This is a genomic window from Funiculus sociatus GB2-C1 (assembly GCF_039962115.1).
In the GTDB taxonomy this organism is placed as follows: Bacteria; Cyanobacteriota; Cyanobacteriia; order Cyanobacteriales; family FACHB-T130; genus Funiculus; species Funiculus sociatus.
Genome location: NZ_JAMPKJ010000036.1, coordinates 1 through 57,671, shown reverse-complemented (window position 1 = coordinate 57,671; position 57,671 = coordinate 1). Strand labels below are relative to the sequence as shown.

At 45.2% G+C, this 57,671-nt stretch carries 53 protein-coding genes and 2 pseudogenes (1 of these 55 running past the window's edge); 31 read left to right on the top strand and 24 right to left on the bottom strand.

Annotated elements, in window-relative coordinates:
• The 3 genes from NDI42_RS17315 to NDI42_RS17305 all read right to left on the bottom strand — a co-directional run.
• Positions 1-224 carry the beginning of a Uma2 family endonuclease gene (locus NDI42_RS17315; RefSeq protein WP_190453237.1) on the bottom strand. 511 nt of this gene lie to the left of the window's left edge, so 224 of the gene's 735 nt are visible here — the first part of the coding sequence; it begins with the start codon at positions 222-224; the stop codon falls past the left edge of the window.
• 102 nt (positions 225-326) lie between these two features.
• Positions 327-734, bottom strand: coding sequence for a DUF5367 family protein (locus tag NDI42_RS17310; protein WP_190453234.1), 408 nt, complete (start codon positions 732-734; stop codon positions 327-329).
• Positions 735-758: 24 nt separating this feature from the next.
• The gene (locus NDI42_RS17305) at positions 759-1,166 is read right to left on the bottom strand and encodes a nuclear transport factor 2 family protein (RefSeq protein ID WP_190453231.1); all 408 of its coding nucleotides are present in this window, start codon (positions 1,164-1,166) and stop codon (positions 759-761) included.
• 211 nt (positions 1,167-1,377) lie between these two features.
• Between NDI42_RS17305 and NDI42_RS17300 the strand changes: the two genes are divergently transcribed.
• Positions 1,378-1,941, top strand: coding sequence for a TetR/AcrR family transcriptional regulator (locus tag NDI42_RS17300; protein WP_190453228.1), 564 nt, complete (start codon positions 1,378-1,380; stop codon positions 1,939-1,941).
• 267 nt (positions 1,942-2,208) lie between these two features.
• On the opposite strand, the gene NDI42_RS17295 is transcribed toward NDI42_RS17300, so the two are convergent.
• On the bottom strand, positions 2,209-3,588 hold the full coding sequence (locus tag NDI42_RS17295; protein ID WP_190453225.1) for a CHAT domain-containing protein: 1,380 nt from the start codon (positions 3,586-3,588) through the stop codon (positions 2,209-2,211).
• A 333-nt stretch (positions 3,589-3,921) separates the two neighbouring features.
• Between NDI42_RS17295 and fabD the strand changes: the two genes are divergently transcribed.
• The gene (fabD, locus tag NDI42_RS17290) at positions 3,922-4,866 is read left to right on the top strand and encodes an ACP S-malonyltransferase (RefSeq protein ID WP_190453223.1); all 945 of its coding nucleotides are present in this window, start codon (positions 3,922-3,924) and stop codon (positions 4,864-4,866) included.
• A 166-nt stretch (positions 4,867-5,032) separates the two neighbouring features.
• Here the strand turns inward: fabD and petA are convergent, their stop codons facing one another.
• Positions 5,033-6,022, bottom strand: a complete 990-nt coding sequence (petA, locus tag NDI42_RS17285; RefSeq protein WP_190453218.1) for a cytochrome f — start codon at positions 6,020-6,022, stop codon at positions 5,033-5,035.
• A 96-nt stretch (positions 6,023-6,118) separates the two neighbouring features.
• Positions 6,119-6,658 (bottom strand): cytochrome b6-f complex iron-sulfur subunit, encoded by a 540-nt coding sequence (petC, locus tag NDI42_RS17280; RefSeq protein ID WP_190442304.1) that lies wholly within the window; start codon positions 6,656-6,658, stop codon positions 6,119-6,121.
• Between the two features lie 238 nt (positions 6,659-6,896).
• On the opposite strand from petC, the gene NDI42_RS17275 reads away from it, so the two are divergent.
• On the top strand, positions 6,897-7,205 hold the full coding sequence (locus NDI42_RS17275; protein WP_190419498.1) for a DUF3067 family protein: 309 nt from the start codon (positions 6,897-6,899) through the stop codon (positions 7,203-7,205).
• Between the two features lie 23 nt (positions 7,206-7,228).
• Here NDI42_RS17275 and tatC read toward each other — a convergent pair whose 3' ends face one another.
• The 3 genes from tatC to NDI42_RS17260 all read right to left on the bottom strand — a co-directional run bounded on the left by tatC (position 7,229) and on the right by NDI42_RS17260 (position 10,528).
• Positions 7,229-8,017, bottom strand: a complete 789-nt coding sequence (gene tatC, locus NDI42_RS17270; protein WP_190453216.1) for a twin-arginine translocase subunit TatC — start codon at positions 8,015-8,017, stop codon at positions 7,229-7,231.
• A 115-nt stretch (positions 8,018-8,132) separates the two neighbouring features.
• Entirely contained in the window at positions 8,133-10,385 is a 2,253-nt protein-coding gene (locus tag NDI42_RS17265) for a lytic transglycosylase domain-containing protein (RefSeq protein WP_190453213.1), read from the bottom strand.
• The gene (locus NDI42_RS17260) at positions 10,382-10,528 is read right to left on the bottom strand and encodes a hypothetical protein (protein WP_348231441.1); all 147 of its coding nucleotides are present in this window, start codon (positions 10,526-10,528) and stop codon (positions 10,382-10,384) included. Before NDI42_RS17260 ends, NDI42_RS17265 begins: the two co-directional genes overlap by 4 nt.
• 120 nt (positions 10,529-10,648) lie before the next feature.
• Between NDI42_RS17260 and NDI42_RS17255 the strand changes: the two genes are divergently transcribed.
• Positions 10,649-10,810, top strand: a complete 162-nt coding sequence (locus NDI42_RS17255) for a hypothetical protein (protein WP_190453196.1) — start codon at positions 10,649-10,651, stop codon at positions 10,808-10,810.
• A gap of 586 nt (positions 10,811-11,396) precedes the next feature.
• Here NDI42_RS17255 and NDI42_RS17250 read toward each other — a convergent pair.
• Complete coding sequence (locus NDI42_RS17250; RefSeq protein ID WP_190453194.1) at positions 11,397-13,604, bottom strand: lytic transglycosylase domain-containing protein; 2,208 nt, start codon at positions 13,602-13,604, stop codon at positions 11,397-11,399.
• Between the two features lie 195 nt (positions 13,605-13,799).
• On the opposite strand from NDI42_RS17250, the gene NDI42_RS17245 reads away from it, so the two are divergent.
• The 10 genes from NDI42_RS17245 to NDI42_RS17200 all read left to right on the top strand — a co-directional run bounded on the left by NDI42_RS17245 (position 13,800) and on the right by NDI42_RS17200 (position 27,907).
• On the top strand, positions 13,800-15,272 hold the full coding sequence (locus NDI42_RS17245; RefSeq protein ID WP_190453177.1) for a leucyl aminopeptidase: 1,473 nt from the start codon (positions 13,800-13,802) through the stop codon (positions 15,270-15,272).
• 736 nt (positions 15,273-16,008) lie between these two features.
• Positions 16,009-16,998 carry a hormogonium polysaccharide biosynthesis glycosyltransferase HpsE gene (hpsE, locus tag NDI42_RS17240; protein WP_190453172.1) on the top strand — a complete coding sequence of 330 codons (990 nt, stop codon included), beginning with the start codon at positions 16,009-16,011 and terminating at the stop codon, positions 16,996-16,998.
• Between the two features lie 147 nt (positions 16,999-17,145).
• Entirely contained in the window at positions 17,146-18,327 is a 1,182-nt protein-coding gene (locus tag NDI42_RS17235) for a glycosyltransferase (protein ID WP_190453169.1), read from the top strand.
• Positions 18,328-18,410: 83 nt separating this feature from the next.
• A complete protein-coding gene (locus tag NDI42_RS17230) occupies positions 18,411-19,370 on the top strand; it encodes a glycosyltransferase family 2 protein (RefSeq protein WP_190453167.1) in 960 nt (319 codons plus the stop codon).
• 608 nt (positions 19,371-19,978) lie between these two features.
• A complete protein-coding gene (rfbF, locus tag NDI42_RS17225; protein ID WP_190453165.1) occupies positions 19,979-20,755 on the top strand; it encodes a glucose-1-phosphate cytidylyltransferase in 777 nt (258 codons plus the stop codon).
• A gap of 119 nt (positions 20,756-20,874) precedes the next feature.
• A complete protein-coding gene (gene lhgO, locus NDI42_RS17220) occupies positions 20,875-22,089 on the top strand; it encodes an L-2-hydroxyglutarate oxidase (RefSeq protein ID WP_190453162.1) in 1,215 nt (404 codons plus the stop codon).
• Between the two features lie 11 nt (positions 22,090-22,100).
• Positions 22,101-23,126: an NAD-dependent epimerase/dehydratase family protein gene (locus NDI42_RS17215; protein ID WP_190419524.1), complete on the top strand. Its 1,026-nt coding sequence runs from the start codon at positions 22,101-22,103 to the stop codon at positions 23,124-23,126.
• A gap of 212 nt (positions 23,127-23,338) precedes the next feature.
• Positions 23,339-23,884: a dTDP-4-dehydrorhamnose 3,5-epimerase gene (rfbC, locus tag NDI42_RS17210; RefSeq protein ID WP_190442341.1), complete on the top strand. Its 546-nt coding sequence runs from the start codon at positions 23,339-23,341 to the stop codon at positions 23,882-23,884.
• 587 nt (positions 23,885-24,471) lie between these two features.
• Complete coding sequence (locus NDI42_RS17205; protein ID WP_190453160.1) at positions 24,472-25,785, top strand: NAD(P)H-dependent oxidoreductase; 1,314 nt, start codon at positions 24,472-24,474, stop codon at positions 25,783-25,785.
• 592 nt (positions 25,786-26,377) lie between these two features.
• Positions 26,378-27,907 carry an FG-GAP-like repeat-containing protein gene (locus NDI42_RS17200; protein WP_190453157.1) on the top strand — a complete coding sequence of 510 codons (1,530 nt, stop codon included), beginning with the start codon at positions 26,378-26,380 and terminating at the stop codon, positions 27,905-27,907.
• Between the two features lie 73 nt (positions 27,908-27,980).
• Here NDI42_RS17200 and pstB read toward each other — a convergent pair whose 3' ends face one another.
• The 3 genes from pstB to pstC all read right to left on the bottom strand — a co-directional run bounded on the left by pstB (position 27,981) and on the right by pstC (position 30,880).
• Positions 27,981-28,787: a phosphate ABC transporter ATP-binding protein PstB gene (gene pstB, locus NDI42_RS17195; protein ID WP_190419539.1), complete on the bottom strand. Its 807-nt coding sequence runs from the start codon at positions 28,785-28,787 to the stop codon at positions 27,981-27,983.
• A gap of 173 nt (positions 28,788-28,960) precedes the next feature.
• Positions 28,961-29,860, bottom strand: a complete 900-nt coding sequence (gene pstA, locus NDI42_RS17190) for a phosphate ABC transporter permease PstA (RefSeq protein WP_190442346.1) — start codon at positions 29,858-29,860, stop codon at positions 28,961-28,963.
• Between the two features lie 69 nt (positions 29,861-29,929).
• A complete protein-coding gene (gene pstC, locus NDI42_RS17185) occupies positions 29,930-30,880 on the bottom strand; it encodes a phosphate ABC transporter permease subunit PstC (RefSeq protein ID WP_190453154.1) in 951 nt (316 codons plus the stop codon).
• A gap of 225 nt (positions 30,881-31,105) precedes the next feature.
• On the opposite strand from pstC, the gene bioB reads away from it, so the two are divergent.
• The 4 genes from bioB (at position 31,106) to NDI42_RS17165 (ending at position 35,962) form a co-directional block, all read left to right on the top strand.
• Complete coding sequence (bioB, locus tag NDI42_RS17180; protein WP_190453152.1) at positions 31,106-32,191, top strand: biotin synthase BioB; 1,086 nt, start codon at positions 31,106-31,108, stop codon at positions 32,189-32,191.
• Positions 32,192-32,320: 129 nt separating this feature from the next.
• On the top strand, positions 32,321-32,905 hold the full coding sequence (locus tag NDI42_RS17175; RefSeq protein ID WP_190442351.1) for a biotin transporter BioY: 585 nt from the start codon (positions 32,321-32,323) through the stop codon (positions 32,903-32,905).
• Between the two features lie 87 nt (positions 32,906-32,992).
• On the top strand, positions 32,993-33,466 hold the full coding sequence (gene lspA / locus NDI42_RS17170) for a signal peptidase II (protein ID WP_190453280.1): 474 nt from the start codon (positions 32,993-32,995) through the stop codon (positions 33,464-33,466).
• Positions 33,467-33,709: 243 nt separating this feature from the next.
• Positions 33,710-35,962, top strand: coding sequence for a transglycosylase domain-containing protein (locus NDI42_RS17165; RefSeq protein ID WP_190453149.1), 2,253 nt, complete (start codon positions 33,710-33,712; stop codon positions 35,960-35,962).
• Between the two features lie 55 nt (positions 35,963-36,017).
• On the opposite strand, the gene NDI42_RS17160 is transcribed toward NDI42_RS17165, so the two are convergent.
• Complete coding sequence (locus NDI42_RS17160; RefSeq protein WP_190453135.1) at positions 36,018-36,176, bottom strand: hypothetical protein; 159 nt, start codon at positions 36,174-36,176, stop codon at positions 36,018-36,020.
• Entirely contained in the window at positions 36,173-36,772 is a 600-nt protein-coding gene (locus NDI42_RS17155) for a Uma2 family endonuclease (RefSeq protein ID WP_190442363.1), read from the bottom strand. Before NDI42_RS17155 ends, NDI42_RS17160 begins: the two co-directional genes overlap by 4 nt.
• Positions 36,773-36,848: 76 nt before the next feature.
• On the opposite strand from NDI42_RS17155, the gene NDI42_RS17150 reads away from it, so the two are divergent.
• Positions 36,849-37,139: a hypothetical protein gene (locus NDI42_RS17150; protein ID WP_190453283.1), complete on the top strand. Its 291-nt coding sequence runs from the start codon at positions 36,849-36,851 to the stop codon at positions 37,137-37,139.
• 12 nt (positions 37,140-37,151) lie between these two features.
• On the opposite strand, the gene NDI42_RS17145 is transcribed toward NDI42_RS17150, so the two are convergent.
• Complete coding sequence (locus NDI42_RS17145) at positions 37,152-37,382, bottom strand: WD40 repeat domain-containing protein (protein WP_242017570.1); 231 nt, start codon at positions 37,380-37,382, stop codon at positions 37,152-37,154.
• Between the two features lie 299 nt (positions 37,383-37,681).
• Here NDI42_RS17145 and NDI42_RS17140 point away from each other — a divergent pair, with 299 nt between their 5' ends.
• From NDI42_RS17140 to NDI42_RS17120, 5 genes are all read left to right on the top strand, one after another.
• The gene (locus tag NDI42_RS17140) at positions 37,682-39,739 is read left to right on the top strand and encodes a hypothetical protein (RefSeq protein ID WP_190453133.1); all 2,058 of its coding nucleotides are present in this window, start codon (positions 37,682-37,684) and stop codon (positions 39,737-39,739) included.
• Between the two features lie 671 nt (positions 39,740-40,410).
• Positions 40,411-40,596: a hypothetical protein gene (locus NDI42_RS17135; protein ID WP_190453130.1), complete on the top strand. Its 186-nt coding sequence runs from the start codon at positions 40,411-40,413 to the stop codon at positions 40,594-40,596.
• A gap of 97 nt (positions 40,597-40,693) precedes the next feature.
• Entirely contained in the window at positions 40,694-40,873 is a 180-nt protein-coding gene (locus tag NDI42_RS17130; protein WP_348231440.1) for a DUF6888 family protein, read from the top strand.
• Entirely contained in the window at positions 40,870-41,094 is a 225-nt protein-coding gene (locus NDI42_RS17125) for a DUF6887 family protein (protein ID WP_190453127.1), read from the top strand. Before NDI42_RS17130 ends, NDI42_RS17125 begins: the two co-directional genes overlap by 4 nt.
• The gene (locus NDI42_RS17120; RefSeq protein WP_190453124.1) at positions 41,095-41,265 is read left to right on the top strand and encodes a hypothetical protein; all 171 of its coding nucleotides are present in this window, start codon (positions 41,095-41,097) and stop codon (positions 41,263-41,265) included.
• 32 nt (positions 41,266-41,297) lie between these two features.
• Here NDI42_RS17120 and NDI42_RS17115 read toward each other — a convergent pair.
• Together NDI42_RS17115 and NDI42_RS17110 are read right to left on the bottom strand one after the other, a co-directional pair.
• A pseudogene (locus NDI42_RS17115) lies at positions 41,298-41,605 on the bottom strand (DUF5615 family PIN-like protein).
• 20 nt (positions 41,606-41,625) lie between these two features.
• Positions 41,626-41,856 (bottom strand): DUF433 domain-containing protein, encoded by a 231-nt coding sequence (locus tag NDI42_RS17110; RefSeq protein WP_190453121.1) that lies wholly within the window; start codon positions 41,854-41,856, stop codon positions 41,626-41,628.
• Between the two features lie 492 nt (positions 41,857-42,348).
• Here NDI42_RS17110 and NDI42_RS17105 point away from each other — a divergent pair.
• The 4 genes and pseudogenes from NDI42_RS17105 to NDI42_RS17090 all read left to right on the top strand — a co-directional run.
• Positions 42,349-42,939: pseudogene (locus NDI42_RS17105) on the top strand (phytase); the annotation flags it as partial.
• A gap of 101 nt (positions 42,940-43,040) precedes the next feature.
• On the top strand, positions 43,041-44,630 hold the full coding sequence (locus NDI42_RS17100; RefSeq protein WP_190453117.1) for an alkaline phosphatase D family protein: 1,590 nt from the start codon (positions 43,041-43,043) through the stop codon (positions 44,628-44,630).
• Between the two features lie 188 nt (positions 44,631-44,818).
• Entirely contained in the window at positions 44,819-46,390 is a 1,572-nt protein-coding gene (locus NDI42_RS17095; RefSeq protein WP_190453114.1) for an alkaline phosphatase D family protein, read from the top strand.
• 66 nt (positions 46,391-46,456) lie between these two features.
• Positions 46,457-47,161 (top strand): hypothetical protein, encoded by a 705-nt coding sequence (locus tag NDI42_RS17090; RefSeq protein WP_190453110.1) that lies wholly within the window; start codon positions 46,457-46,459, stop codon positions 47,159-47,161.
• A gap of 81 nt (positions 47,162-47,242) precedes the next feature.
• Here NDI42_RS17090 and purU read toward each other — a convergent pair whose 3' ends face one another.
• The 5 genes from purU to NDI42_RS17065 all read right to left on the bottom strand — a co-directional run bounded on the left by purU (position 47,243) and on the right by NDI42_RS17065 (position 53,021).
• Positions 47,243-48,097 carry a formyltetrahydrofolate deformylase gene (purU, locus tag NDI42_RS17085; protein ID WP_190453107.1) on the bottom strand — a complete coding sequence of 285 codons (855 nt, stop codon included), beginning with the start codon at positions 48,095-48,097 and terminating at the stop codon, positions 47,243-47,245.
• Positions 48,094-49,062 (bottom strand): DUF4340 domain-containing protein, encoded by a 969-nt coding sequence (locus tag NDI42_RS17080; RefSeq protein ID WP_190453104.1) that lies wholly within the window; start codon positions 49,060-49,062, stop codon positions 48,094-48,096. The genes purU and NDI42_RS17080 overlap by 4 nt, the downstream gene beginning before the upstream one ends.
• 166 nt (positions 49,063-49,228) lie before the next feature.
• A complete protein-coding gene (locus tag NDI42_RS17075; protein ID WP_190453101.1) occupies positions 49,229-51,076 on the bottom strand; it encodes a GldG family protein in 1,848 nt (615 codons plus the stop codon).
• 122 nt (positions 51,077-51,198) lie between these two features.
• The gene (locus tag NDI42_RS17070; protein ID WP_190453098.1) at positions 51,199-52,002 is read right to left on the bottom strand and encodes an ABC transporter permease; all 804 of its coding nucleotides are present in this window, start codon (positions 52,000-52,002) and stop codon (positions 51,199-51,201) included.
• Positions 52,002-53,021, bottom strand: a complete 1,020-nt coding sequence (locus NDI42_RS17065) for an ABC transporter ATP-binding protein (RefSeq protein WP_190453095.1) — start codon at positions 53,019-53,021, stop codon at positions 52,002-52,004. Before NDI42_RS17065 ends, NDI42_RS17070 begins: the two co-directional genes overlap by 1 nt.
• Before the next feature lie 238 nt (positions 53,022-53,259).
• Between NDI42_RS17065 and NDI42_RS17060 the strand changes: the two genes are divergently transcribed.
• Together NDI42_RS17060 and NDI42_RS17055 are read left to right on the top strand one after the other, a co-directional pair.
• Positions 53,260-55,302 (top strand): S-layer homology domain-containing protein, encoded by a 2,043-nt coding sequence (locus NDI42_RS17060; RefSeq protein WP_190453093.1) that lies wholly within the window; start codon positions 53,260-53,262, stop codon positions 55,300-55,302.
• A gap of 145 nt (positions 55,303-55,447) precedes the next feature.
• Positions 55,448-56,116 carry a hypothetical protein gene (locus NDI42_RS17055; protein WP_190453090.1) on the top strand — a complete coding sequence of 223 codons (669 nt, stop codon included), beginning with the start codon at positions 55,448-55,450 and terminating at the stop codon, positions 56,114-56,116.
• Between the two features lie 110 nt (positions 56,117-56,226).
• Here NDI42_RS17055 and NDI42_RS17050 read toward each other — a convergent pair whose 3' ends face one another.
• Positions 56,227-56,787, bottom strand: coding sequence for a phycobiliprotein lyase (locus NDI42_RS17050; RefSeq protein WP_190453086.1), 561 nt, complete (start codon positions 56,785-56,787; stop codon positions 56,227-56,229).
• A gap of 201 nt (positions 56,788-56,988) precedes the next feature.
• On the opposite strand from NDI42_RS17050, the gene NDI42_RS17045 reads away from it, so the two are divergent.
• Positions 56,989-57,519: a calcium-binding protein gene (locus NDI42_RS17045; protein WP_190453248.1), complete on the top strand. Its 531-nt coding sequence runs from the start codon at positions 56,989-56,991 to the stop codon at positions 57,517-57,519.
• Positions 57,520-57,671: the final 152 nt, after the last annotated feature.

Here is a 57,671-nt window from a genome sequence, read left to right as displayed (position 1 = left end):
GTATCCGGTGCAACAACTGACTCCGGATTACCTTTTTCATAGTAAATAAATAAATTGCCAGCCACGTATACATCAGGACGATTTTGAAAATAAATCCGCAGCGCACTCCGAGCATAAATCAAGTAATTACACTGCACATCACCTTCCGCCATCGGCTTACCGTCCTCATCTGGATACTCAATCTGGATTGGGATATATTCTTCTAGCGAGACTGTTGTTGTCATATCTATCCCTCAACTAAGGCTATCTCCAATTTATATCAAGTTTCCTTATAATGTAGTATTTATTGGTAGTAGGTTTTTCCCCAACCTACTACCATACTCTAGCTAAGAGATATTTAACGCTGAAGGTGTTTCTCTTGTTACCGTTAACTGTTTGGGAAAAAAGCCTGACAATAATCCCCAGCTATATGCCCATAGTAACAATGCTGAATAAATTCTAATTTCAATGGGCGAGAGATTAGGAAGGATTACCGGATAAAACAAGACAATAAATACGTCCAAAAACATTCCAGTTAATAAGGTGTAAATGGCAGCTAAAGGACGTTGCGATGTTGGAAGCTTTCGCCAGATATAAATAGAATAAGTGACGGCAGCAATTAAGGGGGCTGTAAATACAAAAGTCAACAGTACCACCATAAAATTGTCTGGATTCAATAAAAAATCTCCAGCGAATCTCACAAGAATTGTTACTACTAACCAGAGGAAAAACCCCCATATTGAAAAGAAAAGCATTTTGTTCACCTCATTGTCGAAAATCTAGTTTTGATAAGCTTCAAAAGCTGTTTTAGCCTTATTAGATGTCTCTACAGGATCAGCTACGTAAAAGCCAATAGCGTAGCGGTAGCGACCGTCCTCCGCAAGCTGTACGCGATCGCTTCCCTCTACCAACGTGCTTCCATCGAAAGCCGTGAGTTTCCAGCTATAGCTCAAAATTGAGTTCTGTCGGATGATTTCGTCGCTAACCAGAAATGCGGTACCCGGAAGCATCTCAAAGAAGCCAGCGATCGCTTTATCGATCTCGTCATAACCCTGAGCTTTACTCAACGGATCTACGTACACTGCATCCTCTGCGAACGCTTGGCGAATTAACTCTCTTCGGCGGGAAGGTTCACGCTCATTCCAGGCGGCGATATAGCAGTAAACGGTTGCAAGTGGATTTTTCATGTCTCCTCACGGTTGATTTTTGCCCCAGATTGCCCTTGGATGCAGCGATTTGGCTAACTTCTAACCGCAATATTCGGATACTTAACGCTCCTTTAGCTTTGATGGTCTTATTTATAACATACGTTCGATATAATATGTCAAGTAGTCAATTTTAGCTGTGGGCGTTACAGTCTGATTGTGCAAATCGCCTTTGAGTAACGCTTTTGTTTCTATGCCTAAGATTATTAATCGTGACCAATACCGCAAAGAATTGCTGAGTAAGTGCTTTGATTTATTTGCTCATAAAGGCTATGCTGCCATCACCATGCGCCAAATTGCTGAAGGATTAGGGGTTTCCACTGGGACGCTGTATCATTACTTTCCGAGTAAACAAGTTCTGTTTGAGCAATTGGTAGAAGAGATAAGTCAGCAGGATGTGACTACAGCAGCAGCACAGTTAGAAGGAATGCAAACCCTGCAAGAGCGTGTAGAAGCTTTGGGTAGATTTCTAGTTAAAAACGAGGAATACTTTATTAAACAAGCATTTATTATTGTTGATTATTGTCAGCATCAAGACCGCGAAGAACTACTAAAAGCTCAATTTTTTCAGCAAATTGATGAGCGTTATCAACAAGCGATCGCTAATTTCTTAGGAATTTCCGATCCAGCGATCGCTTGGTTTGTACTAAGTTTAATTAATGGCTTAGTTTTAGAACGTTTGTGGGGCAATAAAAAAATTTTATTTACTGAACAGATCGCTTTGCTAGGAAAAATGTTGATGCTTTATCTAGAGTAGTGGTTCAGAGGATAATTAATACGCAAGCGGTAATTATAAAAACTTAGCCTAAAGTTTGAAAAAGAGTTTGTTTCAAAGAAAATTAACTCCCTAACCTGAAAGCATCGGAGTAAAAAGCGGTTATATATGCCCTGAATAAAGAAGAATATCAAGTGGGTTTAAGTGGGGTAATAAAATAAAACCAAACCCGATTATGGAGAGGAGAGTTGGGTGAGGTTCCTCAACCAAACCTACTTATCTTTTTTACCTTTTACAGGATTACCTTGCTTACCACGGGCTACCAACTATGGTAAAAGCTGCCCAATAATAGGGATGCGATAAATTTTGATTCCCAAGCCCTGCTAGTTCTGGCGGTAGAGATATATTTCCCCTCGGAGAGTGCAATTGACCATTTTCTATGCGTACCTGCCCTTTCAACATTGCTATCTGGCCTTGTCGCAACGCTTCTGCTTTAATAGGTGCAGTAGCTAGATGCCGATAAAACTCTGTCATCAGTCCCAGAGTTCCTTCATCTGATACATACCACAGACTAGCTAAAGCTGATTTTACACCGCTGTTAACTGCTAACCCTGCAAAGCCTAACTCTGCATCTTTATCACCTAAAGCTGTTCTACAGGCACTCAACACCAACAGTTCTACTGGTGGGTTGTTCCAGCTTAAGTGCTTCATTTGATTCAACCGCAGTTTTTCGTCCCAAAACTGAACGTAGGAGTTGCTGGGAACTCCCGGTAGGAAGTCAGCATGAGTCGCTAGGTGAATAATTTTAAATGGCTGAGAAGCGCGTTGCGACTGCAAATTATCCAAAGTAAATTCTTGATTGAGAAACGATTTACCCCGTCGCAGCTTTTGTGTAATAGCAGATAACTCTACTGGCACGGCAGGTAATGGTTCTTGTTCCTTAAATTTTGACGCACCCATTGCCAAAACTGGTGAATTTTTGATGTCAGCGTATCTGGTATCTGTCAGTTTGAAGGCAGGGATGCGTCCAATACTATATTTTTCTATGAGAAACTTTTGCCCATCATGAAATGCTGCCAAGGGCATAGTGCGTAAGCCAACACCCATGCAAAAAATTAAGGTGTCTATGTTATTGGTTTCTAAGTCTGCTTCCAGTGGCGCAATAATCCACTGATGAAGCTGCCGGGCTGCTGGAAAATAGTCTTTACTACCTTTGATTGAGTGGTTGACAACATTCTTTCGGAAGTCTTTAACTGTTTCCAGTAAAACTTCGCGTTTAGCTGCTAGAATTCGCTTGTGAATTGGTTTACCTTTTGGAGTAATCAACACGAGTTCTAGTTGTTGTTCGCGAGGAAATACATAAACCAGGGCAGTGTTTTTCCCGGTTTGCTTGCTGATTCGGTCTAAAGTATTGGCGACATCCTTAGCTGTTATTGACTTGTCGGGGAAAGCTACCCGAAAATAATCCTCATATTGCTTTTCCCAAGTTGTCTCGATTTGTGGCACTGCCTCAGTTAAGTTTCCTTCGTCAAGGGCAATTTCTACTTTTGAGGGTTTAGCAGCTTGGGCTATGGAGATGGGGTTAGGAGTGGAAGCGATCGCAACTTTCAGGATGGGTTCTCTGCTGACGCTTCCTATGATGTATAATCCTGCCAAGCTAACGCCAATGCTACTTACTACTGATTTCATAAACCCCTCACTGATGTTGAGTTACATAGAATTTGCTCTACTAGGCGATGCCGTCCATTGATGATGTTAGCTTGACTATCAGCTAGTTTTGGGGATATTGCCAACCCTCTTGAGAGGTATCTTCTGTCTAGAAAGAGGAGAAGGGTTTTAAAGCAAAGTACGCAAAGCTACGCAGAGTTTCTTGTTTTGAGTTGATCAGGTAGTGCGGAACTTAAAAAATCTGTAACCTGTCAAAAGTTTTATATTCAAGAACTAGCCTTTGGTTTTCTCTTCTGGAATGAAAGGCTGCATTATTGTTTTACAAAAAAGTAACCCCTTATCTTTTTGGAAAGAATGGCTATAAAGAGTGCATGGGTATTTCCAGGTCAGGGTTCCCAAAGGATAGGGATGGGGCTGGATTTAGTAAAGATACCTGCTGCTAAAGCCAAGTTTAAGCTGGCAGAGGAAATTTTAGGCTGGTCGGTTTTGGAAGTCTGCCAAAGCAATGAAACAATGCTATCGCGGACTTTCTACACCCAACCTTGCATTTATGTTGTGTCGAGTATTCTTGCTGACTTGATGAAGCAGCAGGGACACCAACCCGATTTTGTCGCAGGCTACAGTATGGGCGAGTACATCGCTCTTTATGCTGCTGGGGTGTATGATTTTGAATCGGGGTTACGCCTGATTAAGCGCCGCGCCGAGTTAATGGATAAGGCTCCGAGTGGGATGATGGCTGTGTTGATCGGATGCGATCGCGCTCTTCTTGAACAACAAATCCAGCAGACTCCTAATGTGGAACTAGCTAGTGATAATTTAGACCAATTGGTAATATCTGGATCTCCAGCTGCTGTAGCGTTGGTACTATCCCAGGTAGAGGCGAAGCGTGTGGTTCCCCTGAAGCTTTCTGGTGCTTTTCATTCTGCGTTCATGGCGACAGCTGCCTTCGCATTCCAGCAAGCATTAGATTCTATTGAGTTTCAAACAGCCGAAATTCCTGTTTTATCGAATGTAGAACCCTTGCCAGCAGTTGATGCCACAGTTTTGAAAGAACGTCTGGGTCAGCAAATGACTGGTGCAGTTCGCTGGCGAGAAATCACCCTGCAATTAGCAGCAGAAGGTGTAAAACGGGTGGTGGAAATTGGTTCCACCCAAGTATTGACAAATTTGATTAAACGTGCAGAATTACATGATAATGTTTCTGCTCGCCTCGGCTTTGCATTGGCAAATATTACTAGCGAAAGCGAATTATACAGTTTCGGTTGTCAGCGCGTTGATAAGCCGTTGGTGTGTTTCTAGAGAGTATCTGGGTCAATATTCAATTCTCTGAGTTTAGCGGCTACTCGTTGCGATCGCTCTTTTACTCTCACCCGACCAAAAAATAGCCAACTGGCAAGAACTAGAAGCCCAATAAAAAAAAGACAGGCATAATGCCTGTCCTACACGCAATTATTCAGCACAGAAACTAGAAATTCATTTCTGCGGCTTGCACTTTTTCTACTTGCTTCTTCTTCAGCACTAGCATGACTTGAGACAGCATGATGGCGAAGATGAATGCCATCAACCACTTGACGCGGGTGGGGCTTTGCAAGACGATTTCGGTGTCTACTTGACCAAATCCACCGACGTTAGGATTGTTAGTTAAAGCTTCGCCTGCTTTGACTTCTTGCCCTTCGGAAACGACTAGATCAGGGCCTGCGGGAATTGTCTCAACAACGGCATTGCCTTCTGCTGGCTGAATGGTGACTTGGGAGCCGCCTTCTTCTGCTTGGGCAATAGAGGTGATTCTACCAGCGACAGAAGCGTTATAGACAGCGTTGTTGCTCTTTTCGCCAGTCGGGTAAACTTGTCCCCGTCCCCGGTTTCCGCCGACATGAATGGAGTATTTACCGAAGTAAACTCCTTTTTCGGTTTCTGGGTTGGGAGAAAGAACTGGGAAGACAATTTCCTGGTATTGATCGCCGGAGATGGGGCCAACGATAACGATGTTTTCTTTGTCTTCGTTATAGGATTGGAAGTAAAGTTCCCCGACTTTTTCCTTCATTTCTTCGGGAATTCTGTCTTCTGGGGCAATCTTAAAGCCTTCGGGTAACATCAATACGGCACCCACGTTCAGGGGGCCTTTGCTGCCATCACCTTGCACTTGCTGTATGTTGGTGTCGTAGGGGATTTTGACTACGGCTTCAAATACGGTGTCTGGCAGAACTGATTGAGGAACTTCCACTTTGGTGGATTTCGCACCAAGGTGACAGTTGGCGCAGACGATCCGCCCGGTGGGTTCGCGGGGGGTTTCCGGATAGGTTTGCTGGGCCCAGAAGGGGTAGGCGCTAGCTGACTGGGGAAGGACGCGATCGCTTGCGAAGAATAATGATAGGGTGGCGATCGCCACCAGGATGCTTTTAGCAATTACCCGCTTGCCTAATTTACACATCGCCGCAAAAGAAGCTTTTCTCATCTATTAAGGAGGGGTAGGAAGTGTCAATTTCAAACAATTTTGGATGCGTGGATACATGGATTTTAGATTTCAGACTCAATCTAAAATCTAAAATCCCTATGTCCACCAGGGGTTTTCGCCAGTACGGAAGTCGGTTTCTGTCCAGGGCGTTAAAGTAACTTTGTCTTCAACGACTGCGGCGTGAACCAGTCCCAAGGACAAGGGTGCTGGGCCCCGGACTACTTTGCCAGTGTTGTCATACTGGGAACCATGACAGGGACAAATAAACCTGTTTTCGCCGGAGTTCCAGGGAACTACGCAGCCTAAGTGGGTGCAAACGGCGTTTAAACCGTAATTCTCGATTTGTTTGTCTTCTGTCACCACAATGTAGGTGGGGTCGCCTCTGAAGCCCTGAACTAAGCTGCGATCGCCCGGATTGTGATTCGCCAAAAAGTCGCTCACAATGATGTCGTTGCCGATGGCATCCTTAGCAGTTAGACCACCGCCTCCTGTACCGCTCGACGGCGGGATAAAATACTTGACAACCGGATATAGTGCGCCCAGTGCTGTTCCTGTAATGGCACCAAAAGTTAACAAGTTCATAAATTGGCGACGTCCCATATCGGGAACGTCTGCTGATCCAGAAATTTGAGCCATGATTTCGTCTTCAGTGTATAGCTATGTAAACAATTTGGGGAAATATCCCCGAATTTGTTAAACCCTGACTAATAAATGTATATCAAACAACCACTACTCAGGGTCGCCACAAACCCTTTTGTGGAAAGGTTTACAGCCTTGCTTAGGGTATTATTACATTCTTTTGCACCGTATCATAATTTTAAGAACCGCTTCCTTTATGACGATATGTGAATAAAATTTATAACAATAAAAAATTATGACAGGACAAGACCTTCAGCAACTGCTGCTTTCCAAGTGGGGGCGCTCATACGATATCCAGATTAGGCGGGTTCAGAACAAGATTTTTGTTCAGGTGATGTGGAAATATTTAGAGCAGGTGTCTTTTCCGCTTTCAGAGGCGGAGTACATAGCGCACCTGGAGACTGTCGCTGGTTATCTCCATGCTTGGGGTGGAGCATCAACGGTGCAAGAGTATATTGAACAGACACGCGATCGCCCTCGTCTAGGCAAAGCGGTAAGCATTCCCCTAGATTTGGGCGATCGCGCTTCCGAATGGATACTCTGAGAAACTGGGAACGAGAAAATATCTTAGCGCCCTAACAGCTTTACCAAACCGATACCGCCGAAGTAAAGACCCAGCACCGCACCAGCGAGAAGACTTTGGGTAAGCGGGTCGGTGGAAGGTGTCAGCACCGCACCCAATACAGTTGCTCCCAGAATCACCAGCCGCCAACCAGAAAACATTTGCGCTGAAGTGACAATTCCCAAAAAGCCCAACAATAACTGGATTATGGGAATTTGAAACGCCAAGCCAGTGCTAAACATCAATAGCAGCACAAACTCAAAATACTTGTCAATTGACCATAGTTGTTCTACGACATCTGCACCGTAGCTGATGAAAAAATTCAACGCCGCGGGAATAAGTGCTACATAAGCGAAAAACAGACCAGTCACAAACAGAAAGCTTGACCCCAAGACAACTGGCCCTATTAAGCGACTTTCGCGGCGAGTTAGCCCTGGTAGAACAAACTGGATAATCTGGTAGAGGATAAAAGGACTGGCGACTAGCAAGCCACTGTAACCAGCGACTTTGATAGAGACAAAAAAGTATTCTCCTGGTGCAAGTTGGAGAAACTTAACTCCCTGCGCCGGGATTTCCAATAAGCGGACGATTTGCTTGACAAACAGGAAACAACCTGCAACACCAACAACAACAGCAATCAGCGCATAGAAAATCCGCCGCCGCAACTCTTCCAGATGGTCAAACAGGGACATTTCGACGTCAGCAGGGAGTTCATCGAGATATTCATCTTCGGGTGAAGTTGCCAATTCTAAGTCTGGCGGGAGTGCGGTATCGACTTCGGAAGGAAGCGTCATCGGTCAAGGGGTTGGTTTCAGTATTTGTTGACTATTTTATCTATGTCTTGCTGTCTGGGTGATTAAAAAATGGGGAAAACCGTGATTGAGAAGGTGCTAACCCAGTCCCGATTTTTTATTTTTTTAGCGCGGTGGGCTGACCATCGGCGTATTTTGCTACTTGGTTGGAAACTTCTGGATTGTACAGGCGCAGGTAGTTCCAGTAGTTGCCAAAGACGTTTTTGACGTAGCCTTGGGTTTCTTCAAAGGGGATATTTTCCACAAATTCGTCTGGATCGCTGAAACTTCTTTCGCCCAGCCACTTGGATATATTAGTGGAACCAGCATTGTAACTAGCGATCGCGTAGAGGGAATTATTCTTGTAGCGATCGTGCATTTCATCCAAAGCCCAGGTGCCTAATTTGATATTGTCTTTGGGGTTGTCAAGTTTATATTGCTTAACTCCCATTTTTTCGGCAACCGATTTACCTGTTACTGGTATTATCTGCATCAAGCCCATCGCACCAGCAGCAGAACGAATTTTTGGCTCAAACCTTGACTCTTGGCGGATCACAGAGAGGACGAGCAGGGGATTGAGTTGATGCTTGGAAGACCACGTTTCAATGGTTTCGATATAAGGCAAGGGATAGAGAGCTTGCCAGTAAGCCTTCTGTTGCCGTAAAGTTTCGTACTGGGCTTGTTCTTCAGGTGTTTCGCGGTCTTCCAGACTAGATATTTTAGAGATTCCTTGAAGGCGATCGCCTTTGGCGAGTCTGATTAAACCATCGGTAAATTGTTCTGCCACACTTGGCTTGATCCGGTTTTTGTATTCCGCTTGCCAGATTGCCCAAGCATCTTTGTCTTGACCCAGCTGGTAAAGTTCTTGTAAAGTCGCAGAACCTACAGGTAGAACTGGTCGCTTGGCAGGCCAATTTACTTTAGGATCTAGCTTGCGTACTGTGGAAAAATCTCCCGCATCCCAGCCCAGATGCACAGCAGACCGCCACGCATAGTAAGACTGTGGGTACTTAGTTACCACCTGCTCAAAGGCCTGTTTCGCCTCCTGCTGTTTTCCCAGCTTTTTAGCCCATTTACCCGTCCAAAAGGTGGCTTGACGACCTAACTCGCTATCAGGATTTTCGGTGGCAATTTGTTTTGCCCATTTCCAGGCGCTTTGGTAATCTTTGGCATTTGCCCTCGCTTGAGCCATTTTCCACCGATATTGTGCCGCCGCCTCGGAATCGCCATACTTGGTTAGTAGCAATTCACGAGCTTGGGCGGCTCCCTCGGAACTTTTGAGACTATCGAGAACGGAAGCTTCTAATACCAGTGCTTCGCCAGCTCGATCGGGGAATTGATTAATAACTTGGTCGAGATAAGGTACCGCTTCTATCGCGGGGCCCATTTTGGCAATTTGGATCAGAGCTGTTGCGGTTTCTTCGGCTTTGGGGAAGTCCTGCACCATTTGTTTATAGGCGCGGACTGCTTGTGGTTTCTTTTCGGCTAGCTGGAGTCCCCTAGCGGCGAGGTAGGCGTTCTTGGGTGTGCGAGGGGCGTTAGCATAAGCGGCGCTGGCTTGACCGTATTTCCGGTTTCCCCAGTAGGCTAGAGCGATCGCTTCCCAGTCTTCCGGCTTGATCGCGTCCGGATAACCAACTAACTTGTCTAGCACGGAGGTAATGGAGGGTGTGTCAAAGGCGTATCTCGCCAGCAACAGCATCAATTCCGGCTGATTGGGATTTTCTTTGAGCAAAGAGCGTGCTATTTCCAGGGTGCGAGGATGGCTCTCGAATTCCTCAATTGCTTGCTGCCAATATTCTTTATCTGTCTTCCCTAGTGCATATAAAGCTTCAGCTGCCACGGGTTCTTTAGAATGGCGTGCCAACTCTTCCCAAGTTTGTTTGGCTTTACCTTTGTCGCCAGTAAGCTCGTAAGCTTGCGCTCGTTTGAGGAGAATATGTCCCGATAAAACCGGATATTGATGCTCTAGGGCTTTTAAGTGGGAGAGTGCCTTTTCACCTTGCTTTGCAGCAATTGCATCGCTAGCCAACATATAACGGGCGCGACTGCGGTCAAGAGATAATTTTCCGTTAGCGATCGCTTCTAGTTGCGATGTCCGCTCTTTTGCTGGTAGCGATACTAAACGGGCAACAGCTGAGTCGTCATTTTCCCGCATTAACAAGCTGTTTTGCACCTGGAAAGGAACCCAAGTGACCAATCCCTCCAGCCAGCCGCTATACTTCTTGGGTAACATGGTTGTGCCAATCACCAAGGCACTTAATCCCGCAACGGCAGCTAGGACGACTTGATTTTTCCTTCTTGATTGGTTGGCTCGCGAAAAAACCAGACGCGAGTTTTTCCGGGCAAAAATAGGACGTGACCTTCTCATATAACCTCCGTGCGACGGACATCCATCTCTCTTTTTTGGGATTCGGTGGTTGTTAGTGCTATCCCTTTGTCAAGCTTTGAACCAGTCCTCTTACCTCCAAGGTGAGCCTTTTTGCGATTATGCGATCGCTGACTAACACTCACAAATATCCTTGATTAACAAAACGCTGAAATTTAACGCTACTGCTCCGCCGCGTTTGATTTTTCTTGGGAGATGCCCTAGCAATTGGATTGTAAAAAAAGGCGGTGGAATTGACCGGAAATGTGACACAGCTGCCTGAAAACCTCAGTAGTACCTTGCAGGAACTGATTCCAGAAACTAAATTGAAAGCCCAACAAGTCCGCAATGCCATAATGCGGCTGGGTGTCGATAGCCCTATTCGCAAAATCATCCTGTGGATTGGAAAAACCTCAGACTCTGAATAAGAATAGCTTGTGCTTGCTTCAGCAGCTTTTTATGCACAATTAGCCAAAAAACACAAGTGCAGAACGCTGTAAATTAGCTGGCAAATGTGAATTAATGATCTCTGTGCTACGGCTGCTGGCACATAGCCGAAGGCATGGAACACTCTTTAAACCAGGATAATCGATTTAAGTGAGAAACCGATTACAAAACATTGCATTAAGCTGCTCTAGGCAAAATATTGGTAACAAGCCTCTGTCAAAAGTGGTGTCCTCCTAAATTTCTTGTTAAAAAAAATTAAGACTAACAGTTTTTACCAGAATCGATAAATTACCACAGATTAAAATCTATGGTTACGTGATGTGTGACTTTTAAGAAAGTGTCATGCTGTAGGCAAACAATACTGTACGGTTAAGGGCTGATCCCTCTAGCTTCGCGATGGACGCACCTGTACTCTATGAAAATGAGGGTGATACTTCTAAAAGCCCCTTTTTAAACCTTCTTGGGGGAGCTTGGAGGTTCACAACACTAACCGAAAAATAGGGACATGGTAATACCTAGTAATACCATGTCCCTACATTCACCCTTGAATTTTTTATCTTTAATTGTTTAGCGCAGTATCTGAACGCCTGAGTGTTTTTCTACTAACTTAGAAACTTCTGGATTATACAACCTCAGATAATTCCAATAGTTACCAAAAACTTGTCTGACATAACCCTTTGTTTCATCAAAAGGTATTTCTTCGACAAATTCATCTGGATCGATAGACCCTTTTTGCTTAAGCCATTTCGAGACATTACCAGGGCCGGCATTGTAACTAGCAACGGCTAACAGGGAGTTGTTGTTATATTCCTTGTGGGTAAAGTCAAGAAACCAAGTTCCCAATTTTACGTTATCGTTGGGATTTTCCGTATTAAATTGCTTAATTCCAATTTTTTCGGCAACCCACTTACCTGTTCCTGGCATCACTTGCATTAAACCAACGGCACCAGCAACAGAACGGATTTTACTTTCAAAGCGCGACTCCTGACGAATTAAAGCTGTTACGAGTAGAGGATTGAGCTGACGCTGTTGCGCCCAGCTTTCGATAATTTCCAGATATGGGAAAGGATAGAGACTGTGCCAGTAAACGGGTTGTTGCCTGAAAGCTTTGTATTCCTCCAGTTCGGCGGGTGTTTCACGGTCTTCGAGAGTAGAAATATAAGAGATTCCCTTCAGGTAGTTGCCTAATCCTAGCTGCATGATGCCTTCAGTAAATTGTTCGGCAACGGTGGGCTGCATCCGGTTTTGGAATTCGGCTTGCCAAAGCATCCAAGCATCCCGGTGTTGACCTAGCTGGTACAACTCTTTTAACTTTTCGGAGCCAGCAGGTAGGACTGGGTGTTCGATGGGTCGCACTACTTCCGGGGACAACTGACGCACGGTGGTAAAGTCTCCCACATCCCAGCCTAATAAGACGGCAGAACGCCACGCATAGTAGGATTGGGGATACTTAGCTAGTACGTGTTCAAAAGCTGCTTTCGCTTCCTGCTGTTTCCCCAACTTAGTTGCCCATTTGCCGACCCAAAAGCCGGCCCTGGGAGCCAAAATGTTATCGGGATTGTTGATTGTGATGGGTTGCGCCCATTTCCAGGCTTCCCGGAAATCGCCTAGCTGTGCCTGTTGTTGAGCTACTTTCCACCGATATTCTGCGGCTATGTCGGAACTGGCATATTTAGTTAGCATCAATTGCCTCGCGTCGGAGGCTGATTGAGAGCTTCCCAGTTGTTCGAGGATTTTGGACTTGGCCAGGAGTGCTTCACCTGCTTCGTCGGGAAAGTTGCTGATAACGCGATCTAGATAGGGTAATGCTTCTAGGGGTTTGACTAATTCTGCCAAACGCCGCAAGCCGAGTCCGGTTTCTTCGGCATCGGGGAATTTAGAAATTAAGGATGAGTAGGCAATTCTGGCTTCTAGTGTTTTGCCGGAAAGTTGTAGTCCTCTGGCGGTGCGATAAGCGTTGCGGGCAGTTTGGGGTGCGCGAACATAGGCGATGCTGGCTTTTTCATAACTGCGGTTTTCCCAGTAGTTAAATGCGATCGCTTCCCAATCTTCGGGTTTTAGCAGGGTTGTGCCTTGTTTCTTGGCAGCAGCATTCAGAGTAACTAGCCGATCTTGTACGGCAAGAATTCCCGGCTCCTTCCCAGTGTATTTTACTAGCATTAAGAGCAACTGCGGCTGATTGGGATTTTTGCTCAACCTAGTACGCACAATTTCCACGGTGCGGGGATGGCTGGGGAAGGATGCGATCGCACTGTCCCAATATTTCGGATTCTTTTTACCCAACACATACAGTGCTTCGGCTGCTGCTGGTGAGTCGGGATACTGTTTGACTAAATTCTGCCTAGTCGTCTGCGCTTGAGTGTCACCAGCCAGTTCGTAAGCTTGAGCGCGTTTTAAGGCAATATAGGGTGCCATAACTGGATAGTCTGACTCTAATCCTTCCAGCAGTTTGAGCGCCTTTTTCCCTTGCTTAGAGTCAATCAAATCGCTAGCCAAAAGATAACGGGCGCGGTTACGCTCGATGGATTGATTGCTGGAGGCGATCGCTTCGAGTTGTGCTTCCCGCTGCGCTGCCGGGAGCGACGCTAATGGCAAAACCGAAGGAGCAGATTGGCTCCCCTGATTCTGGCTTGACTGCTCCTGAGGCTGAATATTAACCATCAATTTCCCTAACAAACTGGTCAATTGTGGTACTGACAGAGTTGCCCCAGCTACTAGGGCAAGTAATCCTGCCCCTACAGCCAGAGAAATTTGGGTTTTCCGCTGCTTCAACATCGCTTCTTTTCCGCCACGTCTGAATCAAATTCCCTGAGACTCTAGCATTTTAATCAAAGTTTCCGAGTTAGCTGATACTCTGGCGAAAATTACCTGACTTGGGGCAACCCTGTAAGGGAACGTTACAAAAACCTGGCTTTTGATTTTGATCGATACTGGTAACTAATACAGGTAAACAATCAGCAGAACACAGGAATGGAATTTCGATCGACTGATACGCCACGTTTGGACTGGTCTGGGGATGCCCTCGCTGTTGGGCTATTTGAGGACGGATTGGAGATAACTGGCGATTTGGCGGCGCTGGATGAAAAACTCGCCGGGACTATCAAGGAATTGATTGAAGAGACGGAATTTAAGGGAAAAGAAGGCAGTAGCGCTGTAACTCGCGTTGGTGGAAGTAGCCCTATCCGCAAAATTATGTTGGTGGGATTGGGTAAACCAGAGGCTTTGAAGCTGGAAACTTGGCGGCGGGCTGGTGCTGTTGTTGCCCGGTTAGCGAGAAAGGAAAAGTGCAAAACTCTGGGGGTTAGTCTGCCAGTGTGGAATCAGGATGCAGAGGCGAGTGCGAGTGCGATCGCGCAAGGCATTCTCTTAGCTTTACATAAGGATAATCGGTTTAAGTCTGAACCGGAAGACAAAGATGTGCAGCTAGAACGTGTTGATTTACTCTCTTTGCCCGGTCAAGAGTCGGCAATTAATCGCGCTAAAGCGATCGCTGATGGCGTGATTCTGGCGCGGGAACTGGTAGCAGCACCAGCGAATGAGTGTACGCCGATAACTATGGCCGAAACTGCACAAGCGATCGCAGCAGAACACGGTCTACAATTAGAAATTCTGGAACAACAAGAGTGTGAACAGCTTGGCATGGGGGCATTTTTAGCTGTTGCTAAAGCTTCCGATATGCCCCCCAAGTTCATCCACCTCACCTACAAACCAGAAGGAACGCCCCGCCGGAAATTGGCAATTGTCGGCAAAGGTCTTACCTTCGATTCTGGCGGTCTTAACATTAAAGGTGCTGGCAGCGGCATCGAGACTATGAAGATGGATATGGGTGGTGGTGCCGCCACGCTTGGCGCTGCTAAGGCTATCGGTCAGTTGAAGCCAGATGTGGAAGTCCACTTTATCTCTGCTGTGACTGAGAATATGATTAGCGGTCACGCTATGCACCCAGGCGATGTCCTCAAAGCTTCCAACGGCAAAACGATTGAAGTTAACAATACCGATGCCGAAGGTCGATTGACTTTGGCGGATGCACTGGTATTTACGGAAAAGTTGGGCGTTGACGCTATTGTTGACTTAGCTACACTTACAGGTGCCTGCGTAATTGCACTGGGCGACGATATTGCTGGGTTGTGGAGTCCAGACGATGCAGTTGCCAACGAGTTGCTGAAGGCTTCGGAAATGGCTGGGGAAAAGCTGTGGCGGATGCCTATGGAAGAGAAATACTTTGAAGGACTCAAGTCGCAGATTGCCGATATGAAGAATACTGGCCCTCGTCCAGGTGGTTCGATTACTGCGGCTTTATTCCTGAAGGAGTTCGTCAAGGAAACTCCTTGGGCGCACCTAGACATTGCCGGCCCGGTTTGGGCGGATAAGGAAAACGGCGTTAACAATGCTGGTGCTACGGGTTACGGCGTTCGTACTTTGGTGAACTGGGTACTGAACTAGGGATTGGGGATTGGGGATTGGGAAAGAGCCAGAATTGCCTGTTTTCAATTCTTAATCCCCAATTCTGAAGGTATTATTAGTCAATCTCGTAGTAAATGCTAAATCCCTACAAAGCGATCGCTTTTGCTCCCTTCGACTGATGATTCTACTGAGGTAGCACTTTAGCCTGAATATAGTTCTACCTTATACTGGTGTAAGAGTTATACCATTGTGGAGGCAAGGATGTTAGAAGAGGAAACTCTTGCCAATAGCCAGTTTTAAAAACCCAATTGGACTTACTCTAGGTTTATTAAAAATTTACAATATCAACCAAAATACCTGCAAATTTAAAGATTATATAAAATTACTAATCTTTAATAGCAAAAATATGATGTATTGATTATTATGCCTAAATCAACTGCGATCGCATTCTGCGTTTAAACCCCTAGTAATATACTAAGCATATTTACGCATTGCCTGAGCTGAATAGCTACTATAGAGGGATACGTTTTCGCAATGGCTTTGTGAGAGCGATCGCCAGTAAAGTTCTCGCAACGACGCAAAACTTGAATCGTTCTAGGATAATACCCAGCGCCAAAGCTAAGGGGATCGATCAAGGTTCAGTAGGAAAAACCACTAGCTCTAGTGTAGGTAAAAATTAGATACTGCCTAGTTGTTCAGTTTGGTTTATACCAGAACCTAAAAATATACCGCCGTAATATGGCATCTACCACCACTAGCACCACAGGTGAAAATAATGGTTGACTTTACCGTAGCTATTCGAGCGTATAACGCCCAAAAGCGTCTCCCAGATGTTTTAGAGAGATTGCGATCGCAAATTAATATAGAGCAGATAAACTGGGAAATTGTAATTGTTGACAATAACAGCACTGACAACACAGCTCAGATTATTCAAGGATATCAAGCAAATTGGCCTAAAGCTTATCCCCTCAAGTATTACTTTGAACCTGAGCAAGGAGCAGCAGTTGCACGACAACGCACAATAAAAGAAGCCAAAGGCACCTTTATAGGTTTTATTGATGATGATAATTTGCCGACTCCCAACTGGGTTGCAGCAGCTTATTCCTTCGGGATAGCGCATCCAAATGCCGGAGCTTATGGAAGTGAAATTCGCGGAGAATTTGAAGTCGCTCCGCCAGAAAACTTCAACAAAATAGCTCCAATTATGGCTATCGTAGATCGTGGTGACAAACCATTCCGCTATGACCGTGTACTTCCCCCTGGTGCGGGAATGGTGATTCGCAAACAAGCCTGGTTAGAAAGTGTTCCTAATCGTCTGTTTCTAAAAGGGCCTGTTGGTACATCTTTAACAGTAAAAAGTGAAGACATAGAAGCACTTTCATACCTGAAGCGGCAAGGTTGGGAAATTTGGCATAATCCGGAAATGTGCATTTACCATCAAATACCAAAATGGCGTTTAGAAAGACAGTATTTGATGGATTTGTGTCGGGGCGCTGGTATTGGTCGGCACCATATTCGGATGATCGCCTTTAAACCTTGGCAAAGGCCCTTGATTATCCCCTTCTACATAGCAAGCGACCTCCGCAAAGTAATTCTCCACTTCATCAAAAATTACCGCATTCTCAATACCGATAACATTGCAGCTTGCGAAATGCAGCTATTTTTAAGTACGCTTTTCAGCCCTTTGTATATTTGGAAACAGCATTATTTAGCTTCTCAGTCTCCAGTTGTCGAAAAAAAACAGCCAAATTTGAGCCATTGCTAATAAATAAAAGTAGCGCAAAATCCAATTGATAGGAACCTGAAAGCGAAAACACCTGACGAGTCGCCTTGTACAGAGAAAGGAAGCCTGCTAGCCACGACATTATTTGTATAGCCCCAGGCAACAAAGCCTGCGAAGGATAACTAAGTAATGAAAAAAATCATCATGTATCGGGATAAACTGCTTCCTTACTCGGAAACCTTTATCCCAACTCAAGTAGAAAGTCTTTCATCCTATACAGGATTCTACGTTGGTACTTCACGAACTCCGGAATCTAAATTCCTTATTCCCCAGGAAAGAAGCATCACACTCAGCGATTTAGTCTCGCGTCCGGGGATTTGGAAAACCGCTTTTAAAATAGGTGGCATTGTTCATCCTAAATGGTTTAAGTTTATGCAAGATTTATCTCCTTGCATAATGCACGCTCACTTTGGCCTTGACGGAATTTGGGGACTCTTGTTAGCTGAAAAATTGGGGATTCCTCTGCTGGTAACTTTTCGGGGAAACGACATCACAGGAATGCAAGCCAGTGAAATCAAGCAAGGGCGCGTCGAAATGCTTGATTTCTTTTTTAAGCGAGGTCAGTTTTACAGAGATTTTTACGTAAGCAAACGTCAGCAGCTATTTAAAGAAGCTCGGTATTGCATTGCTGTCTCTGATTTTATCCGTTCCCAATTAATAGAAAAAGGATGTCCGCCAGAAAAAGCTGTAGTCCTCTATACTGGGGTGAATGTTGATAAATTCACCCCAGATCCTAAGGTGGTGCGTGAGCCAATAGTGCTATTTGTGGGACGCTTGGTGGAAAAAAAGGGTTGCGAATATCTCATCCGGGCCATGTCGCAGGTGCAGGCAATAATGCCTGAAGTCGAGTTAGTAATGATTGGAGATGGTTCACTGCGTGCCACTTTGGAAGAACTAGCTAAGAGTTCCTTAAAACGTTACAGTTTTTTAGGATCGCGATCGCACGACGTTGTTAAAGAGTGGATGAATCGAGCTTTTTTGCTCTGTGCGCCTAGCATCACAGCTACCACAGGAGATTCTGAAGGCTTACCTAATGTTGTCAATGAAGCCGCAGCAATGGGTTTACCTGTTGTAGCTTCTATTCATGCTGGTATCCCAGAAGCTGTAGTTCATGGAGAAACGGGTTTCTTAGTGCCAGAAAAAGATTGGGAAGCTATGGCTAAACGTATCTTAACTCTGCTAGGAGATTCCTCCTTGAGAAAACGTTTTGCTATGGCTGGGCGCAACCGCGTAGAACAAGAGTTTAATTTAAAACGCAATACAGAAAAGTTAGAAAAAATTTACAATAGCATTCTGGCTGAATTTTGCTAAAACTGTGAAATGTTAATGGTGACGGCGTTCAAGCGTGTCAAACTAGACGATGACATCTACTGCGATCGCAAAGGGGTAACTTAATGGCTGATTGGCACCTAAAAACACCAGTTGCTATTTTCATCTTCAAGCGCCCCGATACCACCCAAAAGGTATTTGAAGCAATCCGTCAAGCAAAACCACCCAAGCTCTTAGTAGTCTCTAATATTTCCCCAGCTAACAAACCAGACCAAGCTGAACTAAATGCAGAGGCTCGTGCAATTATTGAACGTGTTGATTGGGACTGCGAAATTCTAAAAAATTACTCTGATACTTTTCTTAGCGCTAAAGATCGCATTTACAGTGGCTTAAACTGGATATTCCAGAATGTAGAAGAGGCAATTATCCTAGAAGATGACTGCGTACCTCATCCCAGTTTCTTTCGGTTCTGTGAAGAAATTCTCGAATATTACCGAGATGAGCCGAAAATTATGGGAATTAGCGGCAGTAACTTCCTCAAGGGAAGCACTCGGACAGATTACAGCTACTATTATTCTCTCTTCCCTAATTTGTGGGGATGGGCATCTTGGCGACGAGCATGGCAACATATGGATCTGGAAATGAAGCTCTGGCCAGAAGTCCGAGATCAGGGATGGTTGATGGATATATTATCAGATTCTCGTGCTGTAGATTGGTGGAGTAACGTATTTCGAGCTGTCCACGAAAACCGTAAAGATACTTGGGATTATCAATGGGTACTTTCCTGCTGGTTGCAACAGGGATTGTACGTTGTGCCTAATGTTAATTTAGTTTCCAATATTGGCTTTGGTCTAACATCAACGCATACCAGAGATATTTATGATTGGCGGGCTAATATGCCTGTTGAAGCCATGTCATTTCCGCTCAAACATCCCAATTTTATTTTGAGGGATTCCCAATCTGATAGCCTTGTTTTAGAAAGATATTATTATGGCAGTACAACTCCAAGTTTAATGCAGCGTGTGAGCAGAGAAGCAAGACGAGCTAGAAGCCTGATAAAAAAGAAAATTTTTGCCCGAAAATAGTTCAAAAGTAGCTATTTAAAGCATTCTACTACTCATTAGTAAGCGCTGCGTACCAAGGAAGGTACTACTAATTACTTTTGGTGATGCTATAGCAGTCCTAAATGATTCGTGAAGGCGAGATACCCGATTTCTTAGAGAAGTCGGGTATCTGGAGGGCTGGGTCACAACTCAAATAGGATTGCTATACTCTCCCCTTTTTGTCTCCCTTATTAAGGGTGGCGAAGGGGGATTTGTATCTAGCGTCTCAAAAATAAAGCCTATAACTTGATATGCAGCAAAAATGTGCTTAAAAACGCTTCAGTATACTCTAGTAAATATCGATACTTCAAGACCAATGATGCTTAGTTCATTCTCAAGGGTTTCTTTAGAATGAGAGATTATACTTACAAGTACAACTATATTATTCAGGAAAATATCAGGGTATTTACAAAAACTTTTTCAAGTCTTCACATTTATACGTAAGTAGTTTACGTTATTTTTACAGTCATTTGTAGAGTTTCCACTAGAATTGTGACATGGAAAACTAACCTCACACCTTACTCAGATAATTGCGGGGCTAGTGTATCTATCCAAAGTTAGAGATAACCCTGAGAAATATGAGGTGATACATGAAAGCAGTGATACTAGCTGGAGGACTTGGTACTCGTTTAAGTGAAGAAACCACTATTAAACCAAAACCTATGGTTGAAATCGGTGGTAGACCCATACTGTGGCACATTATGAAGACATACTCTGCCTATGGGATTAATGACTTCATTATCTGCTGCGGTTATAAAGGTTACATAATCAAGGAGTATTTTGCCAACTACTTCTTGCATATGTCCGATGTCACTTTTGATATGCGGTTTAACCAAATGAATGTTCATAGCGGATATGCTGAACCTTGGCGAGTCACATTGGTAGATACAGGTGAAAATTCCATGACTGGTGGACGGCTGAAGCGAGTAAGAGAGCATATTGGCAATGAAACCTTCTGCTTCACCTATGGAGATGGTGTCAGCAGTGTAAATATTAAAGAATTAATTGAGTTTCACAAAGAACAAAAGACTTTAGGAACATTGACTGCAACCCGTCCGGCTGGACGCTTTGGAGCGCTTTCTCTGGGAGAAGAACAAGATAAAATCATCAGCTTCAGAGAAAAGCAAGACGGAGAGGGAGCCTGGATAAATGGTGGTTATTTTGTTCTGGAGCCAGAAGTAATTGACTACATTGGAGGCGACTCCACAGTTTGGGAAAAAGAGCCATTAGAAAAACTAGCTGACTCTGGACAGCTAGCTGCTTACAAACATCCTGGTTTTTGGCAGCCGATGGATACTTTACGTGATAAAACCTATCTTGAAGAACTTTGGAAAAGTGATAAAGCACCTTGGAAGGTGTGGCAGTAAAATAGTTAGGAGTTAGGAGTTGGAAGTTAAGAGCGGTCAAGGTATTTATGACTCATACCTGAAACTTTATAACTTCTTAAATAGTTCTCAATCATCTTAGTTTCAGGTGCAAAAATACCATGTATGACTTTGCAATCATCGGGGGGGGAATTGTTGGTCTTTCGACTGGCATGGCATTGGGCAAACGCTATCCAAACGCTCGCATTGTAGTGCTAGAAAAAGAAAGCAAATGGGCATATCACCAGACTGGCAATAACAGCGGTGTTATTCACTCTGGCATTTACTACAAGCCAGGGAGTTTCAAAGCTAAGTTTTGCCGAGACGGTTGTCGCTCAATGGTGGAATTCTGCCAAGAGTATGACATTGCTCATGAAATTTGCGGCAAGGTAATTGTTGCGACAGAAGAAAAAGAACTGCCGCGACTAGAAAATCTTTACAAACGCGGCTTAGAAAACGGACTGAAAGTTACTAAGATTAGCGCTTCAGAAGTCAAAGAAATTGAACCTCATGTCAACTGCGTGGCGGGAATTCGAGTTTATACAACTGGAATTGCCGACTATAAGCAGGTGGCTCGGAAATATGCTGAGTTGATCGAGTTGCAGGGTGGAGAGCTTCGTCTAAATACCAAAGTTGAAAAAATTATTGGAAAAGGCGATACTCAGGTAATTGAAACCAACAATGGTATCTATGAGACGCGCTGCACGATAAACTGTGCCGGACTGCATAGCGATCGCATTGCCAAACTTTCCCAAGTCGATCCCCAAGCTAAAATCGTCCCTTTCCGAGGGGAATACTACGAACTGGTTCCAGAAAAACGCTATCTTGTCAAAACCCTAATTTATCCAGTTCCCAACCCAGACTTCCCCTTCCTGGGTGTCCACTTCACAAAAATGATCGATGGCAGCGTCCACGCAGGGCCAAATGCGGTCTTGAGCCTCAAACGCGAAGGCTACAAAAAAACCGACTTTGACCTACGAGACTTTGCTGAAGTCATGACCTACCCTGGCTTCTGGAAACTAGCAGCCAAACACGCTGACGAAGGCATCCAAGAAATAATTCGCTCCTTCAGCAAAGCCGCCTTTGTCCGCAGTTTGCAAAAGCTAATTCCTGAAGTCCAAGCGGCCGATCTCGTTCCCACCCACGCCGGAGTTCGAGCCCAAGCTTTAATGAACGATGGCAAGCTAGTAGACGACTTTTTGATAGTCAAAGGTAACAACTCCGTCCACGTTTGCAACGCTCCTTCCCCAGCTGCGACTTCTTCAATTGAAATCGGCAAAGCAATTGTCGAACAACTTCCCCAACCGCAGCATCTACAATCAGCAATCAGCGTATAGGATTAGCAGCAATGAAAATATTTGTCACTGGAACCGAAGGCTATCTTGGCTCATTATTAGCCCCCCTCTTGATGCAACGCGGACATGAAGTTATCGGCTTAGATACAGGCTTCTACAAAGTAGGCTGGCTCTATAACGCCACCGACCTAACTGCCAAAACCCTCAATAAAGATTTGCGGCAGATTACCGAAGAAGATTTACAGGGTGTAGAGGCAATTGTTCACATGGCTGAACTCTCTAACGACCCCGCCGGACAACTCTCACCTAATATCACCTACGACATTAACCACAAAGGTTCAGTTCGCCTTGCTAATTTAGCTAAATCAGCAGGCGTGCGTCGCTTCGTTTATATGTCATCTTGCAGTGTTTATGGCGTTGCGACTGAAGGTGATGTCACCGAAGAATCTCCCGTCAATCCTCAAACAGCTTATGCAGAATGTAAAACATTCGTAGAACGGGATGTCCAACCCCTAGCTGATGACGATTTTTCCCCCACCTTTATGCGGAATGCCACCGCTTTTGGTGCCTCTCCCAGAATGCGTTTTGATATTGTTTTAAATAACCTTGCAGGACTGGCTTGGACAACTAAAGAAATCAAGATGACCAGCGACGGGACACCTTGGCGGCCCTTGGTTCACGCTCTTGACATCTGCAAGGCAATTGTTTGCACCCTAGAATCTCCGCGAGACATTGTTCACAACCAAATCTTCAACGTAGGCGACACTGCTCAAAATTATCGAGTGAAACAAATTGCAGAAATTATCGCTGATGTCTTTGAAGGATGCAAATTAAGCTTTGGAGAAAGCGGTTCAGATAATCGCAGTTATCGTGTTTCTTTCGAGAAAATTAATACTACCCTACCGGGATTCAAATGTGAATGGAATGCCGAACTGGGAGCCAAGCAGTTATACGATTTGTTTAAGCAAATTGATATGACAGAAGACATTTTCTTATTTAGAGGCTTCACTCGGTTAAAACAGCTTGAATATCTGATTCGCACTCAGCAAATAGATCGAGACTTCTTCTGGAAAAAGTAAGCAAGGCTTTTTTCACTAAAATTATGCCAAATTTTTATTGGCATCTACCACTTAGCATTTCAAGATTTGAATTGCAAGTTCAAAACAAAATGGGGTTTAAGTTTTAGGTAAAGGAAAAAATTATAACTATCTTTTGCCTAAAATATATCCTTAACTCTAGTTAAGCGATGCTCTGTCGTCCGTAAACACTTGATTTAGTTGGATTGTATACGATGAAATTTACAGAAACCAAGCTCAAAGGTGCATTCATTATTGACTTAGAGCAACGACCAGATGATCGAGGCTTTTTCGCTCGTACTTTCTGCATGGAAGAATTTCAAGAACACGGGTTAAAGCCAACTGTTGCTCAATGCAACTTGTCTTTTAATCACAAGAAAGGAACGCTGCGGGGTATGCACTATCAAATCGCTCCGGCAACTGAAACCAAATTGATTCGCTGTACTCAGGGAGCAATTTATGATGTGATAGTAGATATGCGTCCTAATTCCCCTACATATCTTTTACATATTGGTGTAGAATTGACTGCCGAAAATCGTCGGGCTTTGTACGTACCAGAAATGTTTGCTCACGGCTACCAAACGCTCACGGATGCAGCTGAAGTGACGTATCAAGTGGGTGAGTTTTATACTCCAGGTTATGAGCGGGGCCTGCACTATGACGATCCTGTTTTGGGAATTGAATGGCCTTTACCTGTTAGCGAAATTTCTGTTAAAGATGCAGCTTGGCCCTTACTACAATCGATTCCTCTAGGAGTTTAGCGATGAGTGGCCAGGAGAGCGATCGCAGGTTAAGTTTCTACTAGGTCGCATAGGGCATTATGCCTATTTTGCTGTAACCAAAGTCAGAAATATATCAAAAGGTTAACTGTCGTTTCGCCCAAGCCAGATAAACAGTCTGGAGGTAACGTCCTTCTTTCTTACATTCTTGAACTCTTCGGCGACTTAAAACCTGGTAAGCCTGTCCCAGCACACATTAATTATTGGGAATGTATGCAGATAGCGAGAACTTTTTTATAACTCGGCTATTGCATGAATGTTATCAGCTTTTTCAATCATGTCTCTGTTCCCCAAAAAAAAAGACTATGGCATTTGGAAAGGCTGACACTATTTTTCAATAAAGATTGTGTGGAAATTATGCTTATTAATTAAGGTTATATGAGATATTTTTTAAGAATTGAGTAAGAAAAATAGTTACCTTATAATTAACTTGCTAAATATTATTTAATCGGAGTTTATGAGTTAAGATTACCAAAGGCTGAATATTGAATAGCTGCTAAGTGTAAATGAAATTCTAGACAGAAATGCAGCTTGAAACAAATGAAAAGCAACAAAAATAGGAGTTGGAAATGATTATTGTCGATAAGGCATTGCAAGCACGGGACGAAGCTGGAAATCCGATAAAAGTGGGCATGATTGGTGCTGGCTTTATGGGTCGAGGAATTGCTAATCAAATTATTAATTCTGTGCCGGGGATGGAGTTAGTAGCAATCTCTAACCGTAGCTTAGATAATGCTAAACGGGCATATAATGAGGCGGGAATTGAAGATTTGCAAATTGTCAAGAGTGTATCTGAATTGGAGGATGCGATCGCTCGCGGCAAATATGCAATCACCGATGATGCCATGTTGCTGTGCAAAGCCGAAGGCATTGACGCGCTAGTGGAAGTTACAGGCGCGATCGAATTTGGCGCTCATGTGGCAATGGAAGCGATCGCTAACCGCAAGCATATCATCCTCATGGATGCCGAACTCGACGGCACAATTGGCCCCATTTTAAAAGTGTATGCAGACAAGGCTGGTGTGATCATCACCGCTTGCGATGGCGACCAACCAGGCGTGCAAATGAACCTGTATCGGTTCGTTAAAAGTATTGGCTTGACCCCGTTACTATGCGGCAATATCAAAGGCTTACAAGATCCTTACCGCAACCCAATTACCCAAGAATCTTTCGCCAAGCAGTGGGGTCAAAAACCCCACATGGTGACAAGCTTTGCCGATGGTACCAAGATATCCTTCGAGCAAGCGATCGTTGCCAACGGGACGGGCATGAAAGTCATTAAGCGCGGTATGTTGGGATACGACTACAGGGGTCATATTGATGAACTGACCACTAAGTACGACATTGACCAGCTTAAAGAATTGGGCGGTATTGTTGATTACGTCGTCGGTGCCAAACCAGGGCCGGGTGTATTTGTGTTTGGAACTCACGACGACCCCAAGCAACGCCACTACCTGAATTTGTATAAATTAGGTGAAGGCCCCCTTTACAGCTTCTACACTCCCTACCATTTGTGTCACTTTGAAGTACCTTTATCGGTGGCGCGGGTTGTCCTGTTCAATGATGCGGTATTGGTTCCCTTGGGTGGCCCTTTAGTCGATGTGGTAGCTACTGCGAAAATCGACCTCAAAGCGGGGGAAACTATTGATGGCATTGGCTACTTTATGACCTACGGACAATGCGAAAATTCTGATGTCACCCAGGCGGAAAACTTGTTACCCATTGGTTTAGCTGAAGGGTGTCGCCTGAAGCGAGATATTCTTAAGGATCAAGTCCTCACCTACGATGATGTGGAATTGCCTGAAGGCAGACTTTGTGACAAGTTGCGGGCTGAGCAAAATGCTTACTTTGCCCCAGCAAAAGTTCCGGCTACAGTTGGGTAGTTTTTTAGTTTCAATCAGCACCAGTTAGAGCTAAAAAGGCCAAAGTGAACGTAGGGAATGGGAGCCACGGTTGTGCGCGGGTTAAGAGCGCATGAGAGGGCCTGGCTCTTGAGCCAACAAAACCCAATTATTCTTTTGGATTTTTTGGGTTTCGCGTTCTCTCAAGCCAACCTACAACTAACTTAGATTACTGCTGGAGAGTTGAACTTGCGGGAATTGCTCGTATATCTCGCATTTCCGGGGAGAATCATGTCTTGTTGTATAAAAAGTACCGACCTTTGGGTATGCCAGAACTTTCATGGAAGAGCTGTGTGAAAGAATGGTTAGTTTTGTTTAAGCGCTTTTCTCAAGTCCGTTTGAAGGAAGGCCGAGCTAGATGGGTACGTGACTTTAATTGGCGGCTGGGGCGGTTAAAGGGTTGTATGAAGCATCGGGTTTTGGCTCTCTGAATGACCAAAATTAAGACAACGTTTCTGTTAGTGTTGATGTCTGATAGTTATTGTTCAATTTACTAAGTTTTGGCGTTTTCTGGCTGAGGCAGGAAACGTGAAAACAAAAAAATCCCCTCTCAAAAATACATCGAGAGAGTAAAATGCAAAAGCGCTTGTACAATCTCAGTAGAAATCGGTTTTTTTACATATCAGGCTTAATATCATTATCTGTTCTTTTAGCTTTTCCCGTTCAGGAATATGCGAAGAAGTTCTTCCGGAAGGAAGTTATTTTACCGAATTCTCAAATCAAACCCCAGACTATTCAATTAGATCTGCCCGCAGAAGATAAGCGCATTGGTGGTTTGATTGCGGCGGATGTTAATAATGACACAAAGAAAGATTTTATTATTACTAAGCCGGGTCACATCGTGGTTTATAGTAATTCTGGAGAAAAGCTTTGGACTAAACAAATTGATATCCAAGTCAGCGGACAAGCAGAAAAGCAAGGACTACCAGGTTGGCATGGATCGGGTGTACAAGCAGCTGATGTAGATGGCGATCGCTTGACGGAAGTTTTATTCTTAACCAAGGACAAAAACCTTCATATTGTTCAAGGTGCAGATGGGAAGACCAAGGGGAGTATCAAACTAGAACCACCAAAGGGCGCAAGCAGTTGGGAGCATTTAGTCGTTGGGAATTTTCGTGGTAAAGGCAATCGCGATTTACTTCTTCAAGCTACCAATGCTAAAGGTTATCGCAAGGGACGTTATCTAGCAGCTTATGCCATAGATGACTTGCTCAAACAAGAAAATCCTAAACCTCTATGGACGCAAGATAAGTTTTTAGGTGGTGTACACGCTGGTGCAAGGGTTGCAGACTTAGATGGAGACGGTAAGCACGAAGTTTTAGGCGGAACGATCGTAGGAAGTGATGGAAAAATTCTCTTTCAAGTTCCTATGGAAAATACCACCAAACAACATCCTCACATTGATGCGATTTTTGTCGCTGATGTGCGTCCAGACATTCCAGGGTTAGAGGTGGTAGCGTTGGAAGAGGGAGGAAGCGATCGCCTGAAAGAGGGAGGCAGAGGTATTCGCAAGCGCTTTGCCGAGATGTACAACAACATCGCAGGCGGCGGTAATCGCATTTTCCTCTATAACAAAGAGCGCTTAATTTGGGAAACCCATTTTAAACACCAGGAACCTCAAAATGCTGCTGTTGGTGACTTTGACCTTCAGCGACCAGGTTTAGAAATTTGGTTTCGCAGCCGTTACAATACTAACCAGAAACCTTTTGTGTTTGACGCCCAAGGTAAACTGATTGCTGATTATCAAATCGAGGATGTTGCTCCCAAAGGTTGGTCAGATAAAGGCGTGGAGGTGATTTTCACCGTTGACTGGACAGGTGATTCTCGCCAACTAGCTGCCGCCAAGGAGCGTCACGAGGCTGGGGATGTCGCAATTTTTGACCCCCTCAACGGGCAATTTCTCCATCGCTTCGATGAGAAGTCGGATCGGCTATATGTAGCCGACGTGTCTGGGGATTGGCGTGAAGAATTAATTGTCCTGAACGGTAATCAGCTTCGCATCTACCAAAACCAAGAGCCGAACCCCAACCCCAACCGTCCGCGACTATGGACGCAAGACCACTACCGTCTTAGCAAGATGACTTGGAACTATTACAATCCTTAAGTTTTCTTGTCGAAGCTACACCTGGGAACGCCGTTGAAGAGGCGTTCCCAGGTGTAGCTTGTGAATGAGAGAATCAACCGAAACGTCCGCTGACGTATTCTTGGGTGGATTTCTCCTGCGGACTTTGGAAGATAACTTCGGTGCGGTCGTACTCCACCAAGTAACCCATTCTGCCGCCCTTTTCCGTCGCTTCCACATTGAAAAATGCCGTCATATCGGCTATGCGCGAGGCTTGCTGCATATTGTGGGTGACGATGACGATGGTGTAATCCTCCTTGAGTTGCTGGATCAGTTCTTCAACTCGCAGCGTTGAAATCGGGTCAAGTGCAGAGGCGGGTTCATCCATAAGAATGACATCTGGCTGAACTGCGATCGCTCTAGCAATACACAACCTTTGCTGTTGTCCGCCTGATATAGAAAGACCACTTTGCTTAAGTTTGTCTTTGACTTCATCCCAGAGTGCGGCTTGTCTGAGACTTCTTTCTACCAACTCATCCATATCACCCCGATAGCCGTTCAGCCGCGCCCCAAAAGCGATATTGTCATAAATCGACTTGGGGAAGGGGTTTGGTCTTTGGAACACCATGCCAATCCGCCGCCGTACCTCTACTGGGTCAATATCAGGAGCGTAGAGGTCTTGATTGTTGTAATAAACTTTGCCTTCGGCTCGAAAAATTTTAATCAAATCGTTGAGGCGATTGTAGCACCGGAGCAACGTACTTTTGCCACAACCTGAAGGCCCAATAAATGCTGTAACTCGGTTTTTGGGAATATCTAAACTGATTTCCTTCAGCGCTAGAAAATTTCCGTAGTAGACATTCAGTTTTTCCGTCTTTAAAACGGTATCTGTTTGATTTTTTGTTTGGGGATTGGACAACATAAAAACTCTTAGGTTTTGGGTTTAACAGAAGCGCAAAAACTTATGGTTTATGGCAATAAAAAAATTTCACTCAATATCGCCCAGCATACTGTTAAACCTGGCATTGTATCCATTGTTATCTTTTTTGCTAAATTTAACAGTATCATAGCGACACATTTCTCAATACTCGTCGATCAATAGACGCGGCGAGCCGTTGCCAGACGGGAGATAATGCTGGTAAGCAGAACCATCATCACCAGGATGAAAGAAGCCGCCCATGCGAATTCTTGCTGATTTTTAAAGGGAGTCGTAGCGAAGTTGTAAACTAAAACTGCCAGCGAGGCTGTGGGCTCAAGTAAGCGATTATTCCAGTTAGGCCAAAACTGGGTAAATAAAGCGGTAAATAACAGTGGTGCAGTTTCCCCAGCAGCACGCGCGATCGCTAGAGTCGTTCCGGTGACAATTGCAGGTAAAGCAGCTGGCAACACCACCCGCGAAACCGCTTGAAAATTACTTGCTCCCAATCCTACCGCCGCTTGTCTAACTTCTTGCGGCACCAGTCTCAGCGCTTCTTCTGTTGCCCGCACTACAATCGGCAACATCAAAATTGATAAAGCAAATCCTCCCGCCCATGCAGAATATGTTCCAGTAGTCAAGACGACAGTAACATAAGCAAAAACGCCCACAATAATCGAGGGAACACCGCTAAGGACGTTGGTAGCAAAACGAATCCAATAGGCAATTTTGCCACCGCTAAATTCTGACAAATAAATTGCCGCCATCACGCCAAAGGGAATGCTGATTAATGCACCAATTCCCACCATAATTAAGGTTCCCAGGATGGCATTACCAAAGCCGCCGCCCTCTACTAATGGAGGCGGTGGTAGTTCTGTAAACGCATTGGTATTAAGTTGGCTAATACCTTGAACGATTACATAGCCAAGGACAGCCACTAAAGGCACAATGGCAAGCACTGCACAAAGGAACGTTAACCCCGTCATCACGATTCCGAACAGCGTCCGGGGTGAGGTAGGCGATCGCTTTAAGGTTCTGCTAGGAAATCCGGAAACAGGTTTATCCTCTAATTTAGACATAATGGGGGCTGGGGATTGGGGACTGGGGATTGGGAACTTTATCAGGGTATTGACACAATCATGAAATCATTAAATTCGCTGCACCCGACTCACCAGTAACTGAGCCAAAACATTCACTAAAAGGGTCAGTATAAACAGTAGTAAAGCTGCATACATTAGAGCAGAAACTTGCAGACCGCTTGCCTCAGCAAATTGGTTAGCTAATAGGGAAGCAATTGTATTAGAGGGAGCCAAAACTGAAGGACTGATATTATTAGAATTTCCAATCAACATGGTGACAGCCATAGTTTCTCCCAAAGCTCTACCTAGTGCCAGCATGACTGCACCCACAATTCCAGAAACGGCTGATGGTAGTAGCACCTTGAGAATTGTTTCCCAGCGCGTGGCTCCTAGTCCAACTGCTGCCTGACGCAAATCGCTGTGTAAAGATATCAAGGCATCGCGGGAAAGAGCTGCTATCGTTGGTAAAACCATGATTGATAAGACGATTGATGCTGGTAGCAGTCCTGGGCCGCGCAGCGGCGTACTAAAAATTGGCAGCCAGCCCAAGTTAGCATTGAGCGCCTCTCCCAGTGGTTTCAACAGCGGAATCAAAACGAAAATTCCCCATAAACCGTACACTACACTGGGAATCGCCGCTAGGAGTTCTACCAAGAAAACTAATATCATCTGAATCCGTGGCGGTAAATAATCTTCGCTCAAAAAGATCGCCACGCCAAGACCCACCGGTACAGCAATGAGCAGCGCAATCAGAGAGCTAAATACTGTCCCGACAAGTTGCGGAAGCGCTCCGTACTCATTGCGAACAGGGTCCCAAGTGGTAGAGAATATAAAGCCTAGCCCGTATTGTCTTATTGCAGGGAGTGCCTGAATTGCAACTTGGATTGTGATCCAAATCAAGGTGGCAGCAACTGCGATCGCAAAAATTCGAGTCAGCCAAATAAACCCAAGATCCAGTTTTCGCTCTGCGTTAGAGCGCGGTTTAACGATTACCTGCGGATTGTCTGTCACAGAAGCCACGATATTGTTTTCCTCTGGTAACTGTAGTAAATGTAATATTTAACGGCAGGATTTTATTCAGCCATCTTGCTGAACAATTTAGTTCAACTTCTGCTTTGGCACGGGCATTTTCCTTGTAGCCTATCGCTTAATTGTAAAGATTAGGTTAAGATAGCTTGCTTGTTTTCTGCAACTAGAGTGATAAAATGCCAAAGTTTCAGTAGATGCGATCAAAAGGGGCAGAACGTGGTTCAAGCACCAGTGTCGAACGCGGATATTCAGAGCCAGGAACAGGAGTCACTGCGGCAATGGCTGCACAACCTGAGTGTTGCGATTATTGCAGGAAAGAGAATTGGGAAAGAGGAAGCGATCGCACTCACCCAAATTGAAGGTCAAGAAAATATTTTGCTACTCTGCGAAGCCGCAGATAAAGTACGTCAAGCTTGTTGCGGCAACACAGTAGATTTGTGCAGTATTGTCAATATAAAATCTGGCAGTTGTTCGGAAAATTGCGGTTTCTGCGCCCAGTCTGCTCATCACCCAGGTAAAGATTCACCTATTTATGGTCTGAAATCTACTGAGGAGATTCTGGCTCAAGCTAAGTCAGCCGAAGCAGCAGGAGCAAAGCGATTTTGCTTAGTTTCCCAAGGACGAGGTATAAAATACAACAGTCCGAAATCGGCGGAATTTGAAGAAATTTTGGAAACGGTACGCCGAATTATCGCCGAAACCAATATAAAACCGTGCTGTGCTTTGGGCGAAGTGACACCAGAACAAGCTCAAGAGTTAAAAGAGGCAGGTGTAACGCGATACAACCATAACTTAGAAGCATCAGAAAAGTTTTTCCCAGAGATAGTGACGACGCACACATGGCGCGATCGCGTTGAAACTATTAAAAATATCAAAGCCGCCGGGATTCAAGCTTGCACAGGCGGGATAATGGGATTAGGCGAATCTTGGGAAGACAGAGTAGATTTGGCTTTGGCATTGCGGGAATTGGAAGTTGAATCCGTGCCATTGAACTTGCTCACTCCAAGACCAGGAACACCCTTAGACGATCGCCCGAAACTAGATGTTTATGAAGCCTTGAAAGCGATCGCTATTTTCCGCCTCATCCTGCCCCAGCAAATTCTGCGCTACGCTGGAGGGCGCGAAGCAGTAATGGGAGAACTCCAAGCCTTGGGCTTCCAAGCTGGAATGAACGCCATGCTGATTGGACACTACCTCACCACTCTCGGACAACCGCCAGAGCAAGACCATGCTATGCTCGAATCTTTGGGACTAGCTGGCGGCGAAGCGCCCATCCCCGGCGAATATAGCAATCAGTGCTGAGTATCTGAGTGCAGAAGAACAATAGAAAGTATCTTCTAACTAAGTCCTCAATTTCTCGCTTCAAAATCACGCGATATTTTGGGAAGAATCAATCTCCCCAAAAATCGCTTCAAAATCCAAAATCGTTGCGTGTTTGCACCCACTGAACTACTTTGGGCCTTAATTGGCTTACTTCTAACAATTGGTGGCACCTTTCTGGAAGCGTATATTACCAACGTTCCCTGGAATTGGACTCAGCAAGGAGTTCAAGCTCAGTCGCTGGGCATAACCTATCAGATTGGTGCAGTTCTGTTGGTAGGCTGTATGGGAGGTAAGAATGCTGGTGCTATTTCCCAAATTGCTTACCTAGCTTTGGGCTTAACCCCCTGGTTTCCCATCTTTTCCCAAGGCGGCGGTATCGACTACCTGACACAGCCTACTTTTGGCTACTTACTAGGCTTTATTCCTGGTGCTTGGGTTTGTGGCTTGTTAGCTTTTAAAGCACCGCAACGATTGGAGTCTTTGGCATTTAGCTGTATCTGCGGCTTACTGGTTATCCATATCACAGGTTTGACCTACCTTATTCTCACCCACTCGTTGAGCTTGGGGGCAGGATCGCTCCCCTTATGGAAAGAAGCTTTGATGTACTCTGTCTATCCTGTACCAGCACAAATGGTGATTGTCTGTGCAGTTACAGTCTTGGCTTTTTTCTTACGTCAGCTGATGCTTTATTAAAAAAGCTGTTAATTTGTTGTCAGTTGTCAGTTGCTAATGGTTAAACAATTAGCCAGTCTGACGTTAGCCATTAACACTAGAATTGCCATGCCTTTTAAAAATTACCTGTTTTGGCTTGCTGGACTCGTCAGTCTGATTCTGGATCGGTTGACTAAGTATTGGGTAGTGCAAAATTTTGAGTATAGGGAAACCTGGGCTTTGTTGCCTAATGTGTTCCACTTCACCTATGTTACGAACACTGGGGCAGCTTTTAGCTTGTTTCAGGGGGGAGTTTGGTTGCGCTGGCTGTCTTTGGCGGTGAGTTTAGGCTTGATGGCGTTCGCTTTATTTGGCCCAAATCGCGACACTTTAGAACAATTCGGCTATGGTTTTATCTTGGGAGGAGCGTTGGGTAATGGGATTGACCGCTTTGTATCTGGTAGTGTGGTAGATTTTCTGGATTTCCGGTTGATTCACTTCCCAGTATTTAATCTGGCAGATGTATTTATTAATGTAGGCATTGTATGTTTGTTAATTGCCAGTTTCCGCCCGGAATCAGATTCATCGGGCAGAAGTCGGTAAACTCATTTGCACCTTGTCCCGACGACTAGAAGTGGCGGCTACAAAAACAAAGTCCGCCTACCTTGGCTAAGCCAAAATCAAGAGTTTTTAGGCTGAGTTTGTGAAGCATCAAGGCTTCTAGTTTGTGGACGAGGAGGTATTTATTTCTTTTGCCTGAGAGCCTTTGGTCTTTTCAAAACGCTACCTTGAGCTTGCGAGTAGAATGTTCAATAAAAGCCTCTCGCTGACAATTGCTTGACTGACATGACCTCACCCCAACAGCCGCCTAAAACCATTCTGGGACAAGTAACCCAGGCTATACAGACAATTCAAGCCAAAGTTAATTTTAATGCGCTGGCGCTGAAGCCGAATGCCAAAGTGCCGGAACTTTGGGTACAGGATGCAGGTGCGGCGAAGGCAGAAATTTATCCAATGTTGGGCGATCGCTATCTTCTAGGACGCAGTTCTAAATCTTGCGATATTGTCATCCGCAACCCAGTCGTCAGTCAAGTTCATTTGTCTGTCTCCAGAGATCCCAAGCACCAGAAATCCTTCATCATCAAAGATGAAAACTCCACCAATGGCATCTATCGGGGTAGGCGGCGACTTCAATCTCTAGAACTCCGTCACGGCGATATCCTCACCCTTGGCCCCCCAGAGTTAGCTGATGCAGTTAGGCTTCAGTATCACAATCCCCCGCCTTTGTACGTTCTGGCATTTCGCTACAGCCTTTACGGTGCAGGTGCGCTGGTCAGTTTGATCGCCTTTTTGATACTCTATGAGTGGCGAAATATCCCAGTTCGACCGTTACCAGTAGCCGTTCAGGGGCCAGTAATAGTTAATTCTGATGAGGGGACACCGTTACAGCGTCCTCGAACTGAGGCTCACAGGGAACTGCGACGATTATCTGACTTTTCCAAATATTTGCCCGCAGCGGTGCTGGCATCGGAAGACAGCCGCTATCATTGGCACTTTGGGGTCGATCCGATTGGGACGTTGCGGGCTGTGGTGACGAATGTTAAAGGAGGCGGAATTAAGCAAGGGGGAAGTACGCTGACGCAGCAGTTGGCGCGGAGTTTGTATCGCGACTATGTGGGAACTGAAGACAGCGCGGGTCGGAAAATCCGGGAAGCGATAGTCGCCTTAAAGTTAGAAACTTTCTACAGTAAAGACGAAATCTTACGGAATTACATGAACCGCATCTATCTGGGGGTAGGTGCTTCGGGGTTTGAAGATGCGGCGCAGTTCTATTTTGAGAAATCTGCTAGAGACTTAGATATTTCGGAAGCGGCGACGCTGGTGGCGATTTTGCCAGCACCAAATAGTTACAATCCGATTCGGGATTATAAGACGGCGGTGGGACTGCGCGATCGCATTATTACCCGCATGGTTTCCCAAGGTCGAATTAGTGCAGAGGAAGGACAACGGGCAAGGCGATCGCGTATTGAAGTTAGCCCGAAAGCTAGAGAAGCTTTGGCAAACATCAAAGCACCTTATTTCTACAGCTACGTTTTTACCGAACTCCGCACTTTGTTGGGCGAACAGTTGGCGAAGGAAGGCAACTTTATTGTCGAAACTAATCTGGATCTGGAAACTCAGCAAAAGGCAGAAACCTCCCTCCGCAATTCAGTTAACACCAGCGGTTCCAGCTACGGCTTCTCTCAAGGGGCAATTGTCACCCTCGACTCCAGCACTGGAGCAATTCGCGCTTTGGTCGGTGGCACAGATTACGCAAAAAGTCAATTCAATCGCGCTACTCAGGCAAAGCGTCAACCTGGTTCGACTTTCAAAGTTTTTGCCTACGCCTCAGCGCTGGAACAAGGTAACTCGCCGGGAAAATTTTATTCCTGCGCCCCGCTAGTGTGGCAAAATCAACGCTTTCGGGCGTGCGAAAGAGTCGGGGGTAGTGGGACGGATATGTATACGGGAATTGCCCAATCGGAGAATGTGGTCGCTCTGCGAGTTGCCCAGGATGTGGGTTTAAATAGAGTGGTGGAGATGGCGCAACGTCTGGGCATCACCACACCCCTGAATCCCGTCCCTGGCTTGGTTCTCGGACAAAGCGAAACCACCCTCTTAGAAATGACTGGGGCTTTCGCCGCTATAGAAAATAACGGTGTCTGGAACCGCGCCCACGCGATTAAGCGCATTCTCGACAGCAGTGATTGTACCGATTTCAAAAATCCCCAAACCTGCCGGGTAATTTACTCCTTCGAGGAGGAAACCGGGGCAACTAAGCGAGTGCTACCACAGGGAATTGCAGATACTATGAATGTTATGCTGCGGAGCGTGGTACGAAGCGGTACGGGACGCGCTGCCTCTATCGGACTGGGAAATGAAGCGGGGAAGACGGGGACAACTAACAGCGGCGTTGATTTGTTGTTTATCGGCTACGTTCCCAGTCGCGATTTAGTCACGGGTGTCTGGCTGGGAAATGACGACAACTCGCCAACGCGGGGAAGTAGCGGACAAGCTGCCCAAGCTTGGGCAAATTATATGCGGCAAGTTGTGCGTTAACTAACCTGTGGCGATTGGCAAGATACTGTTGGAAGGTTAAGGTCTAGATTTTAGATCAAAATTGCAGCGCGTTTATTAAATCTGAGGCTGGGATTCTACTATTTTCTAGCCACTCTTCCAGGTTGAGTGCATCGCTTTCTTTAGTCAACAAGGAGAGGACTTGTTTTTTTAGTGCGGATAAGCGATCGCACTGTTGCTGTAAAATATCTTTCAACCGATTTGTCGCATACCGTTAATAAACTCAGTCCTCGCTGCCAAAATATCAGGGATTTGCACGCAGCGCACTAGCAAAGCAATATCTAAATCTGGCAAAAATTCACTTCTGGAAGTTTGCTCATAATTATGTTCGCGCAGTCGATAAAGCACAAGCTGATTATTTTCCCAAAACCAGACTTCAGCAATTTTCAACCGCTTATACTTTTCTAGTTTATCTATGCCGCCGCTGGTAATAGTGACTTCAATTGCCAAATCTGGATGTTCTTTTTTCTCCCCTAAATAGTAAGATTCATCCGGCTCAAATGAGACATTTTTGCTCTTGTCCCGGCGAGTTGCATTGCCAACTGGAACAAATTTAATACCCTGTTCAAAGAAGTAAGCTTCTAGCAGAATAGCTAGCATTTTTTTGAAAATCTCATGCGGTTCACCAGTTGTCATAAACTCCACACAGCCATCTAAATAAGTAATTCGCAAACCAGGCGCATCTGCGATTAATGATTCTATCGCCTCAAATTGCTCCCAACTATAATAACCTGGTAAAGTAAATCGCTGTTCTTTAACAGTTGTTATTGCTTCTGAAACTTGTAATGTCATGGGAGTAATGCTCCACTAAAAATGAGTAGCCTTTCTCTAGTATAAAGATAGACAGGGACTACCGAGCAAAGTTAATTTGACGGTTCAGTATTCTTGGGATAATTCTTTGCGATCGCATATTGCTTCAGTACAGGTGGAAGAGTGTAAAAACTTCCTTGTTCTTCTATCAAGCAGCGCCGCGATAAAGATTGTAGTGCGTTTAGTAAATTTGAGGCTGGAATTCTACTATTTTCTAGCAAGCTTGCCATTTGATAATGGCTCAATCACCTATCTGCCGAAGATGATCTGCGATCGCCTATCTGAAAAAACGAGCGATCGCACTCTGAGAGTGAGGAGAATGCGATCGCTACAGTGGCAGATGTGGTGATGCCCGTGATGTTCATCCCCCCATACCATAAGGTCTTTCACTTCTCAAGGTTTTTAGGCACTCGCCTGTCTTTACATCCCAAAGCTTAATCGTCTCGTCTTGACCGCCGCTCGCGAATATTTGACTATCTGGACTGAAGACAACTGACCAAACTCCATTAGTATGTCCCTGGAAAGCTTTCAGGCATTCACTGCTACTAACATCCCACAACTGCACAGTGCGATCGCTATGTAACGTACTCAAAATTATGCTGAATCTGTTCTGCTAGCTTTCCAGACAACGCAGTTTTGCCAAACCCGCCCATACCCAGCAATGCTACTTGGCGATCGCTGTCGCCTACTTGTGCCAGTTACTCTAATAGTTCTTCTGGTACTTCAATTGTGATTCTTGGTACGGTCGCACTGGCCTGGTGTCAGCTTCTAATAATTTTCGGGTGGCGTTTCCAATGTGGTGATGATGGACTAAAAATGCTAATAATGAGTAGGTTGTAGCTCGGTCAGCAACAACTGTGCAACACTTCCAGAAATATAAAAATATTAGTCATGCCTCAACTAAGTATTTCCACTCTGAGCCGCCGTTATTTTCTTAGTTATCTGGCTTTAGGTACATTCGGCCTGATGGCAAAAGACTTGCTTTATCCAGCTACCGCTATAGCTGATAGCAAGGAAGTAGGAAAAAATATTTCTATCGTAGAGAAATATCATATTTTTGTTCCTTATACAACAGCTAAGAACGGGGGAAAGGAAACCTTTCCTTTGCGTTCTGGAGAGACTTGCTCCGTAGAGATTATCCCCCGAACGGAAGAAAATCAAGAAATTACTATCAAAGGTCGTGGTCAAAAAGGTAAAGATATTACTGTAGTTTTTCATACTTTATACGACCGAGAATCTAGCATAAACTACCAAATTCATCAAGAAATAGAGAAAAACACGCAATTTGTCCAAAAAGCAAGTAAAGATAAATGCACATCCGTGTATGACAAAATCGAGGAATCCAAGTACATTAACGATTTGATTGCATTAGATTTTCTTGATTATGTGATATATTCCTCAAAACTAGATATTAGAATTCAACAGCGTTATCAACTTGCCAGTACTAATTCGCGCTTACTCGGAATTAAGCAAGCCATTGAATCCACATTAGCTGAATCTGAACTGCCTGATACAGAGAAGAAACGAATCATAGGAACCTACGCATACGTCCGCGCTGAAGAACCTGTACCTGACTTTAAAGCGCTCACAGATTTAGACTCGATTGTTGCAAGCTCTTCCCTACCTTTAGAAATCAAACGAATTTACTCGATAGCAAGTGCAAAATCAAGAGCATTAACAGTTGATTTTATTCTTATCAAACAGATTAATGATACTAAAGAACTAACTTCTGAACAAAAAACAAATTACCTGTCGATTTATCAGGCGGTACGTGATGGCAAAAAAACAACCGATGAAGCAACGTTAAAATCCCTAGACTCGTTTATCCAGAATGCAGATATCCCAGAAAATGCTAAAGTTGTTTACTTATTAGCAAGAGATCAGGATTTAGACAATCCAGAAAAATTTACTCAAACAGTAGATGATCTCGTAAAGGATGCTGATGACTTCAGACATAAACTGGAGCGTGCGAAAAAACAAGGCGCAGCAATTGTTCCGCAAGCTACGAAAATGCTGACTACGATTGGAGCAGAAACAGCAACGGGTGTTAGTATTGGTAGCTTGTCTGGAGCCGCTGCAACAAATGCAACTTTAGCCGTTTTAGGTGGTGGTTCTGTTGCGGCTGGTGGTTTGGGAATGCTGGGTGGATTAGCCGTAGCAACAGGAGGAGCGGCACTAATTGGAGCCGCAGGGATGCTGTCTATTGCCTTAGTCTCAGAAATGGATAGCGAAGATCAAAAAAATCTGGGGATTGCTATCGGTACAGGAACAATAGCTGGTGCCACCACTGTTTTAGCGGCTTGGACTGCTGCCAGCGCTTTGGGAGTAACTGGTACGCTGTCCGGTGCTGCTGCTATCACTACTACAATGTCGGCTCTTGGTGGAGTGAGTGCAATAACTGGCGGTGCTGCTCTTGTGGCATCAGGTACAGCATTTTTGATTTGGTCATTTTTGAAAGGGCAAAAAAAACGAGATCAGGCAGTACTGCGCCAGTTAGAAACTCGAACTTATACCTTGACTGAAGATCCATTACCAGGGTCTTTGGGAGAATTCCTTCAAAAGAACGTGCAGAAATACAGTTTTAAGGAAGGTTTTTCTGCTCCTAACATGCCCTTGGATAAGTTGTCAAATGCGCTGTCTACTTGGTTATCTGTTAATTCTGATGAGAAGGTAATCGCTTTGATAGACAATAGTATGTGGCATGATGCGAAAGAGGGTATTGTATTTACAGAGCGCAGGCTCATCTGGAAAAACAACTTAATCGAGTACGAAGATTTAGCAAGATTTGTCAAGACAGAAACGGCATTAATCTCACTGCTATCTGACAAGCAACATATAAAAGAGTTGTTTAAGTTGAAAGATGTAGTAGATAGATTATATGATGAATCTGACAAGCAGAATATGACTACGATGCTTAAAGAAATTGGTCAAAAATATAGTACAGTTTAAGGGGGAATCCTCTTCTCGTTCTTGTGATGCTATGTATAGCAATCCTATTTGAATTGTGAGATGCCAGAGGTTCACATCCCCGACTTCTAAGAGAAGTCGGGGATGTGGTTTTCACGAATTATTTAGGATTGCTATATAGTGGAAGTTGACAGCTTTTTTATAAACTTATACGTTAGAAATACTACTATAAGGTAATAATGCTTTATAGGTTTGCTAGCTAATATCTTTGAGAAGAACACTGTTTTTACTCTTAGTTATAGTAGTTGTTATAAGGCATTAATTAGATTTTCTTAGCATACAAAAAATTATTTTAAAGCTTCTTTATTTTTACTCAAACACTACTGTGCGATTTCCGTATACCAACACGCGATGTCGCAAGTGCGATCGCTCTTTTCGCCATACGCTTCATTTTTTACTTAGAAGTAAATCTTATTAATTATACATTAATTTAACTACGCGATCGCGATAACTTCATATTTGTGCCAGATCGGCGGCTTGATTGTGAAGTTTTCGTGAAGATTACCCGTCTTATTGCTCCCATTACAAGCAGATAACCTTCTCCTAATGTCTTGACCGTAGGCTTAGGTTGATAACAATCCGTAGTTTTACGGATTGTTACTAATCAAGCTGAAAACTCTCAGTAAAAACACTACGTATTGCTGAGCAGAGGGGTGCGTCTTGATCAGGAGAAGCAATGGGGAAAGGCAATTGGGAGAGAGCGATCGCGCTTCTTTGTAGAAACTAATCTCGTTTTCCACTCACAATCTTATCCATTTCCACCATTCCAACGCAATGATTGGGCAGGTAGCGATCGCCCCCTCAAAAAAGACAGCGATCACACGTATTACAATTATTAAGGAGAGCGATGGTTGCACAGATAGCGATCGCCTAAGGCGAAAAAAAGAGCGAGCGGGCAGGTGCTAGGATAATTGGCGTGTGCCATGAGTGGTTTGAATGCCTACTAATGCCCAACTGAGAGGTTTATATCGTCTTAGCTATTGGTTAACATATATTATGCTTCAGCCCATACATCTTGTCTGCATTGATGAGCGAACAAGTAACCTGTATGTTTTGGCTGGAAATACTGAAAACCTTGAATTCCAGATTACTCCAAATGGGCAGGTGTTCTCATGAGCCAAGTTAACTATGCTGCTATGTCCGATGAGGAATTAAGACAATATTTTCTTAGACATCGTGAGGACAAGATGGCTCTTCGAGCCTATTTGGATAGGCTCAGTGACCGCCCGCGTCATATTATTACGACCGTAGACGATCCTGACTTTGATGCCAAAATCCAAGCAACAGTTCGGCGGCAAATGCAAGCCTCCGATAGTAACGGTGAAGCGGCTGTCTAAATGTATCAGTATCTTGACGATCCATATGCGATCGCTTCCTTCAGCAGAACTAAAATTGCTGTAGAAACCAATCTCGTTTTCCACTCACAATCTTATCCATTTCCACCATTTCAATGCGATGATTGGGCAGGTAGCGATCGCGCCCTCAAAAGAAACAGCGATCGCCATTGATAGATAATAAAATTAATTTTAAAGTTTGTTCGTCAATAAAGCTCAAGACAATCTAAAGTAGCACTATCGATTAATTCTTGAATTGCCTCTGCCCAGATCGAAGTATTGCTTCCATGTTGCTTGTGGGTGTATTGCCACACCGCAGCCAAATCACCTTTGGTGGTGAACCGTAAAGACGACTTTTTTCTGCAAAGTCAGCATCCTGAGTAACAATACAAAACCCTTGAATTTTGGCAAACTCCCAAATTTCGCTATCGTCTACCTCTGTGAGCTTGTGAAACTGAATATGGCTAGCATCCGGGAATATATCAGCCAGCCGATTCACTAACTTCCGACTCAAGTTTTAGTCGAACAGCAGTTTCAAGTTTCACCTACTACAGCAATTAAACGACGTTCTCGATCAGCGGCAAATTCCAGGCAAGCTATAATATCTTCCTCTGTTAACTCTGGGAAGTCATCTAAAATTTCTGCATGAGACATCCCGGCTGCTAACCAACCCAAAACGTCGTACACGGTAATCCGCATTCGCCTGATACAGGGCTTACCGCCACGTTTACCTGGCTCGATTGTAATGATGTTGCGATAGCTCATGGCAAAGTGAAGCCTGGTATTTCTATAGCCACTTTAGCCTAACTTCTCATTCTTTTGCTGCTATGAGTAGGGATGAGCGATATTCTACGCATCGCTGGAGCCGACCTGGTAGAGATAGCGATCGCTTGAGTCAAAGAAAGGAGCGATAATGCGACCCATCGCTATCCTTGATTGCACATTGCCGCTATACGCTTCATTCTTTACTTAGAAGCTAGTGTTGTTAATTATACGTCGAGTGAATTGCGCGATCGCTATAACTTCATAATTGTGCTGGATTGGCGGTTTGATTGTGAAGTTTTGATGAAGATGACCCGTCTTATTACTCCCATTACACGTAGATAACCTTCTCCTAATGTCTTGACCGTAGGCTTAGGTTGATAACAATCCGTAGATTTACGGATTATTACCACCCAAGCTGAAAAACCCTCAGTAAAAACACTATGTATTGCTGAGCCGAGGTGTGCATCTTGATGAGGAGAAGTAATGGGGAAAGGCAATTGGAAATTTTCTGCCGAACCATCCAGCGGCACCGATGGCGTTCTTATCGATGCAGTTAAGCCAGAAGGTAGCAATCTAGAGGCGGACGTTGAGGGTTTAACTATATATTATGGCGGCGATGGTGAAGGTTATCTACTGGCTTCTAGCCAAGGCGATAATACCTCTGCTGTTTACAACCGTGCAGCCGGTAACGATTATCTGGGTAGCTTCGGTGTAGGGGATTTTGGGGATATTGATGCAGTCCAAGAATCTGATGGTGGTGCTGTAATTAACGTGCCTTCGGGGTCAAAATTTCCCTTTGGTTTGTTCGTCACTCAAGATGGTTATAACGATCCAGAAGTCTTGTTCTTTGATGAGGAAGACCAAGAATTTGAGAATGTCAGCAGTAACTTTAAGTTTGTAGGTTGGGAAAACATAGCAAATGCTTTCCCTAATCCTTTACTAATTGATACTACTAGCTTCAATCCGCGTCAAGATAACTCGAAATCTGTTCCCGAACCAAGCACTAATGGCTTCACGCTATTGGCAATATTTGGTATGGGATATTTGTTGCGGAAAAGACAAAGAAGAGCGAATTTGAGTTAGTAGGTTGGGTTGAGGAAAGAAACCCAGCACATTTGCTGGGGAAGCTCAACCCAACTTAGAAATTTTTGCCAATTAATAATTAGCAATTTTGAGGGGTGTTTATGGATCGTTTTGATTTTGAGCGCTTGCTATCAAGCCGGAAGGGACGGCGAGGATTTATGATTGGTGCGGGTGGTCTGACTGGACTCGCGATCGCTACTCAATTTTCAAGTCGAGTAGTTGCCCAGCCGAGATTTTCCGGTTATCCTTTCAGCCTTGGTGTAGCTTCCGGCGATCCGCTTCCAGACAGCGTTGTGCTATGGACGCGGTTAGCTCCCGATCCGTTAAATGGAGGCGGGATGCCATCGGTGAATGTACCCGTACAGTGGCAAATCGCCACCGACGAGAACATGAGTAAGGTGGTGTTGCGGGGAACTGCGATCGCTACTCCAGAACTTGGTCACTCGATTCGGGTGGTTATCGGTGGACTCCAACCTGCCCAATGGTACTGGTATCAGTTCAAAGCGGGTTCGGAAGTTAGTCAGATAGGACGAACTCGCACGGCTCCAGCTCTCGGTTCTCGCGTCGATCGATTCCGCTTTGCGTTCGCCTCGTGTCAGCTTTGGGAAGCTGGCTATTTCGCAGCCTATAAACACATGGCTGAAGAGGATCTTGACCTGGTTGTGCATCTGGGTGATTACATCTACGAGGGAGCAGCGAATCCCCAGGCAATCCGTTCTCACAATGGGCCGGAGCCGGTGACAGTAGAAGAGTACCGCAACCGCCATGCCCTTTACAAAACCGATCCAAATTTACAAGCCGCTCACGCTGCCTTTCCGTGGACTTTCACTTGGGACGATCACGAAGTAGATAACAACTGGGCAGATGAGATTCCGCAAGACCCTGAAAAACAGTCACGGCAAGCATTTCTGGCTCGACGCGCCAACGCTTTCAAAGCGTACTACGAACACATGCCGCTGCGCCAATCTTCCATGCCTAAGGGGATTGATATGCAGCTATACCGTCGTCTGAGCTTTGGGGATTTAGTCGAGTTCAATGTACTCGATACCCGCCAATACCGCAGCGATCAGCCTTGTGGCGACGGAATCAAGCCGCGCTGTGCCGAAGCTTTCGATCCAAACGCTACAATGACAGGTCAAAAGCAAGAGCAGTGGCTGTTCCAAGGTCTCGATCGCTCTCGGTCGCGCTGGAATGTTCTTGCCCAGCAGGTCGTCTTTGCCCAGCACGACTGGACAGCAGGCGAGGAGGATGTTTTCAACGTCGATGCTTGGGATGGCTATGTGGCTCCCCGCAACCGGATACTCAACTTTCTGCAACAACGCAAACCATCCAATCCCGTCGTCCTCACGGGTGACACCCACTCTAGCTGGGTTAACAACCTGAAAGCGGATTTCAATAATCCCAACTCTGCCACCGTGGGTACTGAATTCGTGGGTACCTCAATCACCTCTGGCTTCGGAGCTAGCGATCGCATTGAGGCGGCTCTGCCAGAAAGTCCGTGGGTCAAGTATTTCAACGGTCGGCAGCGCGGCTACGTCCGCTGCGACCTGACTCGCGAACGTTGGCGGACTGACTTCCGACTGCTGCCTGAGTCTGCGCCCGGTAGAACGACTGTACCTGACCCCAATACACCTATAACCACAGCAGCTTCCTTTGAGTTACCGGATCGAGGAGTTGTAAAGCGCGTCTAGGTTCCACACTTCAGCGGTTGGGCATTGAGATTTCATAAATCAGCGTGTTTGTCAATAGTAGCGGGATTAGTTTTGTCTGTACGTTGGTTGCTACTTAAGCACTGTCGATGGCTTTATGCAATTTTGATGCTCAACAGCCTGCGTTTTTGTCAGTTTTTTCTTTAGCAAAAAAGTAGCAAAGGTATTCTATGAATGGCTTTGATTTCGAGCGTTTGTTATCAACTCGGTTGAGACGGCGGGGCTTGTTGGTTGGTGGTGGGGCATTGACTGGATTAGCGATCGCTACTCAATTTTCTAGTCGAGTAGTTGCCCAGCCGAGGTTTTCCGGCTACCCGTTTACTCTTGGCGTAGCTTCCGGCGATCCGCTTCCAGACAGCGTTGTGCTGTGGACGCGGTTAGCTCCCGATCCGCTTAATGGAGGCGGGATGCCATCGGTAAATGTCCCGGTGCAGTGGCAAATTGCTACCGACGAGAACATGAGTAAGGTGGTGTTGCGGGGAACTGCGATCGCTACCCCCGAACTCGGTCACTCGATTCGCGTCGTCGTTGGTGGGTTGCAGCCGGATCGCTGGTATTGGTATCAGTTTAAAGCAGGTAACGAAGTCAGTCGCATTGGAAGGACTCGCACCGCACCCGCCTTCGGTACTCCTATCAACCAGCTAAACTTTGCCTTCGCCTCCTGTCAAGATTGGCAAAACGGCTACTACACAGCCTACAAACATTTGGCTGAGGAAAACCTGAACTTTGTTGTTCACCTGGGGGATTACATCTACGAATACGGGCCGCTACCCATTGGGCCACGTCAACATAACAGTCCGGAAATCGTCAGCCTTAGCGACTACCGCAACCGCCACGCACTGTATAAAACCGATCCAAACCTACAGGCGGCTCATGCGGCGTTTCCCTGGATTGTCACTTGGGATGACCACGAAGTTGAAAACGACTACGCTGACTTGATACCCGAAGACGGTCAAAGTCCGCAGGCGTTTGTAAATCGTAGAGCCAACGCCTACAAAGCTTACTATGAGCATATGCCGCTACGTGCTGCTGCCCTACCAAAAGGTGCGGATATGCGGCTTTATCGGCGTTTGACCTTTGGGGATTTAGCTGAATTCAATGTGCTGGATACCCGTCAGTACCGCAGCGATCAGCCGTGCGGCGACGGATTTAAACCCCGTTGCGCTGAAGCTTTCGCTGCTGATGCCACCATGACGGGTCGGGAGCAAGAGCAGTGGCTACTCCAAGGATTGTCCAAGTCGCAGACTCGCTGGAATGTCATCGCGCAGCAGGTGATGATGGCGGAATATGACTTTGTTGCTGGATCGCCTGAAATTTTCAACTTGGATGCTTGGGATGGCTACGTAGCTTCTCGCAACCGTATCCTTGGCTTTATCAAAGACCGCAAGCCAAATAACCCAGTCGTGCTGACTGGCGATATTCATTCGAGTTGGGTACACGACTTGAAGACTGACTTTCAAAACCCAGCCTCGCCAACCGTTGCTACTGAGTTTGTGGGAACGTCCATCACCTCTGATTTCCCAACAGCAGCTATTGCCACAGTTCAAGCGGCATTGCCTGAAAACCCCCATACTAAGTTCTTCGATGGGCAATACCGGGGTTATGTCCGTTGCAAGCTGACGCGCAACGCTTGGCAGTCCGATTTCCGCGTAGTCTCAACCATTCTCGACCCGAATGCTTCTATTAGCACCCTAGCTTCGTTTGTCGTTGAAAACGGGCGACCGGGCGCGATGCGTGTTTAGTTCGATTTGGCGCGTATTGCAAATACCAACATTTCACCAAATTTTTCTGACGTGAGGAAATACACAATGCTCAAAAACAAAAGCGCTCTCAACTCGCATTTCTACACTGGACTCTCTACCATTGGGATTGTCTCTTCTGTAGCATTTGCCTCTCCTACGCTAGCGGCAGCTATCAGCTTCGATAACTTCTCGGAAGGCTTTTCAGGAACAACGATTACGAATGAGAAAATTACTTTCTTTGATTTAGATACAGGTCTTTCCCCGGAGGCGACTGCTTTTTATATAGAAGGTACTACGAAAGATTATCTAGGGGAATTCTTCTCAGATTCCAATTACCTCACCTTTGGCGGCTATGCTGAAGGGCCCGAAGCCAGCTTTGGACGATTTGGTTCAACTCGGATTACTACGGGCAAAGTAGAATCATCTGCAAGTCTAGATATTTTCAGTCAGCTATTTTCTCCTTCAAATAACCTTCTGACTCTAGAGGCGTTTTTAGATGGAAACCTGGTACAAAGTAACTCGGTAGCATTAGCTGATTTCGGAGTTATTGAAACTAGCTCCTTACTGCATTCTACGCTCTCAATTTCGGGCGTGAAGTTTGATGAACTCCGGCTGGTTGCGTCTGGTAGCGATGATGATGGTGCCGCCTTTATCGGCATTGATAATGTCCGCGTTGGGGTTCCTGAACCTACTTCTGCTTTAAGTGTTTTAGCCTTTGGTATTTTAGGCGTTGGTTCAGTGTTGAAGCGCAAATCCAAATTGGCTAAGTAGTTTTACAATTGATTGCGATCGCGCTTTGATAATCCGCACCCTTGCATATCGGGTGCGTATTTTTTATTGGTTGCTCAGCATTTATTCAAATACTACTGTTTTATTGCCGTAGACTAATACGCGGTTTTGTAAATGCGATCGCACTGCTCTTGCTAACACGACTCGCTCTAAATCTTTCCCTTTGCGAATTAGATCATCAACCTCATCCCGGTGACTGACTCGCACAACATCTTGCTCAATAATTGGCCCCGCATCTAAGTCGGCGGTGACATAATGTGCTGTAGCACCGATAATTTTTACGCCGCGTTCGTAAGCTTTGTGGTAGGGATTTGCACCGACAAAAGCAGGTAAAAATGAGTGATGAATATTGATGATTTGCGGAAATTTGGCAATAAATTCCAGGCTGACAATTTGCATATATTTTGCCAGTAAAACCAAATCAATGTTATATTGCTTTAATAAGTTTAATTGTTTAGCTTCTTGCTCGGATTTGGTTTCTTTGGTAATCGGAATGTGATGATAGTCGATGCCAAATTGAGCGGCTACATCTTTTAAATCGGGATGGTTGCTGATAATTAGGGGAATTTCGGCGGAGAATTCTTTGGCGCGATGTCGCCAAATTAGGTCAAATAGACAATGATCTTGACGGCTTACCCAGATGGCAATGCGGGGTACAGTGTCAGAAAAGTGCAGCTGCCATTTAGCTTGTAGAGGTTGCGCGATCGCGTTAAACGCTGGAGCAATATACTCTCGCGGCAAATTAAAATCTTCTAATTGCCATTCAATTCGAGTAAGAAATAAACCAGCAGCAAAATCAGTGTGTTGATCGGCATGAATAATATTACCGCCGTTAGCGTAGATGAAATTAGCTATTTTTGCCACCAGCCCCCTTTGATCGGGACAGGAAACTAGCAGTGTTGCGGTGGGATTGTTCATTGTGAAGGCGAAGGAGAGGGGCTGGGCTTAATTGAATTTGATGGTAATGGCGCTGCTTTTTTAGAAGTATCGGTTTTCTGATTTTCTGGCGAAGGTGATGGACTAGCTTTTTCTAAAGTGGATGGTGATGCTTTTTTAGAAGTATCGGTTTTCTGATTTACTGGTGAAGGAGAGGGGCTGGGCTTAATTGAATTTGATGGCGCTGCTTTTTTAGAAGTATCAGGTTTTTGATTCACTGGCGAAGGAGAGGGGCTGGCTTTTCCTGAAGTGGATGGTGATGCTGTTGGTGAAGGGGAAGGACTGGGTGACGGTGTTTTGTCAGAAGTATTGTTTTTCGGATTTTCTGGGGAAGCCGAGGGACTGGGTGACGGTGTTTCTTTTTTCGTCTCGTCCTTTGCTGTCCATTCTGACAAAGGACGATTTACACCATACTGAAATTCTAGCGGCACCAAAAGCACATTTAGCTGACCAGAAGGCGATTTAAGGGGGTCAACTTGAGCATACAAGAAACTGTTGTTAAAGTCAGGTTTCCCCAGAATCAGCTGATGAGTTTGCTGATTGTTCAATTTTACTTCGACGGTAGCTAAAGGCTTGTCTAATCCATATTCTGGAAGCTGGGTAGCGGGGACGCTGAGAATGCGATCGCTTTTACTATCCACTAGCAAATTTAGCAAATACGACACATACGGATCGCTGGCTGGGTTATCATTCGGCGCTTTCATCTGCCACTCAGAAAGACTTGACTTTTGGCGAGCATTCTGTCCCATCCGCTCAAATTGTAAAGTCTGTTCCTGAGTTTTAATTGTTAAAGCTTGAACTTGGTCTTTAGTAAAAGAAAAGATTGGCTTTTGTTTCACCAGTGCTGCTTGTCGTTGGGGTTCGCCTTTAATTTCATAAAAATAAACGAAACCGCCTAAACCAAGCGCTAATACCATCAAAATTAGTGTTGTTCGTTGTAACTTCATAATCAGCCTATTAGTTGACTTTAGATTTCAGATTATTACCTCACCCCCAACCCCCCTCGTAAATAAAAATTTTTCCTTTGCTACCCCTTACTGGCGGGAGGTGGAGAGCAATAAAATTTTTTTCTGTTTGAAGGTAACTTGGGCATCAATCCAAAATCCAAAATTCCTAGCGTCTTAACCACCAAACAAATCCCGCTGTAGCAAACCCAATTAAAGGCATAATCAACACAGCCATCCAACCTACTAAATTTGCTTTTTGCTGTGACAAGTTGAGGCGGCGGTCTTTTATTTCTTTGGGACGGATAGATAGGGTTTGTTCATCCTGTTTACTTAACCAACTGATAGAGTTGAGAAAGACATCTCCATTGAGTTGTTGTTCAAACAAACCATCGGTAGCAAAGTCAGAGTTTCCTACTACAACGAGGCGAGATTCCACTGGCTTTTGGGAAGTATTTTCTGGGTTTGTTGGTGAAGCCGTGGGCGAAGCTGTCGGACTAGGTGAAGCTGTGGGCGAAGCTGTCGGACTAGGTGAAGCCGTGGGTGAAGCTGTTGGGCTTGGGGAAGGAGATGGTGAACCTGTCGGACTAGGTGAAGCTGTTGGACTTGGGGAAGGAGATGGTGAACCTGTCGGACTAGGTGAAGCTGTTGGGCTTGGTGAAGGAGATGGTGAACCTGTCGGACTAGGTGAAGCTGTGGGTGAAGCTGTCGGACTTGGGGAACCTGTAGGGCTTGGAGATGGTACAGAGGCGCTTTGGGGGGCATATCCGCGACTCAGGGCGACACCGAGAGTTAAAGGCCCTTGGCGATCGCTTTGAGGATTAAACTCTAGCTGGTCGTTTTCGGGATCGCTTTCCGCCCAACTTTCGTTATTAGTAATCAGCAAAGGTGTTTCCTGAATACCCACAATTGATGTAGTTTGAACTGGTCGCGCCAAGGGGTAAAAAGAACGACCTTCACCGAAATCTTTAGTGATCGGATGCTGACCGTAGCGTGTCACCATAATAATCGCAGGGCCTAGTCCAAGTTGCCGTCCAGAAAGGTCAACAGCAAGGCGATTATCTAGTTTCACCCCCCACTCTTTTAGCAGACTGTCCAAACCGGGATTAACATTGGGATCTACCATTACTAACAAGCTACCGCCGCGTTTCAGGTAATCGTTTAACGCTTTGACTTCCCCCGCAAACAGTGCCTTTTTCGGGCCTGCGATCGCAACCACAGTAGCATCTTCAGGAATTGTCGGAGTTTTAGCTAAATTAAGTGGTTCGGCGGTGTAATTTTTCTCCCCCAAGTTGCTTATCGCTTGTGAAAGTCCGCCTTGTACCGCAGTTAGAGGTCTTTCACCGTGACCTTGAAGGAAGTATACTTTACCAACGCGATCGCCTGTAATTTGCGCGATCGCATTCGTTACCTGCGTTTCTGAAAGGTTCTCTCTCTGTTCTTGGTTCAGCGTCTGAATTAACTTTCGCCGCGTCCCAGATTCTATATAAACTTCTCCTGGTAATTGGACATTAAACTTTTGGGCTAAGTTCGGTCGCAGTTGCGGGTCAACAAACTCAAAATTAAATTGCGAACCATACTGTCGATAATTTTCTAGTAATTGTCGGGCTTCAGGATTTGGGTTGCTTTCAAAAACCCAAATCTTGACTGGTTGCTGCAAATTTGCCACCACTCGCTGCGATTGGGGGGCGAGAGTAAATAGCTGATTTTCTGTTAAATCTACGCGCAACGCACGGCGAACGCCCAAGAAATTAATCAGCCCCAAAATCACCAGCATAGACAGCGTTGCTGCTAAAGCATTCGTCCCAGCTTGAGTGGATCGTTTTCCCCAAAAACTGTCTGGCGCAGTGCTTACAAATAGCAACCACAGCCCAAGTATTATTATTCCAGCAATAATCAAGCCTACTGGTACCGCCCCCCAACTGTTGGAGACAAACCCAGCGACTAGACCCGCCATTGTCAAAAAGGGGCCAAGCAAAAAGAGATATTTTATATATTTCCAATTGATGTTCTTCATTTTTGCTAATTGCTAATTGCTAATTGCTAATGGGGGTTTAAGCTTCTGAGTTACGAGTTTTAAATAAATTAATAACTCTTCAATTCTTACTCTTAGCTTCTCCCCATTCCCCATTCTCCAAATTAAGAACGCTGGAATCGTAAAGCATCGATGGATTGGGCTGTGAGAAACAACCCTAAAATAATGTAACTGGCAAACAAGATTAGACTGCTGGTATCTACTACGCCTTGGACTAAGTTGTTGTAGTGCTTCAGCAAAGATAAATGTCCCAAAGCGTCTCCGAATGAACCGCCGATCCATTTAGCGGCAAGATCCATTAGCCAGAGAGCTAAAATTAATCCAAAGGTGAGAAATGCTGCCACAATTGAACTTTCAGTAAGAGAGGAAATAAACATTCCCAAACTCAGAACCGCTGCTGCAAGTAATATTAATCCAGCATGACCGAGTAATGGTACTCCTGGGGGAACGGGGGAACTGGCTGCACTAAATGCGATCGCTTCATACAAAAGCAACGGCAGCACCATCACTGTAAAGAACGTCAGCACTCCTAAAAGTTTACCCACCGCCACAGCCCAATTCGTCAGTGGTGACGTTGCCAATAGTTCCAAAGTCCCGCGCTTGCGTTCCTCAGAATAAAGTCCCATCGAAAGAATTGGCAACACAAACAACACCAACCAACCCATTACATATAAAAAACTTCGCAAAAACTCGTAAGGAACATCTACAGGCGGAACGGGTACGCCAATTTGCTGTCCTTGCAAGTCAGCCAAAGCTACTTGTTGAATGATTTCTACTAAAATCCAGACAAAAAAGAAGCCTGATAAAAGCCAGAAAACACCCGCTACTAAATAAGCTAGTGGCGAAGCAAAATATCCTTGCAACTCCTTGCGGTAAATTGCCACAATGTTACTAAGTACCACGCCCATTAAGTTGTTGTCTCCTCTGCTTCGGTAGCTGACTCTGACGAAGATTCAGACGCATCCGAATCTACAATCGGCAGGATTTTTTCTGCCGTCGTCAGTTCTAAAAATACATCTTCAAGATTAGCCCTAGTGCGGCGCATTTCATACAAAGCCACACCAGCACCAATTAAAACCGCTGCAATATCTCGTCCCGGTTCTGCACCCGGTTCTGATACTACACGGATCTGGCTGCGATTGGGCGGTAAATCTTTATTGGCGATTGATTCTACAAACCGAATTCCCGGCAAAACTTGAATCATTTGTTGTGCAGCTTCCTCATCGCCATCGATTTCCAGTTCGTAGCCAGAACCTCCAGCTAGTTGCGCGACCAAGTTTTCTGGAGTGTTGGTAGCAACAATTTTACCGCGATTGATAATTGCCACCCGGCTACAAGTCATGCTGACTTCTGGCAAGATGTGTGTTGAGAGGATGATGGTGTGGCTACCAGCAAGGCTTTTAATTAAATTGCGGACATCGATAATTTGCCGGGGATCGAGTCCGACGGTTGGTTCATCTAGAATAATGGCAGGTGGATCGTGGACAATAGCTTGGGCAATGCCTACTCGCTGTCTGTAGCCTTTGGAAAGCTTGCGGATTAGGACTTTGCGCTTTTCGGTGAGGTTGCAGCGTTCCATTGCTGAGTTTACGCGATCGCGTCTTACTTTCCTAGCCACGCCCTTGATCCGCGCCACAAAATCCAAAAATCCCTCCACTGTCATGTCAGGATACAAAGGCGGCGTTTCTGGTAAATAGCCAATTCGTCGCCGCACTGCCATAGAATCTTCATGCACGTCGTACTGGGCAATTTTGGCACTGCCGCTGCTAGCTGGTAAATATCCAGCTAAAATCCTCATGGTTGTGGTTTTTCCTGCGCCATTCGGCCCCAAAAACCCCAAAATTTCTCCAGGTTCCACTTTAAAGGTGACATCCTGAATCGCTGGGGTAGAACCATAGATTTTGCTTAAATGTTCAACTTCAATCATTTTTGTTGGGGACTGGGGATTGGGGATTGGGGATTGGGGATTGGGGGAGAATAGTTGTTTATTCCCTATTCCTCTTTGTTTGGGATTGGGGATTGGGGACTGGGGATTAGGGACTGGGGGAGAATAATTGTTTATTCCCTATTCCCCTTTGTGTGGGATTGGGGAGAATAGTTGCCAATTCCCAATTCCCCATTCCCTATTCCTATTCCCCATTACCAATCACTAAACTCTCTACTATATGGTTCAACTAATGCTTTATGTCAACCCAGTTACTGGAAAAGATACTAACCCCGGAAACTCATCTACACCACACAAAACCCTCACCCGCGCCATAAGACAGGCTGAAGCCGGAACCACAATTCAACTGGCTGCTGGAACTTACAACGCTGCTAGTGGCGAGGTTTTCCCTCTAGTTATCCCTTCTGGGGTGACGGTGGTGGGAAATGAATCCACCAAAGGCAAGGGTGTTCAAATTGATGGTAGCGGGGAATTTATCAGTCCTAGCTTTGGTTCCCAAAATATCGCCCTGCGTCTGGAAACAAATGCCCAATTACGGGGGGTAACGGTGACAAATAGCGCTGTTAAGGGAGTCGGGGTTTGGATAGAATCAACATCGCCAATGCTGGCTAATAATACTTTCACTCTTTGCAGTCGCGATGGCGTGTTTGTGACTGGCACGGCTAAACCGCTAATTTTGGATAATGTGTTTAGTCAAAATTCTGCCAGTGGTATTTCTGTGTTACGCAATGCTAAGGGGGAAGTGCGGCGAAATGTGGCTCAAAATACTGGTTACGGTATTTTAATTGGAGATAAGGCGGCTCCTCTGCTTACAGATAACAAAGTTTTTGCGAATAGAGTGGGGATTTCTCTGTCTGGTAATGCTAAACCTGTGTTGCGTAATAATTTGATTGAGAAGAATACGCAAGCAGGGTTAATTGTTGCTGAGGAAGCTAAACCACAGTTAGGCAGTCGTCAAGATCCTGCTGGCAATATTATCCGGGATAACGGGGAAGCGGATTTGCAAAATAATACCCGTTTTAGCATCGTTTCTGCGGGAAATCTCCTGAATCCGGCGCGGGTACGGGGAGGAATCGATTTTGTGACGACTCAGGCGACTGGTTCTAGTTTTATACTTGGCCCTGCTCAGTTTAGGGATGTTTCTGGTCATTGGGCGGAAGCTTTTATTAAGGCTTTGGTTGCGAAAAATTTGATTAGTGGTTTTCCGGATGGTACGTTCAAGCCGGAAGCGCCAATTACTCGCGCCCAATATGCGGCGATAATTGCGAAGACTTTTAATTTACCGCCACGTCCGGGATCTGGAATATTTACCGATGTTCCTGATAATTTTTGGGCAAAGGATGCTATTCGCAAAGCAGCAGGAATGGGCTTTATTTCGGGCTTCCCTGATGGTACATTTCGACCGGGACAAAATTTAACGCGAGTGCAAGCGATCGCATCTCTAGTTTCTGGCTTGTCACTTACTGGCGGCAATCCTAGCGTATTGGGAGTATATAGCGATCGCGCTCAAATTCCTAGCTATGCTACAGACGCAGTAGCAACTTCCACCACGCGGCGGATAATTGTGAATTATCCCCAAACCAGTCTACTGCAACCGATGCGGGATATAACTAGAGCTGAAGTCGCAGCACTAATATATCAGGCATTAGTGGCAACTGGGGAAGTTCAGGCAATCTCAAGTCCCTACATCGTCAACCCCGACGCCACCCTTCCTACCTTCAGCGACATTCAAGGACACTGGGGAGAAACTTACGTTCGCCCATTAGCTACTCAAAACTTAATCAGTGGCTTTACTAATGGCACCTTCAAACCAGACGACAAACTCAATCGCGCTGGATTTGCTGCTTTACTAATTAAAGCCTTTAACCCCACTCCCAAACGTCCACCTATACAATTCAAAGATATCCCCCTTGATTTTTGGGCGCAGGGCGCAATTCAACAAGCCTACAGCAGCGGTTTCATTACTGGATTTCCTGATCAAACTTTCCGTCCCCAGCAGCAAGTGATGCGAATTCAGTTAATTGTCTCCCTAGTAAGTGGCTTAGGTTTCCCATCGGGGGATGAAAAACTCTTAGAAAGGTACGAAGATCGAAATGAGATACCAGCCTACGCCCGTCCCGCTGTTGCTGCTGCTACGCAAAGAGGCATAATTGTCAATTATCCTTCACCAGCACAACTTAACCCAAACCGCGAAGCCACACGGGCCGAAGCAGCTGCTATGGTTTATCAAGCATTGGTCGCCACTGGACGACTGTCTGTTTAGTCAGTTGTTTGTTGTTTGTTAAGGTTTAAAGGTGGGAAAGTTGTTATAACCTGACAACGTTTCAACTTTCCTTCCTTGATAACTCTTCCCTGACACATAACCAATGACCGCTAACATTGTTTCTGGTCTGCTATTTTAACTTCTGATGACATCAACCCAAGACTCAGCTGCGGTCTACGTCGTAGCTTTGCTTGTTCACTATTGTTTTGAACTGGGGGGTTACAAGCCAGAGGAATTAGTTACCCGGTGGCTGCAAAACTATGCCGCCAGTTGGGTGCGTTTTGCTGTAATTGAGGCGCTTTATCAGGGACGTTACAAAGCGGTTTCTGTGGAACAAATTTTAAGTGCTTGGACTAGGCGTGGTCGGGCATTATATCACTTTAATCATGATTTTGAGCGACTAATTTCGCGCAATTTTCCTCACAATTTGCTGGAACCAGTCGATACTGTATGGGAAATAGCCTCTGATAATGCGGCGATAGAAGAAGCGATTTATAGCGATTCTACCCCGCCAGAGGATGCGATCGCTTTAACCACATCTGGCGAGGTAAAAATTCCGGTAGGTGTCACCGAAATGCCTCCAGCAGAAACACCCAACCTCGCCGAGGCTGCAACTGAAGGGATCACTGCGGGTCTGGCTCGTCGTCCGGACACCCGTATCGTCCGCCAAGCCGATTGGACACGCTGGAGTGTTGGTAAACGTCCGATTCACCAATTCATTCCCCAGACGGATGATTCTGATTTTTACCAGAAGTTGAAAGCTGTCGCTCATAACGATGAAGATGACGCTTCAAAAAGCGATAAAAATGGCTAATTGCTAATTGTTGATAGCATATGTTGCGCTTCGGATACCCGACTTCTCTAGAAAGTCGGGTATCTCGCCTTCACGAAAAGAGCAATTAGCTATTAGCTACGAACAATGGACTACTGACTAACAGCCGCATCCGTTTCTTCTGGCTTTGGCTGCGTACCACCCATGCGAATTTCTGAACAAAAAGTAGCCATAGAAAAGCCACCAAATCGCTTTAAAATACTACTTCTTAACCGCAAATTAGGACTAGCAAACCAAATGCGTTCTTCAGAGTACATAGTTTCATACTCTGTAATTAACGTCATCGCTTCATCGCTGCCCATGATGTAGCGACCAGCAACAGATGCTTTCTCCGCATAGCCCATGTCACGCAGCAACTTACCTTCATTCGGCTTATCCGGGTCGGCAATCGGAACGAGAACGGTTGTTCCAGTGTGTTTTTCCTTATCCCATTCCATTGTTCCATCCCAAGTAACACGAGCGCCACCCCAAGCTAAGGCAGGATCAACTTCATATTGCTGGCAAAGCTTAATCACTTCTGGATCGTCTGCTGCTACCATTTCAATTTTGATGTCTGACTTGCCGCTTTCTGCTTGTTTGAAAGCCAAATGGTGGCTGGTACGCTGAGAAAACCATTTGCCAGCACTTTTCTGGAAAAACTCTTGAATATCCATGAATCAAATTAGGTCTAATACTTTGTTAACAGCACTTTGAATATCTTAATTGTTTCAATCCTTAATCGGGATTTTAACTGCCGCTTAGATTTTACACCTGTTTATGGGTAGGTTTATTTACCAGTCGCCAGAGAGAGTGCTGCTGCGTAGCCTCTAGTTTATAAAAAGGTTAAGAGTCTCGGATTTTGGTTAAAGTGCATCATGTCACGAATTCACGGCACCCCTAAAGATGACTACATCGAAGCTACTGAAGGCGATGATGTTATTTTTGGTTACGCTGGCGATGATACGCTGGTTGGGAAAGAAGGTAATGATATCATCCACGGCGGTCTAGGGAATGATTTGATTCAGGGTGGAGAGGGTGAAGATACCCTGTTCGGAGAAGATGGAGATGATTGTTTGCTAGGTGGCGAAAAACGCGATCGCTTATTCGGGGGCGATGGCGATGATACTCTAGTTGGGGGTAAAGATAGCGATCGCTTGTTTGGCGGTAGAGGTAATGATATCTACGTTTACTCTCCCGGCGATGGTTTTGACACTATTGAGGATGAATCTGGTACCGACATCCTACGCTTAAAACATATTCTCTCCAATGAGGTAAGCGTGGATTTTGCCATCGGTGGTTGGCTTTGCGTATCCTACCGCGACCAGCCTATTGTGAAGATGCGCGGTGTGGAGTTTATCCATACTGAAGACGGCTGCTTCACTGTCGCGCAATGGTTGAAAAGATGAAGGGATTGGGGATTGGGGATTGGGGAAGAGGAAAAAGTCCTGACTGCCTGACACATCTTTGTAGATGCTTGGTAGATCAAGGGTGACAGGTTAATGAACGGATGCGAGAGAACCAAATCTGGTCATAGAAATCATGCTCAGCCCGTTTAGAT

Bases quoted from the DNA above. Each gene is read 5' to 3' on its own strand.
- NDI42_RS17310 (WP_190453234.1), bottom strand. From the start codon at position 734: ATGCTTTTCTTTTCAATATGGGGGTTTTTCCTCTGGTTAGTAGTAACA.
- NDI42_RS17305 (WP_190453231.1), bottom strand. From the start codon at position 1,166: ATGAAAAATCCACTTGCAACCGTTTACTGCTATATCGCCGCCTGGAAT.
- NDI42_RS17300 (WP_190453228.1), top strand. From the start codon at position 1,378: ATGCCTAAGATTATTAATCGTGACCAATACCGCAAAGAATTGCTGAGT.
- NDI42_RS17295 (WP_190453225.1), bottom strand. From the start codon at position 3,588: ATGAAATCAGTAGTAAGTAGCATTGGCGTTAGCTTGGCAGGATTATAC.
- fabD (WP_190453223.1), top strand. From the start codon at position 3,922: ATGGCTATAAAGAGTGCATGGGTATTTCCAGGTCAGGGTTCCCAAAGG.
- petA (WP_190453218.1), bottom strand. From the start codon at position 6,022: ATGAGAAAAGCTTCTTTTGCGGCGATGTGTAAATTAGGCAAGCGGGTA.
- petC (WP_190442304.1), bottom strand. From the start codon at position 6,658: ATGGCTCAAATTTCTGGATCAGCAGACGTTCCCGATATGGGACGTCGC.
- NDI42_RS17275 (WP_190419498.1), top strand. From the start codon at position 6,897: ATGACAGGACAAGACCTTCAGCAACTGCTGCTTTCCAAGTGGGGGCGC.
- tatC (WP_190453216.1), bottom strand. From the start codon at position 8,017: ATGACGCTTCCTTCCGAAGTCGATACCGCACTCCCGCCAGACTTAGAA.
- NDI42_RS17265 (WP_190453213.1), bottom strand. From the start codon at position 10,385: ATGAGAAGGTCACGTCCTATTTTTGCCCGGAAAAACTCGCGTCTGGTT.
- NDI42_RS17250 (WP_190453194.1), bottom strand. From the start codon at position 13,604: ATGTTGAAGCAGCGGAAAACCCAAATTTCTCTGGCTGTAGGGGCAGGA.
- NDI42_RS17245 (WP_190453177.1), top strand. From the start codon at position 13,800: ATGGAATTTCGATCGACTGATACGCCACGTTTGGACTGGTCTGGGGAT.
- hpsE (WP_190453172.1), top strand. From the start codon at position 16,009: ATGGTTGACTTTACCGTAGCTATTCGAGCGTATAACGCCCAAAAGCGT.
- NDI42_RS17235 (WP_190453169.1), top strand. From the start codon at position 17,146: ATGAAAAAAATCATCATGTATCGGGATAAACTGCTTCCTTACTCGGAA.
- NDI42_RS17230 (WP_190453167.1), top strand. From the start codon at position 18,411: ATGGCTGATTGGCACCTAAAAACACCAGTTGCTATTTTCATCTTCAAG.
- rfbF (WP_190453165.1), top strand. From the start codon at position 19,979: ATGAAAGCAGTGATACTAGCTGGAGGACTTGGTACTCGTTTAAGTGAA.
- lhgO (WP_190453162.1), top strand. From the start codon at position 20,875: ATGTATGACTTTGCAATCATCGGGGGGGGAATTGTTGGTCTTTCGACT.
- NDI42_RS17215 (WP_190419524.1), top strand. From the start codon at position 22,101: ATGAAAATATTTGTCACTGGAACCGAAGGCTATCTTGGCTCATTATTA.
- rfbC (WP_190442341.1), top strand. From the start codon at position 23,339: ATGAAATTTACAGAAACCAAGCTCAAAGGTGCATTCATTATTGACTTA.
- NDI42_RS17205 (WP_190453160.1), top strand. From the start codon at position 24,472: ATGATTATTGTCGATAAGGCATTGCAAGCACGGGACGAAGCTGGAAAT.
- NDI42_RS17200 (WP_190453157.1), top strand. From the start codon at position 26,378: ATGCAAAAGCGCTTGTACAATCTCAGTAGAAATCGGTTTTTTTACATA.
- pstB (WP_190419539.1), bottom strand. From the start codon at position 28,787: ATGTTGTCCAATCCCCAAACAAAAAATCAAACAGATACCGTTTTAAAG.
- pstA (WP_190442346.1), bottom strand. From the start codon at position 29,860: ATGTCTAAATTAGAGGATAAACCTGTTTCCGGATTTCCTAGCAGAACC.
- lspA (WP_190453280.1), top strand. From the start codon at position 32,993: ATGCCTTTTAAAAATTACCTGTTTTGGCTTGCTGGACTCGTCAGTCTG.
- NDI42_RS17165 (WP_190453149.1), top strand. From the start codon at position 33,710: ATGACCTCACCCCAACAGCCGCCTAAAACCATTCTGGGACAAGTAACC.
- NDI42_RS17155 (WP_190442363.1), bottom strand. From the start codon at position 36,772: ATGACATTACAAGTTTCAGAAGCAATAACAACTGTTAAAGAACAGCGA.
- NDI42_RS17140 (WP_190453133.1), top strand. From the start codon at position 37,682: ATGCCTCAACTAAGTATTTCCACTCTGAGCCGCCGTTATTTTCTTAGT.
- NDI42_RS17130 (WP_348231440.1), top strand. From the start codon at position 40,694: ATGCCTACTAATGCCCAACTGAGAGGTTTATATCGTCTTAGCTATTGG.
- NDI42_RS17125 (WP_190453127.1), top strand. From the start codon at position 40,870: ATGAGCCAAGTTAACTATGCTGCTATGTCCGATGAGGAATTAAGACAA.
- NDI42_RS17120 (WP_190453124.1), top strand. From the start codon at position 41,095: ATGTATCAGTATCTTGACGATCCATATGCGATCGCTTCCTTCAGCAGA.
- NDI42_RS17110 (WP_190453121.1), bottom strand. From the start codon at position 41,856: ATGAGCTATCGCAACATCATTACAATCGAGCCAGGTAAACGTGGCGGT.
- NDI42_RS17100 (WP_190453117.1), top strand. From the start codon at position 43,041: ATGGATCGTTTTGATTTTGAGCGCTTGCTATCAAGCCGGAAGGGACGG.
- NDI42_RS17095 (WP_190453114.1), top strand. From the start codon at position 44,819: ATGAATGGCTTTGATTTCGAGCGTTTGTTATCAACTCGGTTGAGACGG.
- NDI42_RS17090 (WP_190453110.1), top strand. From the start codon at position 46,457: ATGCTCAAAAACAAAAGCGCTCTCAACTCGCATTTCTACACTGGACTC.
- purU (WP_190453107.1), bottom strand. From the start codon at position 48,097: ATGAACAATCCCACCGCAACACTGCTAGTTTCCTGTCCCGATCAAAGG.
- NDI42_RS17080 (WP_190453104.1), bottom strand. From the start codon at position 49,062: ATGAAGTTACAACGAACAACACTAATTTTGATGGTATTAGCGCTTGGT.
- NDI42_RS17075 (WP_190453101.1), bottom strand. From the start codon at position 51,076: ATGAAGAACATCAATTGGAAATATATAAAATATCTCTTTTTGCTTGGC.
- NDI42_RS17070 (WP_190453098.1), bottom strand. From the start codon at position 52,002: ATGGGCGTGGTACTTAGTAACATTGTGGCAATTTACCGCAAGGAGTTG.
- NDI42_RS17065 (WP_190453095.1), bottom strand. From the start codon at position 53,021: ATGATTGAAGTTGAACATTTAAGCAAAATCTATGGTTCTACCCCAGCG.
- NDI42_RS17060 (WP_190453093.1), top strand. From the start codon at position 53,260: ATGGTTCAACTAATGCTTTATGTCAACCCAGTTACTGGAAAAGATACT.
- NDI42_RS17055 (WP_190453090.1), top strand. From the start codon at position 55,448: ATGACATCAACCCAAGACTCAGCTGCGGTCTACGTCGTAGCTTTGCTT.
- NDI42_RS17050 (WP_190453086.1), bottom strand. From the start codon at position 56,787: ATGGATATTCAAGAGTTTTTCCAGAAAAGTGCTGGCAAATGGTTTTCT.
- NDI42_RS17045 (WP_190453248.1), top strand. From the start codon at position 56,989: ATGTCACGAATTCACGGCACCCCTAAAGATGACTACATCGAAGCTACT.